Raw genomic sequence first — 55774 nt, 5'->3', positions numbered from 1 at the left:
GGGCCGAATGACTCACGTCCCAAAGCCTCTACGTCATTCTCCGATTTCAGGGGTTTTCGATGTGGGGTTGCGGTGCTAGTAATTCGGCGCTCACTCAGCGCCAAGGAAACGCCATGCCAGCTCAAAGTCGTTACCAGTGCCGATTCTAGCTCACGGCATAGGCGTCATTTTTAGAAAATGATCAGCTGTCTTTTTTCTTACAGGGCCGAGCTATGAAGATTATCGCCATCGGCGAGATCGACCGAACAACATGGAACGATGTAGTTTTGTCGTCTCCCGATGGATGGGTGTTTTCACTCTACGAGTGGCAGGAATTGATCCTGCCGGTTGAACGATGGGGCCTTCAAGAGCGTAGCTTCGGCGTAGAAAGGAACGGCAGAATTGTCGCGGTCGTGCCGCTCCAATACTCGAACACATGGAAGGTCACTGCTTCATCCGGCTGGGGCGGGAGCGGTCCGGTGTTGGTGCCGGGATTGTCTAGAGACGAGGAGAACGCGGTACTCTGCGAGGTAATCAAACAGATTTGCGCGAGTGCTCGCCACGATCACGCCGAGCGTATTTCCATGAGCATAAGCCCGATTACGAAGCGCTCCCTAACGAACCGGACTGGTGTGAGTCCGACATACAAGTTCGGCTTTGCCGAGACGTCCACCGACGCGATGGTTGTTGACCTTAGCCAAACCGAAGATCAGCTTTGGCTGGGTCTATCGCAGATTGCGCGCAGGAAAATCCGCAAAGCAAAGAGCGAAGGTTACTCCGCTGAACTTCTTGACTGGGTAAAGAACATCGACCCCTACTACGATATTCACTGCGAAACCTATTTCCGAACCGGCGTTGAACCACACCCCAAAGCGTATTTTGAAGGGATGGCACTCAAGATATCACCTCTCGGTTTTAACTTCTTGTTGGGCGGCAAAGCACCAAATGGAAGCGTGGTGGCCTTCCATAACTCTGCGAAGATGCCGCACTCTGCTGTTTACCACACCGGATGCTCGCGCACCGCTCACCAAAACTCTGGCGTCAACTATCTCCTGTTTTGGGAGGCTATGCTCCAAGCAAAGCGGCTCGGCTGCGAATGGTACGAGGTCGGCGAAATCTTCTCCGGATCGACGGATAAGAAAAGCCGGGGTCTTACGGAAATAAAAACCAAATTCGGCGGAGTCCCTCGGCGGTACTTCAAGGGCCACACCGAGCGATTGGAGCCCTTCTTCCTCTTCGATGAAAAATATGATTCTCAGACGTTCGAAGAATACGCCTTTATCGACGACGACCAGTTTCGTTGACACGACCAACCAGCTTCTACAGACAACGCTCGGGCCAATAATCGAGAATGAAAAGAACATTGCCAAGTCGGGTCGCGGCACGAAGAAAATGGGAACGATGTTTGCACCCATTACGCATTCCGAATTTATCGAAGATTATTTCTGACCGCGGGCGATGATCGGATCGATGCCGGCGTCGCGCAGCTTCTTGGCCTCGCCGTGATCGATGCGCGCCTGCTTCAGCGACTTCGCCGGATAAGCGCCTGGTCCCATCTTGCGCAGCCGCTTGTAAGTGCGGAAGCGGTACCGGCTACGGCTTCGCCTCAGCGCGCACTACTCGGCGTCGGCGATCTGCCGCTCATAGTCGGAGGCGTTCGATTTATCCGTCATGACCTGCGGACAGCGGAAGCAGGCCGCTTTGCCTTCCTGACGAAACCAGCGGCAGGTGGATCTGATCTGGCAGGCAGGCAGCGCGTTGACGACCACAGGGGTGCCCGCAACGATGCGTTCGGCCAGGCTGCACGCGTTGCCCTTGAAGTGCTTGCAGCCGCCGCTGGCGCCGGCGCACGGCGCCGCAATTCTGAAAAGTTGCGTTGGCTTGGCCGGTCCTGCCAGCGCCAGCAGCTTCTCGGAAACCGGCAGGGTCTCGGTCAGATAGCCGACCCTGTGTTCTTCAGGCGTGCCTGTCATGACGCCAAAGACGCGCGCGCCATCAGCGGTTGCCTGGGCACTCGGGCAGTCGATCTCTTGGCTGGATCCTCGGGACATCAAACGACCCTCCGGTTCGCGGCTGGTGCCGATCGATCGCCTCATCCGCAGTTGGGATGCAGCGGGAAGCGCAATCCGCGGCTCTGCCTTGAACGCTCAGTCTCGCAAATGCTTATCTGAAAAGCCTTCGAGACGGCGTCCGGCGCGTCGCGCGCCAAACGCCATCCCGCATATGAAATCAACTAACTTGTCAGCTTGGTGGTGGTCGTCTTCGGCCCAACGGCGCCTGTCGTGGTCGTGCCGGTGCCCTTGGGATCGATGCGCCTAATCATGCCGCCTGCGACGGCTTCGAGTTGATCCGGGTTGAGCTGAACCGGCGCTTCGACCTTCTTGTCGGCGGACTTCTTGGAGTTCGTATCAGACTTTTTCATCTGCGCTTCTCCTCTGCCGAGACGAAGCGACCATCCGCTTCGACTGTGGAAGGATGCTATCACGGACTGGCTGGTTTACCAGCACCGCACAGCGCTGCTGCTGTGTGACCACATCACAGCGCGGCGCCAGCAGACGCGGGGCTTCGGCCCCGCGCCTTCGCTGCTTGCTTGTCTGCGAGGCCCAAGTGCTTTTCACTGTTTCATAACAGCGGTTATTTCAGAACAGCCATGGCAACCATGGCTCCGAGCATGAAGGACGTGTTCAACAGGCACGCCGCAGCGAAAACCTTGGTCGTCGTATCCCTCCCGCCAGCGACCGAGTCCAGTTCGTCCATCGTCAGTTCGGTCGACGTCTCATTCGAATTTGCGCGTTCCATGTTGTCTTCTCCTGTTGCCGTTCCGATGCACCATTGCATCGGCATGGACAGGACGATGACCGATCAACGAAGTCCGCGCTGTTACGCGGGGAACAGCGACGCGGTAGCTTCTTGCATGATGAGCGCGCACAACGACTAAGCAACGTGTTGTTAGGAATTGGTCCGCGCCGATTTGCGCGATTCCGATTCGTTCTTTGCGAACAAACTGGAGTCGGATGGAGAACAAAGCTGCGGTGCGGCGTGCTTCTCTGCGACGGTGTCTCAAGCGTCGGAGCTTACGTCTTTTCATGAACTGCGGCGGACAAGCCGCCTCCAAATCCTGCGCTCTATGAGACTTGCGACTCCCGTCCGGAGGTGATCAGTTTGGCCCGAGACAGGCGGGAGGCTGATATGAAACGAATTCTTTTGGCGGTTTTGTTGCTCGGGGGCTTTTTGGCGGCGCCGGCGCTGGCGCAAACCAAGGTTGGCGACTGGGAGGTCGAGAAGCGCAGCGGAGACGATCATTGCAATGCGGCCCGCGCCTATACCGACAAGGACGATGACAACAGCGACTACGTGATCGTGCTGAGCTACTCCAAGGAGGCGATCGTGGTGGCCGTGATCTACGACGGCTGGGAGTGGGACAAGGTCGGCAAGATCCTGCGGGCCGATGTCGGCACCGACGACAAGGACATCATGAAGAAGGCGAAATGGGAGGTCGTCGACAAGACCGCCGTCCGCGGCACTTTCGAATTCCAGCAATCGATCCTGGACACGCTCGCCAAGGCCAAACTGCTGACGATCGATTTCGAGGACGACGAGGACAACAGCGTCGAAATCAAGATCCCGCGGATGGGCGAGGCGCTGGCGGCGCTGAAGTTTTGCGAGGAGAACAAGAAGTAGGGGGCTTGGCTGAGCCGTCCCGGGCATCCTTAGAAGCCTTCCTAGTGTCGATCGTGACAATGAATGTGCCATGCTTCCGCGATCTCGCGGCGTGAAACGTCCGAGTTTTGCGATGTGCTGACCCTCCCGAAATGAGAGGGCGCAGGGAAGGCCGGGTGCGCGCTGCACCCGCGGTCTCGTGTGCGATTGTGCAAACAAAGCTGCACACGAGCATACAGGGCAGCGGGGAACACCCAGCCTTCCCTGCGCAATGGCTTTACGGCTTATAACGCGCTCTCCCCGGTGAGACGGTCTCTATTGCCACCGTCGTCCCTCGGAAGCGTTAGCTCCCGCAGGACTTGACGCCGTTACGGGCGCCAGGACCACACGCTTTCGCCGTACGCTTCAGCCACGACCGTCAATCGCAACTGTTACGTCCACCGCGACCCGCCCCTCGTCATGACGACGGCCGACGCCCCTCTGAGTGGGACGGGATAACGCAAATTCGTAGAGATGATTTGCCCGACGAGGAAAGCGGAATTTTGCCCGTCGGGTTAATTTGTCGCACTCGCATGTCGTCCCGGCCGAGTGCGCAATTGCGCACGGGGGCCGGGACCCATAGCCACCGTCGGCTGTTGTTTTGCGTGCCGGTCATTATCTTCTTTCCGAGCAATACAGGCCGCGGCGTATGGGTCCCGGCCCCCCGTGCGCAATTGCGCACTAGGCCGGGACGACAACTGAAACGCTGCGCTCCAAACCGCCCTACGGGCGCACTTGCTGCAATCCGAACAAGTGAATGAAGCCTTCGGCTACGGAGCAGCGGCAGCTATTGCACGGACGCGCGGCGGTGCCATTTCACGATCCGTCTGGCCACGAGGATGGCCGCAGCTGCATAGGCGACGCTTACGGCCATGAATGCGAAGGAGGGGAGCTGGAGTGCTCTCATGTGCACCAGAACAAGGGGAAAATAGAATGCGGCGCTCATGAGGACGAGGGCCGCCCAATGCGACATGAACCCGATTGCCCGGGAAATCCCCATGAAAAAGAACGGCATCAGAAACATGCCGACCGCGATCCCGCTTCCGATCGCCTGCCAAAGCGGCGGGGCCGGACGGGGGCCGAGATAGCTGGTCTGGCAAGCCATGAGGATGCCCCAGGCAATTGATGCTCCAGCCGCGGCGGCAATGAACGCGGGCTCATCGTTGCCAAGGAGAACCTTCGCAACGCGCATGGCAATCGATTTCCTGGGAGGTTCTGACATTGGTCGTGGCAAGCCCGTGTTCGAGATCGTCTCTACTGGTCGCAATCTGCCTTGAACCCGCGATGCCTGGTGTGATGCTCCGCACAGTTCGTGGATTCATCTCGAGGCAAAATTCGAAGGAGCGGCAGGGCGGTAGGGCGGATTAGCCGAACGGGTCCGCGCAAGGCGCGGCCCGGTGACAGGCTCCGGCGTAATCCGCCGTTTTCGAAGAACACTCTCCGATGTCGTCCCGACCTAGTGCGCAATTGCGCACGGGGCCGGGACCCATAGCCACCGTCGGCTGTTGTGTTGCGTGCCGGTCATTATCTTCTTTCCGAACAATACAGGCCGCGGCGTATGGGTCCCGGCCCCCCGTGCGCAATTGCGCACTAGGCCGGGACGACAACGGAAACCGAGCGACAATTGCGATCCGCCCTACGGGGGCACGTGATTCAAATCACGGAAATTGAATCGCCGTGGTCTCATCCTGACCCGATAAATCGAAGGATGATCCTTCTTTCTTATCCAACGGAGCAGAACATGAAGACGCGGAACGATGAACTCGGCGGCCAGGGCACGGTGGAATTGTCGGTTGCCGACCTCGACCAGGTGAGCGGCGGACGGCGGGCGATCGAAGGCGAGATCCAGTACCTGAATTGGGTCAAACAGTTTTATTCGCCATGGGCGAACATCAACTTCGGCGGCGGCCGGACGATGGTCGCCTAGAGTTGCGCTGTCGGGGCTGGAGCGGCCTCGTCACAAGATGACGTCATGCCGGGACGCGCCCCGGCATGACGAGATGGGATTGGACGCGCGCCTGTCAGCAAGCGTAGCCCGGATGAGCCAACGGGTCGCGCGAATGCGCGCCCGATGACAGGCTCCGCGACATCCGGGACCATTTCTGCACCGCCCCGGATATCGCTTTGCTCATCCGGGCTACGCTCGTTCATCGCGTTCGCGTCGCTAACCGTCAGCCATCACGCGAACAGCCCGGCGCCGGCCGGTTTCTGCCACGAAGTTCGGATATCAACGATTCGGTCAAACCGGCGCCCCTCAACCCCGCTTTGGTTTGACTGGCCCGGCGTGTGGTGGGACGCAGCGTTGCGCGTCGGGCCACCTGATCATGGAAATGCGGCGGCGGCGAACCCGATTCAAGTAACGCGTAGGGCGGATTGGAGCGAAGCGTAATCCGCCGCCTTAGCTTGATCCGAAAACGGCGGATTGCGCCTTCCGCCTTCGCTCTTCGAGCTACGGCGGACAGGTCGGCTTCAATCCGCCCTATGGGCCTCGCCAGTGTGGGGCCGGTGCACGAATGAGCGAAGCTTCGCCGCGAGCGTTAGGCCGCTTCAGTTGGTGGCCTCTTCAGGCAGTAGCTGCGACAAGGAGCGACACCAACGAACCCACGCCACAGACTGCCAAAATTGCCTCATACGAATAGTTCGACAATTCGGAAATAACACGCTCGGTCATGGCACACCTCACGCACTGTGATGATGACAGGCTATCGAAGGTGGGGAGAAAGGGCTGTCACCCAGGCGCAACACCGAGGGGTTTTCGGTCTGGTCGCGAACTGCGATCTCGTGCCGATGGTGCGCAGGCGGGTCACAGTGTGATGTTGCTCACAGCGCCCGTCCCGGGCTCGCTCTAGTTAAGAGCACGGTCTGGATGATCCCGACCCCAACCTGGAGGCTCGTCATGCAGACCCACTCTTCACATATGAACACGATGCCCGCTCTTACTGACAACGAACTCGACGCGGTGTCTGGCGGCTTTGTGTATATCGCCGTCATTGTAGGCTCGTTTGCTGTTGGAACGGGGATTCGGATGGGCCTCGACAAGATCACCGAGGGTGCGGAGGGCACGCTGAAGGGTCTCAGCATAAAGCCCAAGGGCGGAAAATAAGAGCATCGCGCTAAGAGCGCTGCTTTAGCCCCGCCCTAACCGGCGGGGCTTTTCCTTTGTGACGCACGTCACGGTAAGCCTGATCGCCGCCCGGCATACTCGCTCCAGTTCAACGGCGCACAGCGCCACACAACACGGAGCGGGACAATGAAGACCGAGCAGGTTCAAGCGAGCGACAAAATCTCCGACGAAGCACTGGATAACGTCACCGGAGGACGCAAATCCGGCGAAGGACAGAAGGACTTCCTCGTAGTGAAGATGAAAGAGGTCTTTGTGGCGAGCTATAGCCTTTGATTTCAAAACCGCCGGTTCACGCCGGCGGGGCTTTCATTGTCGATAATCTTTGAGCGCGGTAGGGCGGATTACGCTTCGCTCCAGTCCGCCTTACGAGTTTCGGCTAGGGCCGCCGTAACGTCAGGGTTGATGTGGTCAGGCTGGAACGAGCGAACGGCGCGGCAGAAGCCGCTCAGCCATTGTGCGCCCAAAATTCATAGAGGGACGTTCGACAGTGCGATAGAATATCTCGGAGGCACAAAGAGCGATAATTGCAGCCAAAGCCACGATATAAATCATCGCAATCGTCGTATTGAGAAGGTGTGCAGCCGCGATCAAAATGGGCACATGGATCAGGTAAAGGCTGTAAGAAATCTTTCCAAGCCAAAGAGGGATCGAAGCGGTAAGTGCGTCGCGGACCTTCACGTCGGCAAAACTCAAAGCGACGAGCAGAGCGGAACCGACTGCAGTCGGTATCCCCCCGAAGTGTATCGGATTGACCGAAAACGGAATGAGCGCCGCGCACCATAATCCCAGTCTGGCCCGTCCGCTCAATGCCTGAGAGACCTTTATGATCTGCGACGCGTTCTCGGCGAGCACAGCACCGATGACAAACAGATAAAGGTACTTTCCCGTCTGAAACGGATTGAAGAGCCAGTCGGGCGAAAAGCTTCTCTCGATGTAGAAGCAGGCTCCCGAAATAAGAGCTCCCAGCGCCATGGCCACGCGCCAGTCTCGTTTGACCGCAACAGCGATGACCGGAAAGATCAGTGACAACCTCAGTTCGATGACAAGGCTCCACATCACGTTGTCGAGCGACTGCCACGCCTGCACGTCGGTCATTGCCAGATGGGCCACAACCACGGACCAGACAGGGCGGAGGTGCCAGCTGTATTCGTTTGCCCAGTTGCCCACACCTAGCATCGGCCCCGCCGGGTTGACCAGATACCAAAGAGCCGCCGAGATCAGGATGGCAACGCAGAATGGCGGATATATCCGCAAGAATCGTTTGGTTGCAAAAGACCAGTAGGAGCCGCCGTCTCGTGAGGTCAGCGCGAGGTAGAGAACAAGGCCGCTTAGAATAAAGAACACGGTGACGGCAGATTCGCCCGCAATCAAAACCCTCAAAGGAGAGTATTTGATCCAGGCCGGCGTTTCCGGAAACATCAGTCGCATGTGAGACGCCACAACGATCAACGCAGCGATACCTCGCAATGAGTCCAGCGATCCGATTCTCATCACGGTTTGCACACCCTTGTTGCGGCCGCAGGCGGCACGTCCTATCCGGATGTTGGTTTAGCGCGACAAAGCAGCACGGTCCCTATGACCTCACAGTTAACCCTAACCAGCTGCCTAGCGCTCGCGGACCCGATGCGGCTGCGCATCGTCAAGAGCCTGCTCGAGCGCAAGGATTGCATGTCCTGCACGCAGGCCGCGCCATGCCCCGAGATGGCCAAATCGACCCTGTCGAACCATTTTCGCGTGCTGCGCGAAGCCGGCCTGATCCAGACCTCGAAAAGAGGCGTCGAGCATCGCAACGTCGTCCGTGAGGTGATATCAACGCGCGGTTTCCGAAGTTGTTGAAGAGATTTTGGGATTGGCGGAGCTGGGGTAGGGGAAGGGCGGATTAGCGGAGCTTGATCGGTGTTACGCCCAGAAGCGGCGGATTGCGCCTTCGGCTTAAATCCGCCCCGCGGGCTAGATTGCAGGTACGATAAGCATCGCCCTATAGTAGCTTTTGGCGGATGACGACTGCACCCGCTGTTGAGGGCTTGAGTGCTTGGCAGGTATGTTGAGGGCGCACGCCTCACTATTGGTGCCTAGTCTGGCCAAACGTAACAGCCGGCGTGTACGTGCTGCGATTGTCGTCGCTTCAACCAGTAGAAGGTAGATATGGGAGCAACATTTCGTATCCAGCACGCCAATTTCGTCGCTTATCTGACAAGCGACCGACGGGCACGTGCACCTCGGGCCGACCGGGGCGAACTCGACAGCTTTCTGGAAGGGTTGAGCAATCCTTACTCGCTCGTGAGCTCGACTCGAGGAAAGCCCAACGATTGGTGCCAAGCCGTTGACGGCGTCGCCAACGAGCGTCGGAATGAGCTGAGCAAGAAAGAGCCCGGATTGCTAGAACCGGATGAGGTGGAGTCGATTCTTGCGCCTCTCCGAGAGCATTTCAGCGACTATCATCTGTACTGCCTCATTGTTCCGTCACCGCTCGAAAGAGAGGAAGAAAGCTTCACGTTCTTTCTCGAGTCCGCGCTAAGTGCGAAGAGCAAGGGCTTGGTACTGATGCCGGAAAAGGGGGTCGACTTCGTCGAATACCTGAATCCGTTTCCAGCGATGACGGAACTGGCCGACTCTCTGGTCGATACCCCCGCCGTCCTCTTCTGGTCGGGGGCGGTCTCGTGCGTGCTTTCCCTGAATGAGGCCAAGCGATTCTATCGAAACGTGCTTGTCGAAGCTTTGGAAGAGAACCCAAGAAGGATTGAAAACATCCTGAAGAATGAAGTTAAGCGGCGCAACACGAAGCGAATACTTCACTTGAGCGATTTTCATTTCGGCCGCCCCGACGCCAGGTTCAATCGAGCGTGGCTGAAAGCTCACCTCCGGAAGATACTTCCCGGCGTCGATGCCACAGCAATAACCGGTGACTTGTTCAACGACCCGGAGCTCGGTTTTCGCCACGAGTATCAGGAGTTCCGCGATGACCTCAGACTGATGACAAAAAAGCCGATCATAGTCGTTCCCGGCAATCACGACTTTCGGACTGGAGGGACAGACTACAAGAAGCTCCGAGAAGATGCGTCCCAGGTAGTAAGTCTTGGACTTCCGAACCTAGTCGTCAGCGATGACCTTCAGGCTGTCTTCTTCTGTTTCGACTCCAACGAGCAGGGAGATTGGGCGAGGGGCGGTGTGTCGGATAACCAGCGAAGACGAATGGCGATCGATTTCGAAGCTGAAGCGAACGAGCGGGAGGAGGACATCTCGAAGTACTTCAAGATCGCATTGGTGCACCATCACCCTCTGAAATATGGAGCCGCACCAGCAGCCCTCTACGAACGTCTCATCGCCAAGTTTGCTCGAAACGACGAGTTCTTCATCGAGTTCGAAAACGCGGATGAGTTCTTGCGCTGGTGTGCCCGCCGCGACATTCCTTTGGTGCTACACGGCCACAAGCACGTGCCCCATGTCGCGAGGACGTCCGTCGAATCTCAGGAGATCACCGTTATAGGATGCGGGTCGACTACCGGGGTAGATGGTAGGCCGATGTGCTACGACATTGTTACCTTCGATCCGGTCACTAAACGCTCAAGTGTAAAGTTCTATTTTGATCCTTATTCTGACGGTGGGAAGTTCGAACTTCAAAGCGTCGCTATAACACTGAAAGGAGGCTCGACCGGGCTCGACTTAGAAGAAGAGCCTAGGGAGGTTTCGGGCGCCAGCGGGGGGGGGTGGCAAAAAGAGACGCGTCTAAATCCTCACACAAGCATGAGAGCGCGACAGACCGTTCAAACGCGAATAAAAAGCGCGAGACTGCTTCGCGCGAGACGACAATCGCTGGCAAAGACTCGGTAGTCAACAAAGGGCTAGATCCGGCCTTGGCACACAGCTTGGTGGCTGCGATAGAACCGGAGCGCATCAAGCCGTTGGATGACGCCCTTATGATGTGCGTATTGCGGAATGTTCCCGGAAATTTTGATGACGCGAACCATGTTCTAAAAATACTCAAGAGTACTTTAGAGCACTCTTCTCTCGTAACCAGAAAGAAGGCTCGTGAACTCGTCCAACGTGCAAGGAGATTAAGCGATGAATTCAAATTTGATGAATCAGACAAAGAGGAGTGGAAAAAAGGTTACGCGCGGGTCAGCTTTATTACGGAACCTATTCTAGCAGAACTCCCGACGTTGGATCAGTGCTACCGAAAGATTGTTCGCACTTCGGCAGAAACTCATATTCCCTTCCTCGTTGATCGATATTTTTCGAACCCTTGGAAGACTGAGGATCATGATCACAGCGCGTTCACCCGACGGCGGCTAATTAGGGAGCACGTAGTAAACATTGTAGCGGCATTTTCTTTGGGAAAAGAGTGCTTACAAGTGCTTGATATGGAGGCCCGGCAATTTGGGGATGAGATCCCTTTCGAGCTCGAAAGTAACTTGGAACTCATCGACGTGATTAAGGGAGCGCTCGGTTCCGATTTTCCTGAGTGGTATGAAAATTTCAGAGGCGTATCGTACGAAGTTGATCTGCAGGCGCTCAACGAGCGTCTGCAGCGCGAGCGGGATCGGAAAAATGAAAAGTTGGAGGAGACGCGTAAGGATTTTCTTTCGTATCACAGCAAATATCGTGAGCCGCCGACAGCTAGGCAGGCTGCGCTCTTGATTCAGAAGATCGATAAAATTTCCGAAGAACTAGATGAAACCAAGAAACTTCGTTACTTCAGTGAATCGAATCGGCTGATAGACCGGGCGAAACAATTATTGAAGCCGTACTTTCCGGATGTCGCGTTTCGTATGCATGAGGTACAGGAAAATGGGCCTGGACCTTATGCGAGGGAGGAGGTACTCGAGGGGCTGAAGGCGGTCAGAGAGATTTTGGAAATTGAGGCAGCCAAGGGAGAAGCGTAGGGATCGCCTGGAGGTTCGGCGCATCTGTCGCGCAGGCGCCGACGCGGTCCTGCGAGACGCCTCTTCGGGAGAGAGTATGAGCGCGGTAGGGCGGATTAGCGTAATCCGCCGCCTCGCTGAACGTAAATGGCGGATTACGCCTTCGGCTCCAATCCGCCCTACGAGATCCTTGCGCGGACCAGTTAGACGTAATCCGCCCTTAGAAGTCGTCGGGATCGACGTATTGCCATTTCTCAAATCGGGGTCTTCCTTCTTCCCAGAATTTGTAAAGGCAACTCTCCCAGAGCACAAAAACACATTTGAACTTGGCTCGTGCCGCAGCGGTGTGATCCCGAAGAATGGGCAAACCTTCTTCTACATAGGCGCCGTAGCACCCAAGATTAACGTAAATCGCGAGGCTAACGTCGGGCGGGTAGTCCTTTTTCAGTTTCTTGGCGACCACTCGATCGAGCGCTGCTGGAATAGCTTCATATCTCCTTCGCCAATTCTCGACAGGGTCCATCAGCGGATGAGGATCGTCCGGCTCATCGCCGGGCCGTCGACCTTCCATATCTGCTTCGGTGGCTTCGAATTGTAGAGTCTGTCCGTCGATCTGAATTTCGAAGTCTGGACGTGGAGAGGAGACTAATCTCACTATATCCGATGGCAGTGCACCGGCGACGCGGCTTGCAATCCAAGCGTCGCGCAAGAACGCCAGCCCACCTTGACGGAAGAATGTGCCTCGAGGAATGCTATGAGCTATCTGGTCAATACGGGTACGGAAGACTTCGGTCGCGGTCCACTCTGAAAGTTCGGTCTTCCACGCGACGAGACTATTTTTTGGAATACGAATGACGGGAGCGGCATTCGTCCCGTTTGGGATTTCGGTCTCGATTGCTTTTTCCATCTGGAGACTTAGTCCTTGGATCAAGGAAAAGGCCGCTTAACAGAGCGGCCTTCCCAGAACGTCGGTGGTTCGGCTATTAAACGTCACGAACACCCCGTCGTACTTCCACACGTATCGCACTTCATACAGGTCCCATTCCGGACGAGAGTGAAGTTGCCGCACTCGCCGCACATCTCGCCTTCGTAGCCGCGCGCCTTGGCCTCCGCGCGGCGTTCGGCTTTGGTCACGGTGGGCTGGGCGGCTTGCGCTGCGCCGGCCTTGCTCCATTGCAGGGCTTCCAGCTTTTCGGTCGGCGACAGGTCGTGCTGGGCTTCCTGCTTCAGGGCGACGGCGCCTTCGACGGCGTCGGCTGCGCGGGAGGTGGCGCCGTGGGCGGCGAGCGAGGTGACGCGTGAGCCGCCGGTCGGCGCCTGGTCGGAGCCGGAGGAGACGGCGGTCGAGCCGCCGCGCATCACAACCAGATTATCCGTGCGCGAGCGGGTGAGGCCCTTGGACAGATATTTGGTGGCCTGGTGGTGGCCCTGGCTGCCGTCCGGCTCCTTGCCTTCCTCGACGCCCTTGCCGAGCGCGTCGAAATTCGACTCGGAGGGATCGACATGGGCGAGGTCGAAGCGGCTCATGTAGCTGACCGCAAGTTCCCGGAACACGTAGTCGAGGATCGAGGTCGCGTACTTGATGCTGTCGTTGCCCTGCACGGGACCCGCCGGCTCGAAGCGGGTGAAGGTGAAGGCGTCGACATATTCTTCCAGCGGCACGCCATATTGCAGGCCGAGCGAGACCGCGATCGCAAAATTGTTGATGAAGGAGCGCAGCGCCGCGCCTTCCTTGTGCATGTCGATGAAGATCTCGCCGATCCGGCCGTCGTCATATTCGCCGGTGCGGAGATAGACCTTGTGGCCGCCGACAACCGCCTTCTGGGTGTAGCCCTTGCGGCGATCCGGCATCTTCTCGCGCTCGCGCATCACGACGATGCGCTCGACCAGCTTCTCCACGATCTTTTCCGAGACCTGCGCGGTGCGCGCGGCCATCGGCTTGTCGTAATACGCGTCGGTCGCATCATCCTCGTCGTCATCATCGCTGATGAGCTGCGAGTTCAGCGGCTGCGAAAGCTTTGAGCCGTCGCGGTAGAGCGCGTTGGCCTTCAGCGCCAGTTTCCAGGACAGCAGGTACGCGGACTTGCAATCCTCGACGGTGGCGTCGTTCGGCATGTTGATGGTTTTGCTGATCGCACCCGAGATGAAGGGCTGCGAGGCCGCCATCATGCGGATGTGGCTCTCCACGGAAAGATAGCGTTTTCCGATTTTGCCGCATGGGTTGGCGCAGTCGAACACGGGATAGTGCTCGGCCTTCAGATGCGGTGCGCCTTCCACTGTCATCGCGCCGCAGATGTGCACGTTGGCGGCTTCGATTTCGCGCTTGGTGAAGCCCACGGCGGCGAGCAGGTCAAAGCCGGGGGCGGCGATCACTTCCGGCGCCAGCTTCAGCGTCTCGCGCAGGAATTCTTCACCAAAGGTCCACTTGTTGAAGGCGAACTTGATGTCGAACGCGGTCGGCAGCGCGGCTTCCACCTTGGCCAGGGCTTCGTCGGTAAAACCCTTGGCCTTCAGAGTGGAGACGTTGACGCCGGGTGCGTTGGAGAGCGAGCCGTGGCCGACGGCATAGGCCTCGATCTCGGCGATATCAGCTTCGCGGTAGCCGAGCGTGCGCAGCGCCACGGGAACGGCCTGGTTGATGATCTTCCAGTAGCCGCCGCCGGCGAGCTTCTTGAATTTCACCAGCGCGAAATCAGGCTCGATGCCTGTGGTGTCGCAATCCATCACGAGGCCGATGGTGCCGGTCGGCGCCACCACCGTGGTCTGCGCGTTGCGGTAGCCGTGGGCTTCGCCCAGTTGCAGCGCGAGGTCCCAGGCGGCCTTGGCGCGCTCGACGATGTCGGTCTGCGGCACGCTGGCGTAATCCAGCGGCACCGGGTTGACCGCGAGCGCCTCGTAGCCGCGGCTTTCACCGTGGGCGGCGCGGCGGTGGTTGCGGATCACGCGCAGCATGTGCTGGGCGTTCTTCTTGTAGCCGGGGAAGGGGCCCAATTCCTTGGCCATCTCGGCCGAGGTCGCATAGGACACGCCGGTCATGATCGCGGTCAGCGCGCCGCACAGCGCGCGGCCTTCCTTGCTGTCGTAAGGCAGGCCCATGGTCATCAGCAGGCCGCCGATGTTGGCGAAGCCGAGGCCGAGCGTGCGGAACTCGTAGGAGAGTTCGGCGATCGCCTTGGACGGGAACTGGGCCATCATCACGGAGATTTCGAGCACGACGGTCCAGAGCCGGCAGAGATGCTCATACGCCTCGACGTCGAAGCGTTTGGTCGTGGTCGAGTAGAACGTGATCAGGTTCGCGGAGGCCAGATTGCAGGCGGTGTCGTCCAGGAACATGTATTCCGAGCACGGATTGGAGGCGCGGATGTCGCCGGACGCCTTGCAGGTGTGCCAGTCGTTCATGGTGGTGTTGAAGTGCAGGCCGGGATCGGCCGACGCCCAGGCGGCGTGACCGATTTTTTCCCAGAGATCCCGGGCCTTCAGCGTCTTCGTCACCTTCTTGCTGGTGCGGCCGATCAGATTCCAGTCGCCGTCGGTCTCAACCGCGCGCAGGAAATCGTCCTTCAGCGAGACCGAGTTGTTGGAGTTCTGGCCGGATACCGTGAGGTAGGCTTCCGAATCCCAGTCGGTGTCGTAGGTCGGGAAGTCGATGTCCTTGTAGCCTTGTTTTGCGAATTGGATCACGCGCTTGATGACGTTGTCGGACACCAGCGCGCGGCGGGCGAGCTTGATTTCGCGGCGCAGGGCAGGGTTCTTCTCGGGATCGAAGCAGTCGTCGCCGGAGCCTTCGCAATTGACGCAGGCCTTCAGCACGGCTTTGAGGTGCTTCTGGTTGATCTTGGAGCCGGTGACGAGCGCCGCAACCTTCTGCTCCTCCTTCACCTTCCAGTCGATATAGGTCTCGATATCAGGATGGTCGGCGTCGACCACGACCATCTTGGCCGCGCGGCGCGTGGTGCCGCCGGACTTGATCGCGCCGGCTGCGCGGTCGCCGATCTTGAGGAAGCTCATCAGGCCGCTTGAGCGGCCGCCGCCGGACAGGCGCTCGCCTTCGCCGCGCAAACGCGAGAAGTTGGAGCCGGTGCCGGAGCCGTATTTGAACAGCCGGGCTTCACGGACCCAGAGGTCCATGATGCCGCCCTCGTTGACGAGGTCGTCATCGACGCCCTGGATGAAGCAGGCGTGCGGCTGCGGATGCTCGTAAGCCGATTTTGATTTTGTGAGTTTGCCGGTCTTCCAGTCCACATAGTAGTGGCCCTGGCCGGGGCCATCGACGCCGTAGGCCCAATGCAAACCGGTGTTGAACCACTGCGGCGAGTTCGGCGCGACCATCTGTTTTGCGAGCATGAAGCGCAGCTCGTCGAAGAACGCCTGGGCGTCTTCTTCGCTCGAGAAGTAGCTGCCCTTCCAGCCCCAATAGGTCCAGCAGCCGGCGAGGCGGTCGAACACCTGTTTTGCCGAGAGTTCGCTGACGAAGCGCTCGTTCTCGGGGAGGGACGCCAGCGCCTCGGTGTCGGGCACCGAGCGCCACAGCCAGGACGGCACGGTCTCTTCCTCGACCTTCTTCAGGCGCGCGGCGACGCCGGCCTTGCGAAAGTACTTCTGCGCCAGGACGTCGGAGGCGACCTGCGACCAGAACTGCGGCACCTCGACATTTTCCAGCCGGAACACGATCGAACCATCGGGATTGCGGATCTCCGATGTCGTTAATCTGAAATCAATCCCTGCGTAGGGTGACTGGCCTTGAGTCGTGTTGCGCCGTTCGATTCGCATGGTCGTGCCCCGTCTTCTGACCGGTCCGCATTGTCGCGGGTTCCGGAATGTTATCCTTGAGCGGACCTCCCGAACCATGGCTGCGTCGGGACTATAAGAATAGCCCGGGCAACCCTGATCCCTTGATCCGCAGCTCAACCGGTGAACCCGGTCTGTCTCTCTGGCATTTCCTGGCTCCCGATCCGGGCCTTCCAGGTCATGCAATCAACGCCCCAACGCTTCACTTGCCGCGTCACTTTGGGCCTGTTCCGGCCCGCTTTTTTCGGGCCTTGCGGCCCCGTTTTCGCGCCCCGAACTGCCCAGAAATTCCGAGAGGAATTCCCGGGTTTTAAGGGCAGAAAAGTCCTCAGCCGCGGCCTCGACCGGCGGACGGAGTGGTCATTTCGGAACCCTTTTGGGATGACCGGCGGGGACCCAAAACACACTCGCGCCGAACAGGAAGAAAGCTAGGCCAAGTCCGTTACGCCCGTCAAGGACTAGTACGAGTTCCTGAATCAAATACTAAATATGGTGGAAAGAGGGGGATAACAGGGGGTGATCTCGCGCCTGTGATCGGCCCAAGTATCAGTGAGTCCTCACAGATTCGACAAGGAAAAAAAAGTTGCCGGCCTGTGGAGCGCAGCCTTCTCCCGGCTGTTCACAGGACAAGTATTTATTCGCCTGTTCCGGGCCTTCCGGGATTGCGCTTTGGAGACTCACGTAAGGCTACGGAGAACTCCACCCTGGCATGCCGGCGGGCCGATGGTAGCTAGCCCCGATAAGGGCCAAAGTCGCCGCCGATTCCCCCGGCTGATTCTTGAGCCGATTCCCTTTTCTCCGATTCCTTTTCGGTCCTTGCCGGTCGTTCATGACAGAGCCTGTGCCACCAGTTGCGCGTGCGCGTATCGCACCCGCCGGCCTCATGTTCCTCGCCATCACCTCGGTGGGCTGGGGCTTTAACTGGCCGGTCACAAAATTCCTGCTCGGCGAACTGCCGCCGCTGACCCTGCGCGGCGTCACCGGCGTGATCGGGGCCTTGCTGCTGGCGGCGCTGGCGCTGCTGCGGGGGCAGACTCTGCGGGTCGACCGGGCGCTGTGGCCGCGGCTGATGCTGGCGGCGCTGCTCAATGTCACCGGGTGGATGGTGCTGATGGGGCTGGCGCTGCTGTGGCTGCCGGCCAGCGAAACCGCGCTGATCGCCTACACCATGCCGGTCTGGGCTTCGCTGTTGGCCTGGCCGGTGCTGGGCGAGCGGCCCACTTTATTGCGCACGGTCTCGCTGGTGATGGCGTTCGCAGGCTTAGCTGCCATCATGGGCGGCGATGGGGTAACGGCATCCGCCGCCAAACTGCCGGGGATCGTGATGGCGCTGGCCGGCTCGATGGGGTTTGCGCTCGGCACGGTGCTGGCCAAGAAACTGCCGCTCGACATGCCGCCGATCCCGGCCGCCGCCTGGCAGATCGGGCTCGGCTGTTTTCCGGTCGCCATCGTCGGCCTCGCGATCGAGACCACCGATCTGGGCAAGGTCAGCCAGATCGGCTGGTGGCTGCTGATCTATTCCACCGTGATCCAGTTCTGCATCGCCTATGTCAGCTGGTTTGCCGCGCTGTCGCGGCTGCCGGCCTCGGTCGCCGCGATCGGCACCATGGCGGTGCCGGTCATCGGCGTGGTGGCCTCGGCGGCAGCCCTCGGAGAGCCGCTGGGCCCGGTCCAGATCGTGGCGCTGCTGTTCACGCTGGCGGGCGTGGTGCTGGCGACGCGGTCGTAACGGCTCACAAGCCTCGTATCACTCGTCTCTCACTTCTCGCGGCTCCACGGGAAGAGATTGGCCGGGAAATCCGCCGCGTAGCGGTGTCCCTTGCGCAGGTGGGGTTCTTCCTCCTGTGGAGGATTGGGATCCGGCTCCACCACTTTCCGGTACAGATGCCAGGTGGCATGACCGAGCAACGGCAGAACGACGGCCAGGCCAACGAACAGCGGCAGCGAACCGATCACCAGCAGCGCCGCGACGATCAGACCCCACGCGGCCATCGCAACCGGATTTTTCATCACCGCCCAGATCGAGGTCCGGATCGCGTCTATCGCCGTCGCATGCCGGTCGAGCATCAACGGAAACGATACGACACTGACGCACAGGGCCACGACCGCGAACAGAAAACCGACGCCGCACCCGACGATGATGAGCGACCATCCTTCCGGCGTCGTCAGCACGCGCGTTGCGAAGTCAGGGATGCTCGCAGCCGGCGCGTGGCCGAAGATCGAAACGTAGATGGCGTTAGCGACGCCGATCCAGGCTCCGAACAGAACGAGCAGGAGCACGCCGAGTTCGATCATGGCGCCGAAAGCCGGCGCGCGCAGCACATGAAGCGCCTTCGATACGTCAACTTCCTCGCCGCGCTCGCGGCGGCGGCTGAGCTCGTACAGACCAATCGCGGCAAAAGGTCCAAGCAAGGCAAACCCGGCTGCCAGCGGAAACAGCAGAGGCAGTACCGAATAGCCAAGGACCATCCTGAACAGGGCAAGACCGAGAACGGGATAGATCACGCACACGACAACCGCGTGACTTGGCATTGCCTTGAAGTCTTCCCAGCCCAGGCGCAACGCCTCGTGCAGGTCGGATAGTCCGATTTTTCGGATCGGATATGAGGCGGCGTCCCCGAATACGTGCCGTCCAACTCTTGCGATGTTGTCAGAATACAGAGTGGCCATCGACGCACCTCCCGTGCTGAAAGTCGCGGCGCTGAAACGACGCGGTTTCCAGCCACGCGTGTCCGCCGCTAAGTGCGAGAAACGCGATCGAGCCGAGTGCGGCAAACCCGAGGTCAACGAAGAGGAGCTTAGCCGGACGAAACTTGTCGCGACCTGCAGAGCCAGATTAACGCGATTGGGATTAGGCGGCGCTCACGGTTCGGTGAAGTGTGCACGTTGGCAGTCATTTGGTGCGTTGCGTGCAAACGATTGTGCCGGCTGACGCGCGCTTGGCTGCGGCAGCCGTTTGGCGCACTCCGACGAGGTAGTCCTCTATTGATCTATTGACGCGCGGCTGGACAGGTATCATCTTAATTTCTGACGCCCCGGATCTGATGGTTAGCGGTCGTAACGTGTGCTCCGTGCCACGTTTGGATGTCGCGACCGGTCATATGGGCGAGGCAAGACACTGCGATGGCGCATGTGAAGTCGGCCATCGAGATAGTGTGCGCTGCGCCCTTTAATCCCGTCTCCGTTGCCTTGAATGGCAAGGAGGGCTGAAGGATGGTTGTCGCACTTATACTGCTTCTGGTCGCAGTCGGCTCGGTGCTGTTTCACATCTACAGCCCGTGGTGGTGGACGCCGATCGCCACCAACTGGAGCTACATCGACCACACCATCAGCATCACCTTCTGGATCACCGGAGCGGTGTTCTTCGCGGTCATCGCGTTCATGGCCTATTGCGTCTTCCGCTTTCATCACAAGGAGGGAAGGCGGGCAGCCTACAATCCCGAAAACAAGAAGCTCGAATGGTGGCTCACCATCGGGACTGCGGTCGGCGTCGGAGCCATGTTGGCGCCGGGCCTCGTCGTCTGGCATCAGTTCGTCACGGTTCCGGCTGACGCCACCGAGATCGAGGTCATGGGCCAGCAGTGGCAATGGAGCTTCCGCCTGCCGGGGAAGGATGGCCGGATGGGCACAACCAATGTCCGCAACATCAGTCCCGAAAACCCGATGGGCTTGAATCGCGACGATCCGAATGGACAAGACGACGTCGTGATCGAAAGCGGCGACTTGCACCTTCCGATCGGGAAGCCAGTCAAGGTTTTGCTCCGCTCCCTCGATGTCCTGCACAATTTCTATGTGCCCGAATTCCGGGCCAAGATGGATATGGTTCCTGGCATGGTCACCTATTTCTGGATGACCCCGATCCGAACCGGAACGTTTGATGTGCTCTGCGCCGAGCTATGCGGCGTGGCGCACGCGCAGATGCGGGCCAAGGTCATCGTCCAGGAAGAAAGCGAGTATCACGCCTGGCTGGAGCAGCAGCAGACGTTTGCAGAATTGTCAGGCCGAAACGCCGTGACGAAGGCGACGTACAAATCCGGCGGCAAGTAGGAAGGCGCCGCTGCGAAGATCGATCGGGCGTGTGAACTCATCACCCCCGATGGAAACGACCAAGGAGGGTTTTCTATGGTCGATGTCCCATATGACGCACGCGCGGACGCTCCGCCTGCGGAAGTGCCGGAGGTTGAGCTCTATCATCCCAGAAGCTGGTGGACGCAGTACGTCTTTTCGCAGGACGCTAAAGTCATCGCCATCCAGTACTCGCTGACGGCGTCCGCAATCGGGCTGGTGGCCCTGGTCCTGTCGTGGCTGATGCGACTGCAACTGGGATTTCCCGGTACGTTTTCCTTTATCGATGCAAGCCAGTACCTCCAGTTCATCACGATGCACGGCATGATCATGGTGATCTATTTGCTCACGGCATTGTTCCTCGGAGGTTTCGGCAACTACCTTATCCCGCTGATGGTCGGCGCCCGGGACATGGTTTTCCCCTATGTGAACATGCTGAGCTACTGGATCTACCTGCTCGCAGTCCTGGTGCTGGCGTCGACCTTTTTCGTGCCTGGCGGGCCCACCGGCGCCGGCTGGACGCTCTACCCACCGCAGGCGGTTCTCTCCGGCACCCCCGGGCAGGATTGGGGCATCGTTCTCATGCTGGTCTCGCTGATCCTGTTCATCATCGGCTTCACCATGGGCGGGTTGAATTATGTGGTGACGGTGCTGCAGGCGCGCACACGCGGCATGACGTTGATGCGGATGCCGTTGACGGTGTGGGGCATTTTCACGGCCACCGTGATGGCGCTGCTGGCCTTCCCGGCGCTGTTCGTCGCCTCGGTCATGATGCTGTTCGACCGTCTGCTGGGAACCAGCTTCTTCATGCCCGCACTCGTCGAGATGGGCCAGCAGATGAAGTATGGCGGGGGCAGCCCGATTCTGTTCCAGCACCTTTTCTGGTTCTTCGGCCATCCGGAAGTCTACATCGTCGCCTTGCCGGCCTTCGGCATCGTTTCCGATCTGATCAGCACCCACGCGCGAAAGAACATCTTCGGCTATCGCATGATGGTTTGGGCGATCGTGGGAATCGGCGCTCTCAGCTTCGTCGTATGGGCGCACCACATGTATGTGAGCGGCATGCACCCGAAATTCGGGTTCTTCTTCGCCACCACGACGCTCATCATCGCCATCCCGACCGCCATCAAGGTCTACAACTGGGTGCTGACCCTGTGGCGCGGCGACATTCATCTCACCGTTCCGATGCTGTTCGCCCTCGGCTTCATCATCACGTTCGTGAACGGCGGGCTCACGGGCCTCTTCCTCGGCAACGTCGTCGTGGACGTTCCGCTTTCGGATACCATGTTCGTCGTCGCGCATTTCCATATGGTGATGGGCGTGGCGCCAATCATGGTCGTGCTGGGCGCGATCTATCACTGGTACCCCAAGGTCACCGGGCGAATGCTGGATGACTGGATGGGCAAGTTTCATTTCTGGGTGACGTTCCTCGGCGCCTATCTGATCTTCTTCCCCATGCATTATATTGGACTGCTCGGCGTTCCGCGCCGGTATCACGACATCGGCGAGGCGGCGTTCATCCCGTCATCGACCCATACGCTCAATGCCTTTATCACCGTCATGGCCTTGATCGTGGGCTTCGCCCAGATGGTGTTCCTGTTCAATCTTGTCTGGAGCCTGTTCAAGGGCAGGCCTTCGGGCGGCAATCCATGGCGGGCGACAACACTGGAGTGGCAGACGCCGGAAACCCCGCCCGGGCACGGCAACTGGGGCAAGGAGCTCCCGGTGGTCTACCGATGGGCGTATGACTACAGCGTGCCCGGTGCCGCGCAGGACTTCATTCCGCAGAACCAGCCGCGGGCGACGCCGGCCCTTCAGGGAGCTGCGCCGTGAGCGCCATCATCCTGTTCATGGCGGTGATAACGGTCATCGTCGGATGGTGGCTCTCGCAGCAACGGCTGACAGCCAAACCCTGGCTGGAAGAAGGTTCGATCGATGATTTCCCGGGCACTGGTGCAGTGACCTTGCCGGCAGCCAAGATCGGACTGGGCGTGTTTCTCGCCGTCGCCGGCTCGCTGTTCGCACTCTTCATCAGCGCTTACTCGATGCGCATGAACATGGCGGACTGGCGCACGATGCCCGTGCCTTCGCTGCTGTGGTTCAACACGGGCGTCCTGGTCCTGAGCAGTATTGCGCTGCATTGGGCATATGTGGCCGCGCACCGGAACAACATGGACGGTGTGATCGTCGGCCTCTGCGCAGGCGGCGCGTCCGCGGTTACATTCCTGATTGGGCAACTGCTGGCGTGGCAACAGCTGCGCGCAGCGGGTTATTTTGTCGCGTCCAATCCAGCCAATTCCTTCTTCTACATGATGACCGCGGCGCACGGGCTGCACCTGATGGGCGGTCTGGTGGCGCTCGGCAGAGCGACTGCCAGGGTGTGGCGCGGCGCCGAGATGGCCCAGGTGCGCCTGAGCGTGGAGCTCTGCACGATCTACTGGCACTTCCTGCTGTTGGTGTGGCTGGTCTTGCTTGGTCTGCTGACGGGCTGGACGGACGATTTCGTCGACATCTGTCGCCGGTTGCTCACCTAGGAGAGACCAGATGGCAGAAACTGTGCTTACAAACCCTGGAGAATCGCCCGCGCGGACCGCCGGCTTGCGGGGCATTGCCGACGACTGGTCCTCGGATCAGCGCGCGTTCAAGAATGTCTCCTGGGGGAAGGCCATGATGTGGATCTTCCTCCTGAGCGACACCTTTATCTTCAGCTGTTTTTTGCTGTCCTACATGACCGCGCGAATGTCCACGACGGTGCCGTGGCCGAATCCGAGCGAGGTGTTCGCCCTCGAGATTGCGGGGCACCATATCCCGCTCATCCTGATCGCCATCATGACCTTCGTCCTGATCTCTAGCAGCGGCACCATGGCGATGGCCGTCAATTTCGGTTACCGCCGCGATCGCGTCAAAACCGCCGTCTTGATGCTGGTTACAGCGGCGCTTGGCGCAACGTTCGTCGGAATGCAGGCCTTCGAATGGACCAAGCTGATCATGGAGGGCGTACGGCCCTGGGAAAACCCCTGGGGCGCGGCGCAGTTCGGCTCGAGCTTCTTCATGATCACCGGTTTCCACGGCACGCATGTGACGTTCGGTGTGATTTTCCTGATCGCCATCGCGCGAAAGGTCTGGCGGGGAGACTTCGACGTCGAAAGGCGCGGCTTCTTCACGAGCAGAAAGGGACACTACGAGATCGTCGAGATCATGGGCCTGTACTGGCACTTCGTCGATCTGGTGTGGGTGTTCATCTTTGCCTTCTTTTATCTTTGGTGAGGTCGGCGCATGACAAACGTGGCCGTACATCTGGAAGCCCAGCAACCTTCGCTGCACGCGCATGTGCATGACGTGCCCGCATCAGGAGCCACGCACGCAAAGGGTCAGCAGCACCCGATCAAGCTCTATCTCGTGGTCTGGGGATGGCTGTTCGTCCTCAGCGCCTGCTCCTATCTCGTCGACTACTTTCACTTTCAAGGCTATCTCAGATGGTCGCTGATCCTGCTGTTCATGATTTTGAAAGCCGGCTTGATCGTCGCCGTCTTCATGCACATGGCCTGGGAGCGGCTGGCCTTGAGCTGTGCCATCCTGCTGCCGCCGGTGCTGGTGTTGGTGTTCGTGGCGATCATGGTGTTCGAATCCGACTATACGCACCTCATCCGGGTCCTGTTCTTCGCGCCAACGACGTAGGCGCCGCTGCCTCGTGCCAAATGGAGGATGGCCATGACCACATATGTCATGCTTGCAAACTGGACCGAGCAGGGCATCCTGAAGGTGAAGGACTCGCCAAGCCGTCTGGACGCAGCAAAGAAAGCGCTCACGGAGATGAGCGGCGAGTTCAAATTCTTTTTCCTTACCATGGGCGACTTTGACATCGTCGCGATCTACGAAGCTCCTGACGACGCCGTGGCGGCACGTTTCAGCCTGCAAATGGGTATGCAGGGAAACATCCGGACCCGGACGCTGAAAGCGTTTCCCGAAACGGCCTATCGGGAAATCATCAAATCGCTGGGCTAAAAAGGTGTGCTCGTGAACTTTTCAGATCTGGTTTTGCAAAGGGATATTTCAGGACGATCGCATCGCTTTTTACGACGCAGACGTCGCCATGTCGCCGGCAAGAGGAGGCATTAATCTCATGCAGATCAATCGTTCGATGCTCCTTCGCGGGAGCTACGCCGGCATCGGGGACTATGTCGCGCTGACGAAACCGCGCGTTATGTCGCTGGTCGTTTTTACCGCCCTCGTTGGCCTTATGGTCGCACCAGGCGACATCGATCCCTTCGCCGGTGCCATTGCTCTTCTTTGCATAGCTGCCGGGGCGGGCGCCGCAGGTGCGCTCAATATGTGGTACGACGCCGACATCGATGCGGTGATGGCGCGTACCGCCATGCGTCCAATTCCCAGCGGCCGTGTATTGCGCCCGGAAGCATTGGTTTTCGGATTGACGCTTGGAATGTGCGCCATCCTGGCCCTCGGCACTTTGCTGAACATGGCCGCGGCTGCGCTGCTGGCTTTCACAATTTTCTTCTATGTCGTCGTCTACACGATGTGGCTCAAACGCCGAACACCGCAGAATATCGTCGTTGGCGGTGCGGCTGGTGCACTCCCTCCGGTGATCGGCTGGGTTGCGGCCACGGGAAGTGTCGGGCTCGAACCGCTCATCTTGTTCCTGATCATCTTCCTGTGGACGCCACCCCACTTCTGGGCATTGTCGCTCAATCTTGCCGGAGAATATGCCAGAGCCGGGGTGCCGATGTTGCCGGTCGTAGCGGGCAAGGCCGAAACAAAGCGCCAGATTCTTCTCTATAGCGTTGTTCTGGCTCCGATCTCGCTGACACCCTGGGCGCTGGGGTTTGCGGGCGCCATCTATGGCGCGGCTGCAGCGATGCTTGGAGCGATCATGATTTTTCTCTCATGGCAACTACGTCGGAGCGACGACGGCAAGGAAAGGCGGCCCGCTCGTCGCCTGTTCGTGTTTTCGATGCTCTATCTGGTCCTTCTTTTTGGTGTGTTGTTGATGAATGCTGTACACTCCGCTCAATCCCACTAGCCAACGCTGATCGAACAAAAAGGCCCCGGATCGCTCCGGGGCCTTTGGGTCATTTGAAGGACTGCAATCCGCACTTCACTGGTTCGACTTTGATGCCGCGGCGCGGCGCTGTTCATTGTTTGCAAGTGCACCCGTGGCGAGGCTAGAAACCGGACCCCGACACCAACAGAATTGCACCGATCACCATAAGGAGAATGCCCGGCCAGTTCGTTCCCAGCCCCAGGAATCGGAGGCTGCGCCGTGGCGGCTCCAGAGTGCCGCGAACCGGCCGGGAGGAGTCCGGGCCGCTAAGCGATCCCCGCCAAATAGCAGTGCGCGCCATGTACAACACTCCGCCGAGAACGAGCAGCGCGCCAAGCCCCATCAGGAACATTTTCGCCTCTCAGTTCATGGTTGCCACGCACAACAGAACCGGGATTCAAGCGCCAGGTGGTACGATTCGTTCCGGGCTACGCGGTAACGAGTCCGCGCCTGGAGCGTTTTCGAGCGAAGAGGATACCGGTTCGCACAGCAAATAAGTTTACGCAGATTGCGTAGACGCATCTGCGGTAGAAATACGCGCGTCAAAACAAGAGTCTGGAGCTTCGGTTATGATTCAATCAGAACCAAAACTCTAGTCCAGCGCCTGGCGGATCATTTTTGCCAGCTGCGACTTGCGATAGGGTTTGCTCAGCAGCAAGACGCCGGGGTCGAGCCGCCCCTGGTGCACGATCGCGTTGTCGGTATATCCAGAGGTATACAGCACTCTTATACCGGGCCGGTGTTTGACGACTTCGTCGGCGAGCTGCCTGCCGGACATGCCGTTGGGCAGGATCACGTCGGTGAACAAAAGGTCGAACGGCAATCCGTTTTTCACGGCCTGCAGCGCCGAAGGGCCGTCCGATGTATCGAGGGTCTGGTAGCCGAGGGTCTGCAACTGCGTGGTGACGAAGTTGCGCACCAGATCATCGTCCTCCACCACCAGGATGGTTTCGGCGCCGCCGACCAGTGGCGCGGCCGCAACCACGGCCGCCGGCGCCTGGCTGCGGGCGGGCGGCAGATAAAGCTTGATCGTGGTGCCGTGGCCTTCCTCGCTGTAGATCCGGATGTGGCCGCCGGACTGCTTGACGAAGCCGTAGACCATGCTCATGCCGAGGCCGGTACCCTTGCCGACTTCCTTGGTGGTGAAGAACGGCTCGAACACCTTGTCCTGGATCTCCTTGGACATGCCGGTGCCGGTGTCGCTGACCGCCAGCATCACGTACGGGCCGGGCAGCACGTCGGGATTGGCCTGCGCATAGGCCTCGTCGAGCACGACGTTGCGGGTCTCCAGCAACAGCTTGCCGCCTTCGGGCATCGCATCGCGGGCATTGATCGCCATGTTGAGCAGCGAGTTCGCCAGCTGCGAGGGATCGATATGCGCGGCCGCAACCTCCGGCTCGAGGATCGAGTCGATCTCGATGTGTTCGCCGAGGGTAGGGCGCAGCAGCTTGGCGATGTCGAGGACGGTGCCGTTGACGTCGATATTGCGCGGCTGAAGCGGTTGCCGGCGCGCGAACGCCAAAAGATGCTGGATCAGCTCGATGCAGCGTTCCGCTGCCACGTCGATCAGCTCGGCGGTTTTCCGCAGCGCCGGCTGGTCCTCGAGTGCGCCGACCAGCCTTTCGGTGGTGCCGGTGATGACGGTCAGCATGTTGTTGAAATCGTGGGCGACGCCGCCGGTCAGTTTGCCGATGGCGTCGAGTTTTTGCGATTGCTGCAGCTTGCGCTCGATTTCGCGCGTCGCGGTGATGTCATGATAGAGCAACGCCGCGCCGCTGATGGCGCGCGATGCGTCGCGCAGCGGCCGGCCGCTGATGACGAGGTGAACCGGCGCGTTGCCGCTCTTGGGCCGCACCACGATTTCGGTGGCGTCGAACTCCTCGCCGCGCAACGCACGCGCCGCCGGCATCTCCCGGGTGGGCAGCGGCGTGACGCCGTCGGCACGAAAGACGGTGCTCAGCTGCCGCAGCAGTTCCACGGTCATGCCCGGACGGTAGCGCAGCATCTTTTCCGCAGCCGGGTTGGAGAGCAGCACGCGGCCTTTGGTGTCGATGACAAGCACCGCCTCGGCCATGCTGTGAAAGGTGCTCTGCATCACTTCGGTCGAATGCCGGAGTTCCTCGTGGGCCGTGACCAGGTGCCCGGTGCGTTCCGCGACCGCGGCCTCCAGCGCCTCGTTGGTGGCCTTGGTTGCAGTGAGGGAGTCCTGCAACTCACGGCGTGACCTGCCGGTCGAGCGCGTGAGGACGGTCGCAAGGATCAGGATCAGCAGCACGCAAGCCAGGTCAACCGCCAGCAGGAAGCCGCCGTTGGCTTCGGACTGGGTACGCCGGAGCGTGAGACGCCTTCGCTCTTCGGCGACGGTCTTTGCCAGATTTTCGCCGATCGTCTCCGTCGCCTTGCGGTCCTCGTCATTGGCCAGCAATGCGGCGATTCTCGTCTGGTCGCCCGCATTCTTGAGCCTGATCAACTCGCCGCCCGTCACAATCTGGCGAGCCACCTGGGCCTTGGCTTCCTCGAGCAGCTGGGTTTGGCCGGGATTGCCCTCGATGGTCTTGATCAGGTCATCGAAGGCCGGCAGGATTGCGTCACTGGACTCGTTATATTCCTTCACGAAGTCCGGGTTGCCGGTGAGCGCAAAGCCGCGCGCAGCACTTTCGGCGCGGCGCAACAGCGGCCGGATGTCCGAGATCCTCTTCAGCACTTCCAGGGCATGGTCGACGGCAGCCGTATCGGCCCGCGACTTCAGGTCGAGACCAATGGAGGCAGCACCGATAAGGATGAGGATCGCGAGGCCGATTCCAAGGATGATACGCTGCGAGAGCATTGACGCTTTTATTTTCATCTTTTCGAGAGGCGCGCAGACTGTACCGGTTTCGTGAGGCATTCGCGGACGCTGGTCAACAGCGCGTTGGGCGTGAACGGCTTGCGCAGGCAGCATGCCGCGCCGAGTTCGATGGTCAACCGCAGCAAATCGGGCGCCCGGTCGGTATTGGCGAAGGCGTAGCCCGACATCGCAATGATCGGAACCTCCGGCCGGCGCTCATGGAACGTCCGAATTGATTCAAACCCGTGCATGTGCGGCATGAAGACGTCGATCAGCATCACGTCGAAATCGGACGCTTCGAGCGCCTGCATCCCGGCCTCACCACCATCGGCAATGGTGACCTCGAAACCCTGGCTGTGCAGACAAACTTCGATGGCAACGCAAACCATCGGGTCGTCATCGACCACGAGAACGCGCGGCACGAGGATTCCTTTTGCTCGGGCTGCAGTCGGCGACTCGCAAAACCCCTGACGAGGATTAAGTCGGAACGTTGACTAGCCGTCTGTATGATAGAGTGCATATAAGATTTGCCTAGAGGCGAATTCGGTAGTCTGTGTCAGAACTAGAACAAATGCGTCCCCGGTTCCGGATCTAACCCGCCGTGTCCATACATCGCCCAGCGGGTCGTCCCCGAATGTCGCCGCTCGGCCTCGTCGTCCTGTCGATAGCCTCGGTGGGCTGGGGCCTCAATTTCCCGATCATGAAACATCTGCTGACGGAATGGCCGCCGCTGTCGTCGCGCGGCCTGTGCGGCATCGTCGGTGCTGCAGCCCTCGCGTTGATCGCGCTGACGCGGCAGGAGACGCTGCGCGTTCCCAGGGGAATGTGGCTGCGGCTGTTGCTGGTTTCCACGTTGTCGCTCGGCGGCTGGGTTGCGTTCATGGGGCTCGCATTGCTGTGGCTGAGTGCCAGCGAGGCTGCGGTGCTCGGCATCTCGATCCCGGTCTGGGTGGCGTTTCTGGCGTGGCCGATCCTCGGCGAACGGCTGTCGCTGCTGCGTGCCCTTTCCTTGACGGTCGCGCTGGCCGGCATTGCGGTGCTGATCGGCGGCAATGGCTTCGACGCCAGCGTCGAGAAGCTGCCGGGAATCCTGTGCGCCCTGGCGGGCGCCGTCTGCGTCGGGCTTGGCACCGTGCTGACCAAGCATTTTCCGCTTGCGATGCCGCCGCTGTCACTGGCCGCCTGGCAGATCGGCCTCGGCTGCCTTCCGATCGCGATCATCGGGCTCGCCGTCGAACAGCCTCAGCTAGCGGCGCTCTCAGGGATCGGCTGGGCGTCGATGGTGTACATCACGCTGATCCAGTTTTGCCTGTGCTACGTCTGCTGGTTCGCAGCGCTGGAGCGGCTGCCGGCGGCGACCGCGTCGATCGGCACCCTTCTGGTACCGGTGGTCGGCGTGGTGGCGGCGGCGGCCATGCTGAATGAGCCGCTGGGCTTGCGCGAGGTCGCAGCCCTGGTGATCACGCTCGGCGGCGTCGCGGTGGCGTTGCGCGCATGAAAAGAGCGGCGCACGGAATGCGCCGCTCTCGGAGTTCACTTTGGAATTCACGCCGTCAGGCCAGCGTTACGGGCAGGGGTGCCGCAGCCCGTCATTGCCGAGATAGGTTCTCGACCGCACATCATAGGAACGGTAGCGCTGCCTGCAGTAAGCGACATCGTCGCCGCCGGGGACCACCGCCACCACGCCGTCATCGGCATATTCGTCGCCGTAGTAGTAGGGATCGTTGTAGTAGCCGTAGCTGCTGCCGTAATAGCCAAGCCCGCTGCCGATAACGGCGCCGGCCGCGAAACCGGGGTAGAAACCGCCGTGGCGATGGCGATGGCGATAGCCGCCGCCTTGATAGACGCCGCCGCCGCTAAACCTCGGGCCGGGGGCCACACCGCCGCCGATGACGCCGCCGCCGCCGCCACCACGAATGCCGCCTGCCATCGGTGGGGGCGCCCCGCCACCGCCGCGGAAGCCGCCGCCACCGCCACCAATCACCGCTCCACCGCCGCCACCGCGGAAACCACCGCCGCCGCCACCGATAGCCGCTCCGCCGCCACCACCACCACCGATTGCGGCTCCGCCGCCACCGCCGCGGCCGCCACCACCGCCTCCGCCGCCACCCCCGGCGCTAGGCGGGGCTTGCGCGAAGCTTGGGTTGGGCAGCACGGTCGGTGCAACGAGTGCCGCGATCGCTGCGGCAGAACATAAAACTTTCAAACTGATCATTGTCGGCTCCATCTCCGGGATACGGACCTAACCATTTCAGGAGAAAGGCGTTCCCGAGCCAGCGCACGGATCGTGCGCAGCGCTGAACCTGTCAGGCAGGAACTGTATGCCAAATGAACGGATCGTTCTGATTCCGCGACAATTGGACGCCAAAAACGGGCGCAAAGACGGACACGCCACGGTCTGGCCAAGGTCCGGCGGGGTCTGGCCGTAATTGGCGATCGCGTCTGGACAATCGGGCGCGCCGATGGCATCACCGGCTCAGCCTTCTCGAACCGGCCGAGCCCTCATGAAGCTGTTTCTGCTCAAAATATTCACCTGGTGGAACGGCCAGACCTTCGGCACCCAGTTGTGGACGTGGCGCTTCGGCGAACTGGTCGGCCAGGACGAGCAGGGCAACACCTATTATCGCACCAAGGGCGGCAAGATCGATCCGACGCTCGGCTTCCAGCGGCGCTGGGTGGTCTACAACGGCTATGCCGAAGCGACGAGGGTGCCGCCGTCATGGCACGGCTGGCTGCATCACACCGTCGATGTCGCCCCGACCGAAGAGACGTACACCCCGCGCGAGTGGGAAAAGCCGCACCAGCCGAACCTGACCGGCACATCGGCTGCCTACCGTCCATCCGGCTCGACGCTGGCGAGCGGCCGCCGTCCGAAGGCGACCGGCGACTACCAGCCCTGGACGCCGGGAAGCTGATAGACAGCTGATCCACCGTTATGTTGAGCGCGGACGACCGTGCGGCATGGCACGCGTCGTGAGCGCGGATGCGTCGTTCGCCTGTGAATAACGGGAACAGCGGGGACACCGGCTGCTGCATGCTTGCGCACTTGCCCCGTTCGCCGTTCAATGAACCCATCTTACGGAGATGGGAAACCATCGCGTACGGTTCGGGCTCCAGTTCGCGACTGTCCCGATGAGCAGCGGCACCCGATCAGGATACGGCTGGGAGATAGGCCCCCGGTGCAGAGGTTCTGAAATCGCCCGTCAATGTGGCGCCGCCGTAGGAAAGGAAAGGCCGTCTGGGCAACCAGGCGGCCTTTTTCTTTTTGCATGACTGATGAAGCTAGCTTTCCGCTCAATGAGGCTGCTGGCAGGCGATGAGGCCGCGGCGTCAGGGCTCCGTCGTTCGAAAAGGTGACTCGTCCGCGATCTTCCTGGTCAAGGCGCGCAGGCGCGGCATTGCCTTGTCCGTATCGATCCCCACGCCACGCGCGAGCCGTTCGGCTACAAATGCCGTCACGTCCGCTTGGGTCAAACGACCGAGCAGCAAATAAGGCGTGTCTGGTACGATCATGACATCGACCGCTGCCAGTGCATTCGTCATCTGTGCCACGCAATCGTCGAACCAAGGTTGATGTTGCTTCTCGGGAGGATGGTGGTTGCGCTCGTAAGCGGCCTGAAGTCCCTTGTCGCACGCGCCCATCATGATCGCCGCAACCTTCAGGACGGCCCGTCGGTCGGATCCCGCAGCGGGCGTTAATGCGCGGTCGCGACCGAAGGTCTCATCGAGATGGTCGACGATAGCACTGCTATCGACCAGCACGTCGCCATCATCGAGCACCAGCGCCGGGATGCGACCGAGTGGATTGGAGGCTCGCACCTCGGCGCGATCATTGAAGCCGGAGATTGGCAGCTGCTCGTACGGTATCCCGTAAGCCCTGAGCGTGATGGCCACGCGGCGGGTGAATGGCGAGCGATTAACCCCGATGAGCATCATTTTTCCGGCCGTCCGTTACGTCATCCTTGCGGCGGCGCGGCCGATCATTTCGCCGCGGCGGAGCTGCGCCGTCGCCATCCGCTCCTTCATCAGCGCGAGGATTTCCGGCGGCGCGGTGTCGGGCGAGCCTGAGTTGAACGGCGGCGCCGGGTTATATTCGAGCCGGAGCTGGATCGCTTCCGCGGTCCGCCGGTCGACCAGCAGCGACACCAGCGTCAGCGCGAAATCGATCCCTGCGGTGACGCCGCCGCCGGTGACGCGGTTGCGGTCGACGCAGACGCGGGTCCTGGTCGGCGTCGCACCGAACGCGGAGAGAAAATCCATCGCGGTCCAATGCGTCGCCGCGCGATATCCCTTCAGCAGGCCGGCCGCACCCAGCACCAACGATCCCGTGCAGACCGAGGTGATGTATTTGGCGCCCTCGGCCTGCTTGCGCAGGAATGCCAGCATCTCCTCGTCATTGACCATGTCGTCGGTGCCGAAACCGCCGGGCACGCAGATGACGTCGAGCTGCGGGCAATCCGCAAAGGTCACCGTCGGCGTGATCGTCAGGACGGAGTCGCTGGGCACAGGCTCGATGCGCTTCCAGATCAGATGCACCTGTGCGCCCGGCACGCTGGAGAACACCTGCAGCGGCCCTGTGAAATCGAGCTGGGTCACCTTTGGAAACAACACGAGACCGATCTGAAGCGGCGCCGACATGAGGACTCCCTGATTTCACTTGACCCGTGCATCCTGACATGGTGGCTTGTTGTCAGAAATGCCATATTTCCCTCATTTAAGGACATAACCTCAAATGATCGGTGTGCTGATCTTTCCGGACTTTCAGTTGCTCGATGCCGCGGGGCCGATTTCGGTGTTCGAAATCGCCGCGCGCTTCGCAGGTGCGGCGCCTGCGATCAGGACTTTGGCGGCGACGCCGGGTCCGGTGCGCAGCACCTCCGGCGTCGAGATGCTGGCGCGTGGCTTCAAACCTTCCAACGCGATCACGACGACCTTGATCGTGGCGGGCGGCGAGGGCGTGCGAACGGCGGCGATCTGTCCGAAGACGCTGGCTTTCGTGCGTGCGTTGGCCAGGCGCGGCGTCCGCGTCGCCAGCGTTTGCTCCGGCGCTTACGTTCTGGCGGAGGCCGGCCTGCTCGACGGACGCCGCGCCACCACGCATTGGCAGCGCACGCGGCACTTCGTGTCGGCCTATCCGAAAGTGAAGCTGGAAGCCGATCGGATCTACACACGCGACGGCAATGTCTGGACCTCTGCGGGGATATCAGCGGGCATCGATCTGGCGCTCGCGATGGTCGTCGAGGATTACGGTGACGAGATCGCGCAGCGAACCGCAAAGCAGCTCGTGCTGTACCACCGCCGCAGCGGCGGCCAGTCGCAATTCTCGTCGCTGCTGGAATTGAAGTCGCCGACCGGACGGTTCGGACCGTTGCTGGCCTGGGCGCGCGAACATCTCGATGCGCCGCTCACGGTGGAGGACATGGCCGAGCAGGCCGGCATGAGTTCGCGGCATTTCACCCGCGCTTTCATTGCCGAGACCGGCACCACGCCCTCAAAGGCGGTCGAGCGGTTGCGGATCGAGGTGGCGCGGCAGCGCGTGCAGTCGTCCAGCGAGGCGATTGAACGCGTTGCCGAGACCACCGGCTTTCGCGATCCGGAACGGATGCGCCGCGCCTTCATCCGCGCCTTCGGCCAGCCGCCGCAATCGCTGCGGCGGGCGGCACGCGCGGGGTGATCTTGTCGCTCTCCCGACAAGGGCGCGTCGCGGTACCGGACGTCAGGTTCATCCCGGCGGGCAGAAATTTTTGAAAGCCTCGCACTGAACCGCCCTGCACCTCGTGCCGTCGAAAGGGTATGCGGGCCATGACGGTTTCGCAAAAACCGGACAATGGAGATTCAGATGTCGGTGAAATCGAGACTCTTCGCGGCCGCTTCCGTTGCGTTCCTGGCAATGGGTGCGATGGGAACGACCAGCGCCAACGCGTTCATTTTCCTGGATACGCATTGCGCGCCGGGGCAGTGGGGTTGTGGAGTCACCTACACTCCCCAGGAGCAGAATCGTGCACGACCGACTCCCGGTCGCCGTGACAGCAGCCCGGCCTACATGAAATACAACGATCCCCGCTACAACGACGCCATGTTGAATGCTGGCGGCGGTGGCGGTGGTGGTGGTGGTGGTGGCGGCGGTCGCTAAGTCATACTGACCTTTGCAGATTGGATTTGGCTCCGTCGGGGTGACCCGGCGGCGCCTGCCACGTCAGCGGCGTCACACGGCGCGAGCGGAATAGACGCCCCTATCTGCGGAAATCCAGGCGTCCCTCCGGAAAGCGGCCGTCGATCCGCCTGTCGTCCACGATTCTGCCGATCCAGGGACGAGTGATCGCCGGGCTGGTGAGGTTGATGTACTTTCCGACCAGCCGCTGCGGGCCTTGGCGCTTGGCATCGATCAATCCTTTGCGTGCGCCGGAATCCCAGTCGAAATAGAGATAGACGCGATCTGCTACCATTCTCGCTTCGCCTTGCCCCTGTTTCCATTTGTCGGCGGAATCGCAGGCGATGGTGGGATCGGCGCCGCCGTTCCAGCGGCTCGACCAATGGCCTTCGATTGTGCCGGACCGGCTGGTGCCGTCAGCCGTGCCCCAGCTCGCCGCGTTCATATCATCCGCGGATCCTTCCAGTGTCGCGCTGCCGGCGAACTGCGCCACGTCAGCGTCGTTGGGATCGGGGACGTCCATGACGCCGAATGGATTTCGCTTCGCCTGGTTTTCCGAATTCATTGGATACTCCATTGCAACAGCGAGGCCTTCACCGACAGGCGCGGGTTCGCGGTTGCAGTGTTGTCTCGCAGATTGAAGACTCCGCCGACACCCGAGTCCCGAGGGATAGCGCGCGATGCGGCGTGGCAGCCGGTTCTTGCGCTCTCCGCTAATGCGGCGCGTCGGGATGCCAGCCGAGCACGGCAAGCATGACGAAAAATCCAACGACATAGGCGACCGCGATCGGCCAGCCCTGGGTGATCCATCGCCCGACAGATTTTGCCTCCGGGTACATGTTCGCCAGGGCGACGCCTGCGGACGAGCCGAACCACATCATCGATCCTCCGAAGCCGACGGCGTAGGCGAGATAGCCCCAATCATAACCGCCTTGTTTCAGCGCGAGCGCGGTCAGCGGAATATTGTCGAACACCGCGGAGACGAAGCCGAGTCCGAGCGTCGTCGGCCACGAGGCGGCGGGGAGTTTCTCGACCGGCATCATCGATGCCGCCGTCACCAGCGCCAGCAGGAAGATGGTGCCCTTGAAGGTCTCGGGCATCACCGACCAGTCCGGCTTGCGCAACGCCGCGGTTGAAAGGATCACCACCCAGACCGCGATGCCGAGCACGGGAAGGATGTCGAGCAGAGCCGGGAATTTCAGATTGGCGGTGATGTTGGCGGCCAGCGCCGCAATGAGAATGGCGGCGACGATCAGCACCCTGATCGTGTCGACCTTCAGGCCGCTCGGCGGATTCTTGACGATCGGCGAATAGCGCTGCTGCTGCAGCGACGCGGGCACGGCGAAGATCAGCATCGCGGCGATGGCGGCAATATAGGCCTCGACGACGGCGAGGGGGCTGACCCCGGCAATCCACATCATCGTCGTGGTGGTGTCGCCGACGACGCTGCCGGCGCCTCCCGCATTCGAGGCCGCGACGATGGCCGCGAGATAGCCGATATGGACCTTGCCCTGGAAAACACTGCGCGCCACGGTGCCGCCGATCAATGCGGCAGCGATATTGTCGAGGAAGCTGGACAGCACGAACACCAGCACCAGGAGGATGACGCCGCCCTTCCAGTCGTCCGGCAGCAGCGCCGGCATCTCCTGGGGAATCCGGCTCTCCTCGAAATGCCGCGACAGCAGCGCAAATCCCATCAGCAGCAGGAACAGATTGGCCAGCGTCACCCATTCATGCGCCATGTGGTGGCCGAGGCCACCAAGGCCGGCGCCGTATTTAAAGCCGGTGAAGGTCAGCTTGTAGAGGATGATGGCCGCAAGCCCCGTCAACGCGACGGGCAGGGTGTGGCGATGAAACAGCGCGACGCCGAGCAGCGTGAGCGCGAACAGGATGAAGTCGACGGGTATTCCGAACAGGAGCATGGTTGCCGTCAATTCCTTCGCGCGGGCGAATTTGTCAATTCAGCGCTTTCAGCCAGAGCGCGATATCGGTTGCCGCGACGTTGGCCTGCTGCAGCAGCTTGCCCATGGTGAAGAAGCCGTGGAACTGGCCGGGAAAGTGCTTGTAGGTCACGGGCACACCCGCTTCCTTCAACCGTGCGGCGTATTCGTCGCCTTCGTCGCGCAGCGGATCGCCGCCGGCGGTCAGCAGATAGGCCGGCGGCAATCCGGCCAGCGTTTTCGCGCGCGCCGGTGAAGCCTGCCAATTGTCAATGTCGGCGGGGCCGCTGAGGTAGTGGTTGCAGAACCATTTGATGACGGAATGCGTCAGCAGAATGCTGGTCTCGGGCTCGCTGTGCGAGGGATGCTTCATCGCAAAATCCGTCGCGGGATAGATCAGCACCTGGCCGGCGAGCTTTGGCCCATCGCCGTCACGCGCCGCGAGCGCAACGACGGCCGCGAGATTGCCGCCGGCCGAGTCGCCGCCGACCATGACGCGTGACGCGTCGATGCCGAGGTCTTTCGCATTGGCCGCGATCCATTTCACCGCCGTGACGGCGTCGTCGACAGCGGCGGGAAATTTGTGCTCGGGGGCGAGGCGGTAGTCGATCGATATCACGATCAACTCGCCTTCATGCGCGAGCTTGCGGCAGACCACGTCGTGGGAATCGAGATCGCCGATCACCCAGCCGCCGCCGTGATAGAACACCAGGCAGGGCGCAAGGCCGCCGGTCTTTCGCAGCGTCTTCGGCGTGTAGATGCGGGCCGCGATCGCGCCATGCGGGGCGGGGATTGAGAGCGGTTCTGCGGATTCCAGTTCCGGCGGTTCGGGATTGGCGACGGGGCGGGCGGCCAGATACATCGCACGGGCCTGGGTCGGTGTTCCCGACTCGTAAGGGGGGCGGCCGGCTTCCTGGAAGGCCTTGTAGACGGCGGCGGCATCGGGATCGAGAACGACAGGCATGCTAGTGAAGACCTCTGTTTTTTATCCGTGTCATTCCGGGGCGATGCGAAGCATCGAACCCGGAATCTCGAGATTCTCCGGTGCGCAATTGCGCACCTGCGGTCTGGTCCTTCGGACCGTCCCGGAATGACAAATCCTTAGGCGGCCGTCCGGCCGCCGTCGACGGTGTAAGAAGAGCCGGTGACGTAGCTGGCTTCATCGGACGCCAGGAACGCCACAACGGAGGCGACCTCGGAAGCATGTCCGAGTCGCCGCGCTGGAATCCGGTCGACCATCTTTTCGATCGGCATCGGGGCATTGCCGCCATTGCGGCCCTGATAGATCGTCGACAGCATCCGGCTGTCGATCAGGCCCGGACAGACGCAATTGACGCGAACGCCGGTGCCCGTGCATTCCCAGGCCGCGGTCTTGGTGAGCCCGATCACCGCATGCTTGCTGGCGCTGTAGACGGCGATATAGGGCGATCCCATCAGGCCCGCGATCGAGGCGGTGTTGATGATGCTGCCCTTGTTCTGTTTGAGCATCACCGGCAGCACATGCTTCATGCCGAGGAAGACGCCGACCACGTTGACGTCGAGCACTTTTCGAAAACTCTCCAGCGAATATTGCGGGATCGGCTTGATGTCGCCCTCGATGCCGGCGTTGTTGTAGAAGGCGTCGATGCTGCCGAATTTGTCGACGCTGGCGCGGACATAGTCGGCGACTTCGTCCTCCTGGGTGACGTCGGCGGCGATCGCGAGCGCCTCGGCGGAGGCCGGCAGGTCCCGGATGGCGGCCTTGAGGTCGGCCTCCTTGCGGTCAACGGCGACAATGCGCGCCCCGCGCTCGGCGAGCAGCCTGATGGTGGCGGTTCCGATGACCCCGGCCGCACCGGTGACGACGGCGACCCGGCCGTCCAGGCGAATTCGATCGGTCATGTCTGGGATTTCCTCTGGCTCGTCCGGTTGTCCCGGATTTTCATGGTTTTCGCGACGGCAACCCGCGCGAAAGCTGATCGAAACCGACTATTTCATTTGTGGCCGGGACTGACCAGTGTCCCCGGAGCGGGCGAAGCCCGTCCCCGGAGCGGGCGAAGCCCGTCCCCGGAGCGGGCGAAGCCCGTCCCCGGAGCGGGCGAAGCCCGTCCCCGCGACGGGGGTAACCGCCCTTTCCCCGCCGTATTCAGCGTGTTAACCGGTAGGCACGCGAGCGGCGGATAAGATTGTACTATGTCGCGAGCCCGATTCGCCCTTTAAAGCCGCGAGATGTTTCGAACCATTGCCCTGACTGGTATTGCGGCCCTGGTGGCCGCCTCGACAATCTCGCTTGCGCCACCCGCGCGCGCGCAGATCGGCAATATTTTTTCCGATCCGCCGCTGCGGCCGCCAGGCGCGATCCCGCGTGGCAACCAGCAGCAGCAACAGCAGCAACTCGACGACGACGAGGAAGTGCCCGAATTGCCGCGCGGCCGGCTGCTGCCGACGCCAAACCGCCCCGCTCCGGGGCAGGGCGTACCTCCGCCCGGAAGCGTGCAGACCCAGCCCCTGGCGCCGCCGCCCGGCACCACCGTCGTTCCACAGAATACCCAGCCGGGGATCGCGGTAACGCCGCCGCAGCCAGGTGCGCCGGGCGCCGTGCCGCCCGCGGCCAATGCGCAGCCGGGCCTGCCACCGGGGCAGCGCCAGCCCAAGGGACCCGTCCCGCCGGCCTCGGCGAGCCTGCAGCCGGGGGATGAGGTGGTGTCCGAGCCGCCGGCATCGAAGGTTACCAACAAGAAGGCCAGCTTCTCCGGCCTCGACAAGATCACCGGCCGGATCATCAATTTCGACGAGGACATCGGCGAGACGGTGCAGTTCGGCGCGCTGCGCGTGAAGACGTCGGCCTGCTACACGCGCCCGTCCACGGAAGCCGCCAATACCGACGCCTTTGTCGAGGTCGACGAGATCACGCTGCAGGGCGAGGTGAAGCGGATCTTCTCGGGCTGGATGTACGCCGCGAGCCCCGGGCTGCACGGCGTCGAGCACCCGGTCTACGATATCTGGCTGACCGACTGCAAAGTCCCCGACCAGACCATCGTCAGCGCGCAGCCTGAACTGCCAAAGCCGGCTCCGCCGCCGCCCGCCGCCAAGCGCCCGCCGGCGCCGAAGCAGGCCGCGCCGCGTCCGCCGCCGTCGGGGCTGCCGCCGCAGCCGCAGTTCCAGCAGCAACCGCCGCCGCCACCGCCGCAGCAACAACGGCCCGGTGGGCTGTTTGGTGGATTGTTCGGGAATTAGGCGGCGTCCCCGGCGCATCGGTTCTCGTCGATGCCAGCAGACATACGCCAAGGTGAATCTTCTCACACGGGATCGGGCAGGCTCCGCAATTCGCTCATTGCGGCGCGCCCTGATAGGCCGCCTGCGTCTTCGGCAGCACGGGCACGCTACGTGAAGCGGGAGCGGATGGCGCCGGCGCCGCGGCGGCCACCGGCTTCGGCGGCTGCGGGTTGAAGATCGACGTCACCACGCGCTCGCGCAGCAATTCGCTCTGTTCGGGAAACCACATGCCCGAGGGACCTGCGCTGTTGGCGCGTTCGGCGAAGGCGGCGCTGAGGCCGAACTTCTCAAGGCGCGCCTGCTCGCGGGCAATCGAGATGCGCTGTTCGTTCGCGGTCATGCCGCGGAAGTAAGGTTGGTGGAAGCCGAGCCGTGCGTTCGCGTGCAGATAACGCTGCTTGCCGCCGAGGAACATGATGGTGCAGGCGGAAGCGCATTGATGGGTAACGTAGGTCGACAGGCCTCGCGCCTTGATCAGGTCGGAGATCTTCTGCGCCTCCGCGACGCGCCCGCCGTTCGAGGTCAGCCGCACGGTGCGCACATTGTCCATCGCCTTCAGAATGGTCTCGAACTCCTTCGCCGTGCCGAACGAGATACCTCCGGAGAAATCCAGCATGGCGCCATTGTTCAGCACCTTGAACTGGTGTGACGCGAGGCGCGCATCGCCAGCCGCGATCTCGTAGATGCCGAGGCCCTGCGGAATCGCGACGTAGTAGACACTGTAAACGAGGTGGAGAGCGCCGAGCGCCATGGTCGCCTTGGCGGCGGTGCCCCAGAAGCGCTTTCCTGCGCGTCGGTAGGCGGTCGCCGCGCGCCAGACGCCGATCGCGCCCCAGATGGTGAACAGGATGATCGCGGTCCAGGTCAGGCCGTGCGAGATCAGCCAGCGCACCGGCTGTTCGCCAACGCGTGGGTTGATCGCAGCGCCCAGAACGCTGGACGCAAGCCCGAAGCTGGTGCCCAGCACCACATAATTGATCCAGTATGAGCGCGGCAGCGAGAGTTCGCCGCGCCAGTGCCGCGCGATGACGTTCTGCGCCGGGCGCTTGGGCAGCGGCGGCGGCAACCGGGCCGGCATGATGAAGCTGAGCGGGGGCGGCGCGCTGGTAACGGCCAGTTCGGCGCCGCCGTCCGCGGCGGAGTTTTCGACGGGCTCGGCCGCCAGTGCCGCTTGCAGCGCGTTGCTCATCTGAGCGATCCCTGTCGTTGTCGGAGGCGGAGCATTCCCACCAGCCGTGCAAACAGGGATAAGAGAGGTCGCGGGGAGGGGCTGTGACTGATGTCACAATCCCAATGAGGACAGGTCTTCAGCCGCGCGCCGCGATGATCGCCAGCGCGTCGGCGCCGCCGACCGGCCCATCGGAGGGCAACTTCAAAAAGTCCGCGGGCTCGCCCGCGATCGCCCTGTCGAGCATCGCGCGGTAGCGGCGCCTGGAAATTTCGACCGCGCCAAAGCTCTTCAAATGCTCCGTGACGTATTGGGTGTCGAGCAGCTCAAACCCTCCCGCGATCAACCGCGCCACCAGATGGACCAGCGCCACCTTAGAGGCGTCTCTGACGGTGTGGAACATGCTCTCGCCGAAGAAGGCGCGGCCGAGGCTGACGCCATATAGGCCGCCGACCAGATCGTCGTTCTGCCAGACCTCGACGCTGTGGCAGTGCCCGATCTGGTGCAGTCCGACATAGAGATCGCGGATCCGCTTGTTGATCCAGGTGTCGTCGCGCCCGGCCTGCGGCGCCGCGCAGCCGGCAATGACCGCCTTGAAGGCGGTGTCGACGGTGACGGTGAAGGCGTCCGAACGCACGGTGCGCGCAAGCCGCGAGGCGATGCGAAAGCCTTCGAGCGGGATCACCCCGCGCATTTCCGGCTCGACCCAGAACAGGGTGGGGTCATCGGCGCTTTCGGCCATCGGGAATATCCCGCAGGCATAGGCGCGCAGCAGCACCTCGGGCGTGATTTCGGAAACGGCGGACTCGCGCGATGTCATGGCCGGAGAATAGCAGGGAGCCGGTAGCCTATGCTATGCCTTGAAAAAAGCGGCGGCGCGGCCTGGATACCGGGAAAAAACGAAGTACGGCCGCCGGGACGACTGGAGGAAAGAAAATGAACCGACGCCGCTTCCTGCAATACTCGATTTCAACCGCTGCCGCCGCCGCATTGCCCACCGCCTCGCGCGCGCAGCAATACCCAACGAAAATCATCCGTTTTCTTGTCGGATTCCCTCCGGGCGGCTCAGCCGATTTGACGATGCGCCAATTTGCGCATCGCCTCGATGCGGTATTGGGTGCCAAGCACCTGATCGAGAACGTTCCTGGCGCATCTTCGACACTGGCGGCCGTGCAGGCCCTGCGCGCCGAACCGGACGGACATACGCTTTTTCTCGGCGCGAACGTCTCCCAGGTGATCGCGCCGACGATGCTGAAATTATCGTATGATCCACTGACGGCGCTTGCGCCGATTTCCCAGGTTACAACGAATTCGAGTCTGGTGGCCGTATCAGCCGGGTATGGCGTGAAGAACTGGGCAGAATTCCTGGCGAAAGCAAAAGGCGAGCGTGATGGCGTGTTCTACGGTACTTCCAACGTCGGCTTCCAGATACCGGCCGTCCAGATCTCCAAAATCGCCGGGATCAAGCTTGTCAATATTCCCTTCAAGGGCGGCGCTGAGACCGTTACCGCCGTTCTGGGTGGCAACATTCCGATGATCATCGGAACGCCGCCCACGATCCTGCCGCATGTCAACTCAGGTGCACTTGTAGCGCTGTGCGCAACGAGCGCGGAGCGCTCCTCCGTCATGCCGGATATTCCGGCAGCCAACGAACTTGGCCTCAAGGGATTGGATTCGGTTGGATGGTTTGGCCTCTTCGCACCCGCGAAAACCCCTGTAGCCGTCGTGACAAAGCTGCACGCGGCGATCCAATCGGTGATAGGGGACAAGTCGCTGCAACAGGCACTCGGCAAGGAGGGTTTAGAGCTCCGGGGCTCCGCCAGTCCGGAGGGCTTTGCGAGCTTCCAGAAAAAGGAATTCGAAGAGAACGCAGCGATTATACGCGAGGCCGGACTTGCGCCGAACTAGGCGCATCCGGGACGCTAGTTTTAGCAGGTCGCGGTTCAAATTCCGCAAACGGCATATTACCCAGCCGCGGCTTCACTCGGCCGCGGCGCAGGCTTGTTGACGCGGGCAAAGCGCAGCACGATCTTTGTGCCGGCATGGTCGGGATCGCGCGCGACGTCGGCTTCGAGCTTTGATGCCATGGCCGAGACGATGCGCTGTCCCATGCCGGTAGAACGCGGGTCGGCCTTGACGTTGAGGCCGACGCCGTCGTCGGTGATCGACAGCAGGAGTTCGTCGCCGAGAGGCTTGAGCTCGACGTGGATCGGGCCGGCGCCGTCGGGGTAGGCGTATTTGACGGCGTTCATGATCAGCTCATTGACGATGATGCCGATCGCCACCGCACGATCGGGGTCGATCTCGATTGGCTCGGCCTTCAGCGTCAGCCGTGACATCCGATTGCCCTCGGCCGAGCGCCGCAAGTCTTCCAGCAGCGCCTCGAGATACTGGTTCAAGAGCACGCTCTTCAGATCGTGCGAGGTGTAGAGCCGGCGATGGACCTGGGCGACCGCGGCAACGCGCCCCATCGCATTGGTGAGCGCCGCCTTGACGTCGTCCTGAACAGCGGAATTAGCCTGCAGGTGCAACAGCGAGGCGATGATCTGCAGAGAGTTGCCGACGCGGTGATTGACTTCGCGCAGCAGCACCTCGCGCTCGGCGGCCAGCGCCGCGTAGCGGTCGCGCGAGGCGTGGACTTCGGCCTCGGCCTCATCGCGGGCTCTTTGAATCTCCGCCTGCCGCAGCGCGCCGTTAACGGCGACCTGGAGCAGGGGAATGAACTCGCCCTGCACGTCCTTGACGAGATAGTCCGCCGCGCCCGCCTTCAGCGCGGTGACGGCAATCGCCGAATCCTGCGAGGCCGTGACGAACACCACCGGCGGCGCACCGGGGATTGCCAGAATCCGCTCCAGCGTTTCGAGGCCGTCGAGACCGGGCATGTACTGGTCGAGCGCGATGGCGTCGATGCCGCCCTGCGCCAGGCGGTCGAGGCCCTGCTGGCCATCGGCGGCATGCACCACCTTGAAGCCGAGCCGCGTCAGGCCGCGATCGACCAGCCGCGCCAATGCGGCGTCATCATCGATATACAGCAGTGTCGGCGTGGCTGTTGTCATGTGGCGGCTGGCGGTACCTGGATTACGGAGAAGAACAGGCCGAGCTGGCGAATGGCGTTGGCGAAGCTTTCGTAATTCACCGGCTTGGTGATGTACACGTTGCAACCGAGGTCGTAGCAACGCTTTATTTCATGGGAATCGTCGGTCGTGGTCAGCACCACGACCGGGGTCGCCTTGAGATATTTGTTGTCCTTGACCTGCTTCAGGATGTCGATGCCCGACGCGTCGGGCAGGTTGAGATCGAGCAGGATCAACAGCGCGTTGCCCTTGTGAGCGAGGCCCGTTCCATCCTTGCCGAACAGGTAGTTCAGCGCAGCTGTACCGCTGGTGAACGGGATGATCTCGTTGTTGACGCCGGAACGGCGGATGTTCCGCTCGATCAGGCGGGCATGGCCCTCATCGTCCTCGATCATGATGATGGTGACTGGATTACTCATGACTGTGTGTTCCGGTTACGAATGGTCCAATTGATCGGCAGTGTAATCGTGAATGTGCTGCCGTTGTGAAGTTCCGAGGCGACCGACAGGGTTCCGCCGAGCCGCCGCACCAGCGCGCGGACGTGCGCAAGACCAATGCCTTGCCCGGGTTTGTCCTGGGTTCCGGCGCGGCGGAACAGCTCGAAAATGCGCTGATGGTCCTTGGGATCAATACCGCGCCCATTGTCGGTGATCTCGAAAATAGCAAAGCCGAGCTTGGTGCGGCCGCGCACCTGGATGTCGCCGGGAACGCCGGTCTTGAGGTATTTCAGTGCATTTTCGATCAGATTGGAGAAAATCTGCTCCAGCGCCAGACGGTCGCTGACGATGTTCGGCAGCGGTTCGATCCGGATCTGCGCCTCGGCTTCAGCGGCCTGGTGCGCCACCGTTGCGACAATGCCCTCGATCAGTTCGCGGGTTTCGATCCGCACCGGTTCGAATTCGCGCCGGCCTTCGCGTGTGAGGTTGAGGATGGCCGAGATCAGCCGATCCATCTTGGCGATCGAGGATTTGATGAAGCCCAGCGCCTCGGTGAAGTCTTCCGACAATTGCTTGTCGGGTCCTTCGAGGACGGGCTCGGCGCTATCGGTGGCGTTATCAGCTGTCGCCGGCGCGGCCGATTGCGCGCGCGCCAGGGTCGCGATCCGCTTGAAGATGTCGCCGCGCAGTTCCTCAAGTTCGCTGGTAAAGCCCATGATGTTCACCAGCGGCGAGCGCAGATCGTGGCTGACGATATAGGCGAAGCGCTGGATCTCGTCATTGGCCTCGCGCAGATCGGCGGTGCGCTCGTCGATCGTGGTTTCGAGGTTGATATTGTTGTCGCGCAATTGGGTTTCGGCATCGTCGCGGGCGCGCGAGGAGCGGCGCACCTGCAAGATCGCGATGCCGAGGAGCGCGATCACGAGGCCGGAGCCCGCCACCGTCACTGCCGATGCCAGTTGCTGCGTGCGGTCCGCGGTCGCGGTGCGCAGAGCGAACAGCCGGTCTTCCTCGGCGCGCATCGCGTTGCTGAGCTCGCCGATCTTCTGGACGGAGTCGCTGGCGCCGGCCTCACGCAGCATCGCGATGCCGCCGGCGAGATCGTTGCGTTTGACGAATGCGATGGCCCTGGCAAATTCGGCAAGCCGGGCTTCGACCGGCGGGCGCAGCTGCCGGGCGTTCTCGGTCTGGACCGGATTGTCCGAAGTTAGCCGGGTCAGCTTGTCGATATCGGGGAGGATGGTCGCGGTGGCGGACTCATGCTCGGTCAGGAAGCGCGGCTCCGAGGTCAGGAGATAGCCGCGCGCCGAGCTTTCGGCGCGGCGGATCTGCAACAGCAAGGTCGATAGCTGGTTCTCGACCTCGACCGTATGCACGACCTTGGCGCTGTCCTTGCGGGCCTCATGAACGAGAATGACCGATAAGGCGCTGATCGCCACCAGCACCGAAAATCCCGCCGCGAGCAGCAGGATTTGGCCAATCGCACGTCGGCGCGTGGCATCAGCCGTCACAATGATCTCGCGTCATGAACAAACGGAATACAGGCTGCCCTGGCAAATAAGACCCCAACACCGCTCAACGCCCCAGGGAACCGATCGGTTCCATGCGCCGCCCGGCATTTCAGGCGGCAATTTTCAGGAGGTCTCGGTGTTCAGGTCTTGGTCTTCAGGCCTTGGTCTTCGCCGCCTGGCCGGCGAGGTACTGCTCGAGCCAATGGATATGGTAGTCGCCGTCGATGATGCCGGGCTCGCGGACCAGGGCGCGGAACAGCGGCAGGGTGGTCTCGATACCTTCGACCACCATCTCGTCCAGCGCGCGGCGCAGCCGCATCAGGCATTCGCCGCGGGTCTTGCCGTGAACGATCAGCTTGCCGACGAGCGAGTCGTAATAGGGCGGGATGACGTAACCCTGATAGACGGCGGAATCGATCCGGACGCCGAGGCCGCCGGGTGCATGGAATTGCGTGATCTTTCCCGGCGAGGGACGAAAGGTCTCCGGGTTTTCCGCATTGATGCGGCATTCGATGGCGTGGCCGATGATGGCGACTTCGTCCTGCGTCACCGGCAGGTCGCCGCCGGCGGCGATGCGGATCTGTTCCAGCACGAGGTCGATATCGGTAATGCTCTCGGTAACGGGATGCTCGACCTGGATGCGGGTGTTCATTTCGATGAAATAGAACTCGCCGTCCTCGTACAGAAACTCGATGGTGCCGACACCGAGATATTTCATGTCCTGCATCGCCTTGGCGCAGGTGGCGCCGATTTTGGCGCGCGCGGCGGCAGAGAGAACCGGTGAGGGGCCTTCTTCCCAGACCTTCTGGTGGCGGCGCTGCAGCGAACAGTCGCGTTCGCCGAGATGGATGGCGCCGCCGCGGCCGTCGCCCAGCACCTGGATTTCGATGTGGCGCGGCTTGGTCAGGTATTTCTCGAGATAGACCGAAGCGTCGCCGAACGCGGATTTGGCCTCGTTGGAGGCGGTCGAGAGCGCCATCAACAGCTCATCAGCCGTGTGCGCGACTTTCATGCCGCGTCCGCCGCCACCGGCAGCGGCCTTGACCAGCACCGGAAAGCCGATCGCCTCGCCGATCGCCATCGCGTCGTCTTCGGGGCCGACCGCGCCGTCGGAGCCGGGCACCACGGGAATGCCGAGTTTCTTGGCGGTCTTCTTGGCTTCGATCTTGTCGCCCATCAGGCGGATGTGCTCGGCCTTCGGACCGATGAAATGCAGATTGTGCTCGGCGAGAATCTCGGCGAAGCGGGCGTTCTCGGACAGGAAGCCGTAGCCGGGATGCACGGCATCGGCGCCGGTGATCTCGCAGGCCGCGAGCAGCGAGGGGATGTTGAGATAGCTGTCCTTTGACGGCGGCGGCCCGATGCAGACGCTTTCGTCGGCAAGCCGCACATGCATCGCGTCGGCGTCGGCGGTGGAATGTACGGCGACAGTGGCGATGCCGAGCTCCTTGCACGCGCGCAGCACGCGCAGCGCGATCTCACCGCGATTGGCTATCAGGATCTTGTCGAACATCGCAGCGCCTGACGTTGACGGATTCTATTCAATGATCACCAGCGGCTCGCCGAATTCGACCGGCTGGCCGTCCTCGACGAGAATCTGCGTCACGGTGCCCGCGCGCGGCGATGGAATCTGGTTCATCGTCTTCATGGCTTCGATGATCAGCAGGGTCTGTCCCACTGACACCTTGGTGCCGACCTCGATGAACGGCTTGGCGCCGGGTTCGGGCGCCGAGTAGGCGGTGCCGACCATCGGCGAGGGGACGGCGCCGGGATGCTTGGCCAGATCGGCGATCGCCGCCGGGGTCACGTTCGCGGCCGATGCCGCGTGCGCCGACGGGGCCTGCTGGTAATCGCCCGGCATCGAAGCTGTGAAGGTGATGTTGCGCGCCACGCGCACCCGCAGGCCGGCGCGCTCGATCTCGATTTCGGTGAGGCTGGTTTCATCCAGCAGCAACGCCAGTTCGCGGATCAGCGCACTGTCGTCGCTCTTGAAATTTGCGGCTGATTTGGTGTCAGGCTTGCTCGCCATATGCGGGGTCCGGAATTCTCTGGGTGATGACGGCTGAAGCGCCAGGCTTTTGATGCGGGCTCTTGATGTCAGGCTTTTGCCTTGACGCCGATTTTGGCGGCAAGGCCGTTGATTGCGAGCCGGTAGCCGTCGATGCCGAATCCGCACAGCGATGCGAAGGCGGCTTTGGCCGTGAACGAATGGTGCCGGAAACTCTCGCGGGCGTGGATATTGCTGATGTGCACTTCAACGGTCGGTATCTTCACCCCGACCAGCGCGTCATGCAGCGCGATCGAGGTGTGGGAATAGCCGCCGGCATTGATGATGATGCCGACCATTTGCTTGGCGCGGGCCTCATGGATGAAATCAATCAGCTCGCCTTCGCGGTTGGACTGCCGGCAATCGGCCATGAGGCCGAATTGAGTGGCCGTCTCCGCGCACAATTTCTCGACATCGGCGAGGGTGGCATGGCCATAGGTCTCGGGCTCGCGCGTCCCCAACAAATTGAGGTTCGGGCCGTTGAGCACAAGGATTGTCGGGGTTGAGGCTTTTTCAGCTAAGGCCTGGGCCATCCGGATTCCAGCAAAAGGGGGCAGGTAGGTCGCGGGGTTATAGGTAACAACGCGGCCAAGGGGAAGCCTGATGGGGGTTTTGAACACCCCTCAAATGCCTCATCCGGTTCGTAAAAAGGCCTATGGAACCTACGGAAATTGCTCGTTAACCAAGGTTAAAGAGCGGTCGGCCCGGTCTCCGCCCAGCCGTCGGTCCCATTACCAGCGATTCTGCAACCGCAGGCTTTCGGCGAGGTCGCCGCGGAAATTGTGCTGGCCGAGATGCATCAGCTTGCACTGCAGGTCGACCCAGACCTTGCCGCCGATGTCGATCCAGCGCCGGCAGAACGCGTAGTCCTCCGACAAATAGCGGCCGGAATCCGGATCGACCATGCAGTCGAAGAACAGCCAGTGCAGATGCGCCTCCGGATGGCCCGGCGGCCCGTCCGGCGTGTATTTCAGTTCGGGATACTTTTCCATCATGCGCGTGAAGACTTCGCGCTTGATGCACATGAAGCCGGTCGGCGCCTCCGCCACCTCGACGAAGCCGTCGGCGTCGGCATAGCTTGAGACACGCTCGGTGCCATGGCCGACCGGATTGAACGGGTACTCGGTATAGCGGTCCTCGAATTGCGCCCGCGTGGTGCCATGCGGCAGGCCCGCGGCGGGCCAGTTGAAATTCTTCATCGGGTAGACACCGGCGGGTGACGTCGCGGTCGATCAAGAGCAGGCGGCAAACCGATTGCGGCGTGAAGGTGATGTCGGAGTCGATCCAGAACAGATGGGTCAGCGTCTCGTCGGACAGGAACTTGCGCACCATGTTGTTGCGCGAGCGGGTGATCAGGCTTCCGAGTGCATATGCAGGATGCATTGCAGTCCGAACCGGTTGCAGTGATGGGTCAGCTCGAAGATGCTGGTGACGTAATGCATGCTGACCGCCGAGATGTAGCAGGGCGTTGCGAACATCACCTTCATCGATTTCAGGGCTTCGTCGGGTAGCATGGTCGGTCGCTCGCTGGCTCGTGGGTCGGTCTACTTGGGCTGGCCTTCGGCCGGCTTGTCCTCCGGCGGCGTGAGCCTGACCGCGGGTGCGGGCTTTGCCGCCGCTGGCGGCTTGGCGGCATTGGCGTTGGAGCCATTGGGAGCTTGCTGCTTTTGCGCCGAGGGTGGTGCGGGCGGTGTCGGTGCGGCGGACCATGAAAATTTTTCTTGCTTCCACACGCCGCCCGCGTGCTGCGCGCCGGGGCCATCCTTACTTTGCATGGGGTTGTTTTCGCGATTTTGTGTCGGGGCCGTGCGGCCGCCGATAGCGCGCATGCTCTACACGGGAAAAAAACGGGGGCGGGCATTGCTGCCCGCCCCGAAGTCGGGGGATCGTTGGCTATCGTCAGCCGTTAGCCTTCGATGATGTAGACGATCTCATGCGTTGTCGGGCGCACGATGACGTAGCGGCCGCCAACCAGGATCACCTGATAGCCGCGCCACTCCGGATAGATCTCGACGATCCGGGGCGGAAGCGGGTGGAAGCGGACGGTCGAAGGCACAGTGGCGCCAACCGAGATGTTGAAGTTGACGTTGGTGGTCTCCTGGATCTTCTCCGTCTTGATGGCGGAGACGATCTGCGTACGCTTCTCGGCTGGCGGAGCCGCGGTCGCCGAGGTGGCGGCGTTGCCTGTGGTCTGCGCCTTGGTGTCGGCCGCGCCCTTGGTCTGGGCGGTGCCGGTCTTGCTGTCGGCAGCGCCCTTGCTGTCGGTTGCGCTCTTGTCCATGCCGGTCTTGCTGTCGCGGCCCTCGGCCTTCATGTCCTTACCGCCCTTGGTTTCGGTCTCGGAGCTCATGCTCTTCGACTTCTCACCCGCCGGCGACTTGGTGTCCTGCGCGCTCTTGCTGGACGGCATCTTCTCGTTGGATTCCGCGCCCTTTGCGCCCTTCATGTCGGAAGCGCCGCCGGGATCACGCTGCATCGATCCAGCCCCGCCGGGAGACGGCGCGGTCTGCTGGGTCGCGGCGCCACCCTGGTTGCCCGTGCCTTGCGCATTCGCAAACCCGGTGCCGGCGATCAGCGCCGCTGCTGCTACGGAAATCATAAAGCGATTGGTCATACGTTTCTCCTCACGTGGATGCATTGCCCGCACCGACAACGAAGGGAGATGTGCGATGTTCCTGTCTATTCGCGGTTCCATCAGGTTTGTTTGATGAACGCGCGGTGAATTTGAAACTCAACTTGGCAAGACGCGTTTTCTGTCCCGAACCGGTTGCCCACCCCGCATCAACTGCGGGGCAGACTTTCGCTCGAAAACGCCGTTAACCGCAGGCCCAGTCGAACTCCATCGTTTCGAGATCGAGCTGAGCGTTGCCGCCGCCGAAATTGAAGCCGCCAAAATGCTCTTCGATTTCGAGATAGGTCGCGCTGTACTTCGGCGTCCATTGGGAGGGAAACATCGTGCCGCCGAGATGATTGCGCCCCGACAGCCGCTCCAGTTCGAACCGCTCGGCGTCCTTGCTATAGGGCGCGATGTAGTCGCCGAGTTCATCCTTGTGCAAAAGCTTGTCGCGCGGCGGACGGCCGACATTGGGATCGCGGTCGCGCACAGCGAGCGCAATGCCGTAGGCGTGGTGGCCGATCTCGGGCACGCGCCCGAGCAGCCGGTACCAGTACTTGTTGACGATTTCGTCGACGTTGTCATAGCGGCCGATCTGAAGATCGAACACCGCGCGCGCCGAACCGCTCTCAAACCAGGGCGGCGGCGGATTCGCGTGCAGCAGCGCGTTGCCGGCGAGGCGAGGGGGCTGACACAGCGGTCCTGCGAACTCGGCTTCCGTCAGCCAGATCGCTGCGAAATTGTGGTCGATCTCGTCCTTCATCCGGAATTCCATCCGGTGCCGGTTCTGCTTGTAGAGCCAGAACGGTAACAGATCGGGATCGGCCGGACGGTCCGATGCCTCTGAGGCGAGATATTCGGCCACGGCTTCGACTTCGCGCGGCTCGTCATGCTGTTGATCGGCAAACATCGTGAGCGCGACATAGTCCGCGCCCTTGGTGCGATATTGTTCGGGCAGTTTCAGCGTGAAGCCCGGCTGCATCGGAAAGCCGTCCCATGGGCTGAGAGGCCATTGGCTCTCGGTGATTCCGGGCGGCAGCCCGTAGCACCAGCCGTGATCGGTAGCGGTGCCGCGGGCGGGCGCGGTCTTGAGCAGTTCGAGGTCGTAAGCGGTGGTTGGCGGCGCCAGGCTCATGCGGGGGTCCTGTTGGTTGGAGCCCTCTTAGTGGCTGGCGGCGTCGCCGCGGTTCAGTCGCAGCAAGCGTGCGGGCAAAAAAAATCCGGCTGCGATGCAGCCGGATCTTGTCCGTCGAATGATCCGCGTCTGGCTTCAGCAAGTCGCCTTGCCGCAGCGGGCGATGCCGATCTTTTCCTTGAGGGTCTCGACGCCGACCGCGCCGATCACGACCTGCTTGCCGATCACATAGCTCGGGGTGCCGTTCATGCCCATGGCCTCCGCGAGCTTCATGTTCTCCTCGAGCGTTGCGCGGATTTCGGGGCTCGCCAGATCCTTTTCGAGTCTGGCCATGTCGAGGCCGGCTTCCTTGGCGACCGCCATGGCACGAGCCTTGTCGGCGGCCCCGCGGCCGGTGAGCAGCTTCTGGTGGAAGTCGAGATATTTCTTTCCGGTCGGATCCTGCATCCGCACCGCGACGCCGACCTGGGCGGCTTCGACTGAACCTGTGCTCAGCACCGGGAATTCCTTGAGCACGACCTTCAGCTTGGGATCGCCCTTCATCAATTCCATCATGTCGAGCATCGCGCGCTTGCAGTAGCCGCAATTGTAATCGAAGAACTCGACGAAGGTGACGTCGCCGTCCTTGTTGCCGAGCGTCACGTTGCGCGGCGAGTTGAAGATCGCATTGGCATTCTTGGCGATGCCGGCCTGATGCTTCTCGGCTTCGGCGGCGGACTGGCGCCTGGTCAGTTCGGCCATCGCCTCTTCCAGCACCTCGGGATGGGCGATCAGGTACTCCCGGACGATGGTCTCGATGTCTTTGCGCTGGACATCGGAGAAGCTCTGCGCGGAAGCCGGCAGCGACGCGCCGCACAGGGCGATCGCAAGCAGGGCGGAAGCAAGGTAACGGAGCAAAGGCATCGGTAAATCCTTGGGTGGCGAGTTCCGGGCCGTTCGCTTGAAGGCCGGCTCTTGGAATACGCTGGGTGTTCAGGTTCGGTTGTAGTGCAACTCAGTTTATTTCCGCTAGCGGCGCTAGTTGCTTCTTTGGCCGGGAAGCGGTTTGGCGCTCACAATATCGTCAGCTTTGACCCATCCCGGGGTCCCGATCGCGAACCGCGTCTTGGCCCGCGAGGCGAGGTCGCGCGCGGTCTTGTTGTCGCCGCGGAGGTACGCGGCCTGGGCCGATGCCAGATCGGCCTGCGCGTAGTCGCCCTTGCGGCCATAGGCCATCGCGAGCTGCATGTAGCCGATCGGGGCTTCGGTCTCGCGCGCCAGTGCCGAGCGCAGGATCGCGATCGCCTCTTCGGTGTAGGCCTTGTTGTCGGACGCCACCAGCGCCTGCCCAAGTAACATCTCGATGAGCGGGGCGTTGTTGGAAAGCTGTGCGGCCTTGCGCAGCGGCGCGATGGCCTCGGCCGGTTTGCCGCCTTCCAGCAAAGCCTGGCCGCGGAGTTCGTAGAAATAGGCATTGGCCGGTTGCAGCTGGATCAGGCCGTCGATTTGGGCCAGCGCGCTGCGCAGGTCGCCGTGCAGATAGGTGGTGATGGCGCGCGCATAACGCGCGGGCACGCTGGTGTTGGACAGCGGATAGCGCCGGAACACGGTGTCCTGCCGCTCCATGAAGCCGGAGATCTTGGCGCGCACCATGTCGTGGCGCATTTGCAGGGCCGGGTCGTCCTTCTTGTCCCAATAGGGGCTGGAACGGGCGAGCTCTTCCAGGGCGCGGACGCGCTCGGCCGGCATCGGGTGCGACTGCACGTAGGGGTCGGCACCGCGCGCCGCGAACAGGCTCTCGTCGGAGAAGCGCTTGAAGGTCTCAAACATGCCGCGGGCCGACTGGCCGGTGGCATTGAGGAATTTCACCCCGGCCTTGTCGGCGTTTTCTTCCTGCTGCCGCACATAGGAAAGCAGGGTGCGCTTGATCACCTCGGCGGGTGCCGACATCGCTGCCGCACCTGCATTTGCCAGGCCGCTGTTGCCACCGCCGCGCGCTCCCGCCACCATGGCGCCGGCGCCGAGCAGCATGGCGATGATCATCTGGGTCTGCGCTTCCGCCAGCCGCTCGCGAAGTTTTGCGAGGTGACCGCCGGCCAGATGGCCGGTCTCGTGCGCGAGCACGCCGATGATCTGGTTCGGCGTCTCCGATTGCATCATCGCGCCATAGTTGACGAAGATGCGGCGGCCGTCGGCGACGAAAGCGTTGAAGACGCCTTCGTTGATGATCACCATCTGGATGTTCTGCTTCTCCATGCCGGCGGCGCGCAGGATCGGCCTTGTGTAGTCGCGCAGCAATTGCTCCGACTCGGTGTCGCGCAGCACCGGGGGGCCCTTGTTCTGGGCCGCCGCGAGCGTCGGCGTCATGACAAGCGCGGCCGCCGTGACGAGGGCGGTCAGTTTCAGCGTCGTTTTGCGGTGCGCGAGGCGGAACAACATGAAGCGATCTATTGGGCGTTGGCGGCGGAACTGGCGGTCAATCGGCGCTCGGGCCGGGCAGCCCTGATTAAATCAGAACCGAACGCCAGTCTCTTGTTTTGACGCTTTTTTCTTCCCGCGGACCGGTATCCACTTGGCTTGAAAGCGCTATAAGGAGCCACCGAATACGGCCAGTCTGGGGCGGTAACCGGTGCCGGAACTCGAAATCGGCGATATCAGATCAAATTGCAGATAGCGATGCTCGAATCGACTCTTAAGGACCGCGCGAAGACGCTGTTGACGGCTTCCAGCCGGAGCGATGTTCCACCTTTCATGGTGATGGACGTGATGGCGGCGGCGGCCCGCATCGAGGCGGCCGGCGGCCACGTCATTCACATGGAGGTCGGCCAGCCGGCGGCATCAGCTCCGAAGACAGCGCTGGCGGCAGCACGTCTCGCGCTCGACGATGGCCGGATCGACTATACCTCCGCGCTCGGCATTCCCTCGCTGCGCGCGCGCATCGCCCGGCACTACCGCGATACTTACGGCTGCAGCGTTGATCCCGAGCGGGTCGTGGTCACCACGGGCTCGTCGGGCGGCTTCATCCTGGCCTTCCTTGCGATGTTCGAACCGGGCGACCGCGTGGCGGTGACCGTGCCCGGTTATCCGCCGTACCGGCACATCCTCACCGCGCTCGGCTGCGAGCCGGTGCTGATCGAGACCACGAGCGAGACGCGCCACGCGCTGACCGGCGAAGCCTTGCTGGCCGCGCATCGCAAGACGCCGCTCAAGGGCGTGCTGGTCGGCAGTCCGGCCAATCCGACCGGAACCATGATGTCCCGCGAAGCGCTCACCAGCCTGATGGCGGCGGCCGAAAGCGCCGGCATTCGCTTCATATCGGACGAGATCTATCACGGCCTCGATTACGCGTTTCCGGCGGTGTCCGCCGCCGAGTTGTCGCCGCAGGCCTTGGTGATCAATTCGTTCTCGAAATATTTCTGCATGACCGGCTGGCGCGTCGGCTGGATGGTCGTGCCGGAGCCGCTGGTGCGCCCGATCGAGCGGTTGCAGCAGAACCTGTCGATCTCGGTGCCGACGCTGTCGCAGATCGCAGCGGAGGCCGCCTTCGAGGGGGCCGCGGAAATGGAAGCGATCAAGCGCGGCTATCAGGAGAACCGCCGCATCCTGATCGATGGATTGCCGAAGGCCGGCCTGACCAATTTCCTGCCGGCCGATGGCGCGTTCTATCTCTACGCCGACGTCTCGCAGTTCACGTCCGACAGCTTTGAGTTCGCCAGCCGGATGCTGGAGAAAGCCCATGTCGCGGCCACGCCGGGCGTCGATTTCGACCCGATCCATGGACGCGCCTTCGTGCGCTTCTCCTACGCGCGCTCTTCCGACGAGATGCGCGAAGCCGTGAGCCGCATCGCGCGCTGGCTTGGGTAGGGCGCGTCAGCCACCATCACCATCATCCATATCTGTCGTTTGAATCGGGGAACCATCTTGTCCGACACATCTCAGCCTGTCGCTGCACCGCATTTTCCGCTCGCCGCCATTCTGTGGCCGCATCCTGTAGATCGATCCGGCCTGATGCGCGGCGTGATCCTGATTGCATTGGGAACCGCGCTGCTGACCCTATCGG

Annotated in this window: 56 protein-coding genes and 1 pseudogene (1 of these 57 cut by a window edge); 24 read left to right on the top strand and 33 right to left on the bottom strand. The window is 61.7% G+C overall.

Translation table 11 applies throughout. The annotated features are described in order from the left end of the window. The first annotated feature begins 212 nt into the window (after window positions 1-212). Complete coding sequence (locus JQ597_RS01400; protein ID WP_212262080.1) at window positions 213-1283, top strand: lipid II:glycine glycyltransferase FemX; 1071 nt, start codon at window positions 213-215, stop codon at window positions 1281-1283. Between the two features lie 135 nt (window positions 1284-1418). On the opposite strand, the gene JQ597_RS01395 is transcribed toward JQ597_RS01400, so the two are convergent. From JQ597_RS01395 to JQ597_RS01380, 4 genes are all read right to left on the bottom strand, one after another. Continuing rightward, window positions 1419-1589 (bottom strand): integrase arm-type DNA-binding domain-containing protein, encoded by a 171-nt coding sequence (locus tag JQ597_RS01395; protein ID WP_283813381.1) that lies wholly within the window; start codon window positions 1587-1589, stop codon window positions 1419-1421. 6 nt (window positions 1590-1595) lie between these two features. After that, window positions 1596-2075 carry a hypothetical protein gene (locus tag JQ597_RS01390; protein ID WP_249147147.1) on the bottom strand — a complete coding sequence of 160 codons (480 nt, stop codon included), beginning with the start codon at window positions 2073-2075 and terminating at the stop codon, window positions 1596-1598. Between the two features lie 137 nt (window positions 2076-2212). Then, window positions 2213-2401 carry a hypothetical protein gene (locus JQ597_RS01385; protein WP_212262075.1) on the bottom strand — a complete coding sequence of 63 codons (189 nt, stop codon included), beginning with the start codon at window positions 2399-2401 and terminating at the stop codon, window positions 2213-2215. Between the two features lie 212 nt (window positions 2402-2613). Next, window positions 2614-2778, bottom strand: a complete 165-nt coding sequence (locus JQ597_RS01380; RefSeq protein ID WP_212262073.1) for a hypothetical protein — start codon at window positions 2776-2778, stop codon at window positions 2614-2616. A gap of 390 nt (window positions 2779-3168) precedes the next feature. Here JQ597_RS01380 and JQ597_RS01375 point away from each other — a divergent pair, with 390 nt between their 5' ends. After that, a complete protein-coding gene (locus JQ597_RS01375; RefSeq protein ID WP_212262070.1) occupies window positions 3169-3660 on the top strand; it encodes a hypothetical protein in 492 nt (163 codons plus the stop codon). Window positions 3661-4465: 805 nt separating this feature from the next. Here the strand turns inward: JQ597_RS01375 and JQ597_RS01370 are convergent. Then, on the bottom strand, window positions 4466-4870 hold the full coding sequence (locus JQ597_RS01370) for a hypothetical protein (protein ID WP_212262068.1): 405 nt from the start codon (window positions 4868-4870) through the stop codon (window positions 4466-4468). Window positions 4871-5419: 549 nt separating this feature from the next. On the opposite strand from JQ597_RS01370, the gene JQ597_RS01365 reads away from it, so the two are divergent. From JQ597_RS01365 to JQ597_RS01355, 3 genes are all read left to right on the top strand, one after another. Beyond that, window positions 5420-5605, top strand: a complete 186-nt coding sequence (locus tag JQ597_RS01365; RefSeq protein WP_212262065.1) for a hypothetical protein — start codon at window positions 5420-5422, stop codon at window positions 5603-5605. 969 nt (window positions 5606-6574) lie between these two features. Beyond that, the gene (locus tag JQ597_RS01360) at window positions 6575-6781 is read left to right on the top strand and encodes a hypothetical protein (protein WP_212031404.1); all 207 of its coding nucleotides are present in this window, start codon (window positions 6575-6577) and stop codon (window positions 6779-6781) included. Between the two features lie 147 nt (window positions 6782-6928). After that, complete coding sequence (locus tag JQ597_RS01355; protein WP_212262063.1) at window positions 6929-7075, top strand: hypothetical protein; 147 nt, start codon at window positions 6929-6931, stop codon at window positions 7073-7075. A 135-nt stretch (window positions 7076-7210) separates the two neighbouring features. Here JQ597_RS01355 and JQ597_RS01350 read toward each other — a convergent pair whose 3' ends face one another. Next, a complete protein-coding gene (locus JQ597_RS01350) occupies window positions 7211-8293 on the bottom strand; it encodes an acyltransferase family protein (protein ID WP_212262060.1) in 1083 nt (360 codons plus the stop codon). 84 nt (window positions 8294-8377) lie between these two features. Here JQ597_RS01350 and JQ597_RS01345 point away from each other — a divergent pair. The 3 genes and pseudogenes from JQ597_RS01345 to JQ597_RS01335 all read left to right on the top strand — a co-directional run bounded on the left by JQ597_RS01345 (window position 8378) and on the right by JQ597_RS01335 (window position 11685). Beyond that, window positions 8378-8685, top strand: a pseudogene (locus JQ597_RS01345) (ArsR/SmtB family transcription factor). Between the two features lie 262 nt (window positions 8686-8947). Then, a complete protein-coding gene (locus JQ597_RS01340) occupies window positions 8948-10633 on the top strand; it encodes a metallophosphoesterase family protein (RefSeq protein ID WP_212262057.1) in 1686 nt (561 codons plus the stop codon). A 23-nt stretch (window positions 10634-10656) separates the two neighbouring features. Continuing rightward, the gene (locus JQ597_RS01335; RefSeq protein ID WP_212262054.1) at window positions 10657-11685 is read left to right on the top strand and encodes a hypothetical protein; all 1029 of its coding nucleotides are present in this window, start codon (window positions 10657-10659) and stop codon (window positions 11683-11685) included. A 199-nt stretch (window positions 11686-11884) separates the two neighbouring features. Here JQ597_RS01335 and JQ597_RS01330 read toward each other — a convergent pair whose 3' ends face one another. Both JQ597_RS01330 and JQ597_RS01325 read right to left on the bottom strand, forming a co-directional pair. Then, the gene (locus tag JQ597_RS01330) at window positions 11885-12571 is read right to left on the bottom strand and encodes a hypothetical protein (protein WP_212262051.1); all 687 of its coding nucleotides are present in this window, start codon (window positions 12569-12571) and stop codon (window positions 11885-11887) included. A gap of 83 nt (window positions 12572-12654) precedes the next feature. Beyond that, entirely contained in the window at window positions 12655-16434 is a 3780-nt protein-coding gene (locus tag JQ597_RS01325; RefSeq protein WP_212262048.1) for a vitamin B12-dependent ribonucleotide reductase, read from the bottom strand. A gap of 847 nt (window positions 16435-17281) precedes the next feature. On the opposite strand from JQ597_RS01325, the gene JQ597_RS01320 reads away from it, so the two are divergent. Continuing rightward, window positions 17282-18181: a DMT family transporter gene (locus JQ597_RS01320; protein ID WP_212262046.1), complete on the top strand. Its 900-nt coding sequence runs from the start codon at window positions 17282-17284 to the stop codon at window positions 18179-18181. 29 nt (window positions 18182-18210) lie between these two features. On the opposite strand, the gene JQ597_RS01315 is transcribed toward JQ597_RS01320, so the two are convergent. Further along, complete coding sequence (locus JQ597_RS01315; protein WP_212262465.1) at window positions 18211-19122, bottom strand: DUF2189 domain-containing protein; 912 nt, start codon at window positions 19120-19122, stop codon at window positions 18211-18213. 543 nt (window positions 19123-19665) lie between these two features. Between JQ597_RS01315 and JQ597_RS01310 the strand changes: the two genes are divergently transcribed. The 7 genes from JQ597_RS01310 to JQ597_RS01280 all read left to right on the top strand — a co-directional run bounded on the left by JQ597_RS01310 (window position 19666) and on the right by JQ597_RS01280 (window position 25555). Next, the gene (locus tag JQ597_RS01310) at window positions 19666-20499 is read left to right on the top strand and encodes a cytochrome c oxidase subunit II (protein WP_212262043.1); all 834 of its coding nucleotides are present in this window, start codon (window positions 19666-19668) and stop codon (window positions 20497-20499) included. 75 nt (window positions 20500-20574) lie between these two features. Continuing rightward, the gene (locus JQ597_RS01305; protein WP_212262040.1) at window positions 20575-22350 is read left to right on the top strand and encodes a cbb3-type cytochrome c oxidase subunit I; all 1776 of its coding nucleotides are present in this window, start codon (window positions 20575-20577) and stop codon (window positions 22348-22350) included. Continuing rightward, entirely contained in the window at window positions 22347-23051 is a 705-nt protein-coding gene (locus JQ597_RS01300) for a cytochrome c oxidase subunit 3 (protein WP_212262038.1), read from the top strand. Before JQ597_RS01305 ends, JQ597_RS01300 begins: the two co-directional genes overlap by 4 nt. A 10-nt stretch (window positions 23052-23061) precedes the next feature. Further along, a complete protein-coding gene (locus tag JQ597_RS01295; RefSeq protein WP_212262035.1) occupies window positions 23062-23784 on the top strand; it encodes a heme-copper oxidase subunit III family protein in 723 nt (240 codons plus the stop codon). A gap of 9 nt (window positions 23785-23793) precedes the next feature. Beyond that, window positions 23794-24195 carry a cytochrome C oxidase subunit IV family protein gene (locus JQ597_RS01290; RefSeq protein ID WP_212262032.1) on the top strand — a complete coding sequence of 134 codons (402 nt, stop codon included), beginning with the start codon at window positions 23794-23796 and terminating at the stop codon, window positions 24193-24195. Between the two features lie 33 nt (window positions 24196-24228). Further along, window positions 24229-24522, top strand: a complete 294-nt coding sequence (locus JQ597_RS01285) for a GYD domain-containing protein (RefSeq protein ID WP_212262463.1) — start codon at window positions 24229-24231, stop codon at window positions 24520-24522. A gap of 118 nt (window positions 24523-24640) precedes the next feature. Further along, window positions 24641-25555 (top strand): heme o synthase, encoded by a 915-nt coding sequence (locus JQ597_RS01280; protein ID WP_212262029.1) that lies wholly within the window; start codon window positions 24641-24643, stop codon window positions 25553-25555. Between the two features lie 613 nt (window positions 25556-26168). Here JQ597_RS01280 and JQ597_RS01275 read toward each other — a convergent pair. Both JQ597_RS01275 and JQ597_RS01270 read right to left on the bottom strand, forming a co-directional pair. Beyond that, window positions 26169-28403, bottom strand: coding sequence for a CHASE3 domain-containing protein (locus JQ597_RS01275; protein WP_212262027.1), 2235 nt, complete (start codon window positions 28401-28403; stop codon window positions 26169-26171). A gap of 14 nt (window positions 28404-28417) precedes the next feature. Next, window positions 28418-28825 (bottom strand): response regulator, encoded by a 408-nt coding sequence (locus JQ597_RS01270; RefSeq protein WP_212262025.1) that lies wholly within the window; start codon window positions 28823-28825, stop codon window positions 28418-28420. A 212-nt stretch (window positions 28826-29037) separates the two neighbouring features. Here JQ597_RS01270 and JQ597_RS01265 point away from each other — a divergent pair, with 212 nt between their 5' ends. Continuing rightward, window positions 29038-29901 (top strand): DMT family transporter, encoded by an 864-nt coding sequence (locus tag JQ597_RS01265; RefSeq protein WP_212262022.1) that lies wholly within the window; start codon window positions 29038-29040, stop codon window positions 29899-29901. Window positions 29902-29967: 66 nt separating this feature from the next. On the opposite strand, the gene JQ597_RS01260 is transcribed toward JQ597_RS01265, so the two are convergent. Further along, entirely contained in the window at window positions 29968-30618 is a 651-nt protein-coding gene (locus tag JQ597_RS01260; RefSeq protein ID WP_212262019.1) for a BA14K family protein, read from the bottom strand. A 289-nt stretch (window positions 30619-30907) separates the two neighbouring features. Between JQ597_RS01260 and JQ597_RS01255 the strand changes: the two genes are divergently transcribed. After that, complete coding sequence (locus JQ597_RS01255; protein WP_212206654.1) at window positions 30908-31318, top strand: NADH:ubiquinone oxidoreductase subunit NDUFA12; 411 nt, start codon at window positions 30908-30910, stop codon at window positions 31316-31318. A 415-nt stretch (window positions 31319-31733) separates the two neighbouring features. Here the strand turns inward: JQ597_RS01255 and JQ597_RS01250 are convergent, their stop codons facing one another. Then, complete coding sequence (locus JQ597_RS01250) at window positions 31734-32336, bottom strand: glutathione S-transferase family protein (protein WP_212262017.1); 603 nt, start codon at window positions 32334-32336, stop codon at window positions 31734-31736. An 18-nt stretch (window positions 32337-32354) separates the two neighbouring features. Next, a complete protein-coding gene (locus JQ597_RS01245) occupies window positions 32355-33041 on the bottom strand; it encodes a DJ-1/PfpI family protein (RefSeq protein WP_212262014.1) in 687 nt (228 codons plus the stop codon). A 94-nt stretch (window positions 33042-33135) separates the two neighbouring features. Between JQ597_RS01245 and JQ597_RS01240 the strand changes: the two genes are divergently transcribed. Together JQ597_RS01240 and JQ597_RS01235 are read left to right on the top strand one after the other, a co-directional pair. Next, the gene (locus tag JQ597_RS01240; protein WP_212262011.1) at window positions 33136-34077 is read left to right on the top strand and encodes a GlxA family transcriptional regulator; all 942 of its coding nucleotides are present in this window, start codon (window positions 33136-33138) and stop codon (window positions 34075-34077) included. A gap of 165 nt (window positions 34078-34242) precedes the next feature. After that, the gene (locus JQ597_RS01235) at window positions 34243-34536 is read left to right on the top strand and encodes a hypothetical protein (RefSeq protein ID WP_212262008.1); all 294 of its coding nucleotides are present in this window, start codon (window positions 34243-34245) and stop codon (window positions 34534-34536) included. Window positions 34537-34636: 100 nt separating this feature from the next. Here JQ597_RS01235 and JQ597_RS01230 read toward each other — a convergent pair whose 3' ends face one another. The 4 genes from JQ597_RS01230 to JQ597_RS01215 all read right to left on the bottom strand — a co-directional run bounded on the left by JQ597_RS01230 (window position 34637) and on the right by JQ597_RS01215 (window position 38375). Beyond that, on the bottom strand, window positions 34637-35119 hold the full coding sequence (locus JQ597_RS01230; RefSeq protein WP_212262005.1) for a hypothetical protein: 483 nt from the start codon (window positions 35117-35119) through the stop codon (window positions 34637-34639). 148 nt (window positions 35120-35267) lie between these two features. Next, a complete protein-coding gene (locus tag JQ597_RS01225; protein WP_312011027.1) occupies window positions 35268-36476 on the bottom strand; it encodes a citrate transporter in 1209 nt (402 codons plus the stop codon). A 34-nt stretch (window positions 36477-36510) separates the two neighbouring features. Then, the gene (gene lipP1 / locus JQ597_RS01220) at window positions 36511-37458 is read right to left on the bottom strand and encodes a LipP1 family hormone-sensitive lipase (RefSeq protein ID WP_212261999.1); all 948 of its coding nucleotides are present in this window, start codon (window positions 37456-37458) and stop codon (window positions 36511-36513) included. A gap of 137 nt (window positions 37459-37595) precedes the next feature. Then, window positions 37596-38375 (bottom strand): SDR family NAD(P)-dependent oxidoreductase, encoded by a 780-nt coding sequence (locus tag JQ597_RS01215; RefSeq protein WP_212261996.1) that lies wholly within the window; start codon window positions 38373-38375, stop codon window positions 37596-37598. A gap of 327 nt (window positions 38376-38702) precedes the next feature. Between JQ597_RS01215 and JQ597_RS01210 the strand changes: the two genes are divergently transcribed. Beyond that, a complete protein-coding gene (locus JQ597_RS01210) occupies window positions 38703-39710 on the top strand; it encodes a DUF2155 domain-containing protein (RefSeq protein ID WP_212261994.1) in 1008 nt (335 codons plus the stop codon). 94 nt (window positions 39711-39804) lie between these two features. On the opposite strand, the gene JQ597_RS01205 is transcribed toward JQ597_RS01210, so the two are convergent. Together JQ597_RS01205 and aat are read right to left on the bottom strand one after the other, a co-directional pair. Further along, window positions 39805-40938: a COG3904 family protein gene (locus tag JQ597_RS01205; protein ID WP_212261991.1), complete on the bottom strand. Its 1134-nt coding sequence runs from the start codon at window positions 40936-40938 to the stop codon at window positions 39805-39807. Window positions 40939-41056: 118 nt separating this feature from the next. Further along, entirely contained in the window at window positions 41057-41737 is a 681-nt protein-coding gene (gene aat, locus JQ597_RS01200; protein ID WP_212261988.1) for a leucyl/phenylalanyl-tRNA--protein transferase, read from the bottom strand. A 116-nt stretch (window positions 41738-41853) separates the two neighbouring features. Here aat and JQ597_RS01195 point away from each other — a divergent pair, with 116 nt between their 5' ends. Next, complete coding sequence (locus JQ597_RS01195) at window positions 41854-42825, top strand: Bug family tripartite tricarboxylate transporter substrate binding protein (protein WP_212261985.1); 972 nt, start codon at window positions 41854-41856, stop codon at window positions 42823-42825. Window positions 42826-42881: 56 nt separating this feature from the next. Here the strand turns inward: JQ597_RS01195 and JQ597_RS01190 are convergent, their stop codons facing one another. The 13 genes from JQ597_RS01190 to JQ597_RS01130 all read right to left on the bottom strand — a co-directional run bounded on the left by JQ597_RS01190 (window position 42882) and on the right by JQ597_RS01130 (window position 54153). Continuing rightward, the gene (locus JQ597_RS01190) at window positions 42882-43973 is read right to left on the bottom strand and encodes a sensor histidine kinase (RefSeq protein ID WP_212261981.1); all 1092 of its coding nucleotides are present in this window, start codon (window positions 43971-43973) and stop codon (window positions 42882-42884) included. Then, window positions 43970-44410 carry a response regulator gene (locus JQ597_RS01185; protein WP_212261979.1) on the bottom strand — a complete coding sequence of 147 codons (441 nt, stop codon included), beginning with the start codon at window positions 44408-44410 and terminating at the stop codon, window positions 43970-43972. Before JQ597_RS01185 ends, JQ597_RS01190 begins: the two co-directional genes overlap by 4 nt. Then, window positions 44407-45939, bottom strand: a complete 1533-nt coding sequence (locus JQ597_RS01180) for a sensor histidine kinase (RefSeq protein ID WP_212261976.1) — start codon at window positions 45937-45939, stop codon at window positions 44407-44409. The genes JQ597_RS01185 and JQ597_RS01180 overlap by 4 nt, the downstream gene beginning before the upstream one ends. A gap of 154 nt (window positions 45940-46093) precedes the next feature. After that, the gene (gene accC / locus JQ597_RS01175; RefSeq protein WP_212261974.1) at window positions 46094-47452 is read right to left on the bottom strand and encodes an acetyl-CoA carboxylase biotin carboxylase subunit; all 1359 of its coding nucleotides are present in this window, start codon (window positions 47450-47452) and stop codon (window positions 46094-46096) included. A 24-nt stretch (window positions 47453-47476) separates the two neighbouring features. Then, window positions 47477-47968, bottom strand: a complete 492-nt coding sequence (gene accB, locus JQ597_RS01170) for an acetyl-CoA carboxylase biotin carboxyl carrier protein (RefSeq protein WP_212261971.1) — start codon at window positions 47966-47968, stop codon at window positions 47477-47479. Between the two features lie 68 nt (window positions 47969-48036). Continuing rightward, window positions 48037-48519, bottom strand: coding sequence for a type II 3-dehydroquinate dehydratase (gene aroQ, locus JQ597_RS01165; protein WP_212261968.1), 483 nt, complete (start codon window positions 48517-48519; stop codon window positions 48037-48039). Window positions 48520-48717: 198 nt separating this feature from the next. Beyond that, window positions 48718-49185, bottom strand: a complete 468-nt coding sequence (locus JQ597_RS01160) for a hypothetical protein (RefSeq protein WP_212261965.1) — start codon at window positions 49183-49185, stop codon at window positions 48718-48720. 153 nt (window positions 49186-49338) lie between these two features. Next, window positions 49339-49500 carry a hypothetical protein gene (locus JQ597_RS01155; protein ID WP_212261962.1) on the bottom strand — a complete coding sequence of 54 codons (162 nt, stop codon included), beginning with the start codon at window positions 49498-49500 and terminating at the stop codon, window positions 49339-49341. A gap of 30 nt (window positions 49501-49530) precedes the next feature. Further along, complete coding sequence (locus JQ597_RS01150) at window positions 49531-49761, bottom strand: hypothetical protein (protein WP_212261959.1); 231 nt, start codon at window positions 49759-49761, stop codon at window positions 49531-49533. 131 nt (window positions 49762-49892) lie between these two features. Beyond that, window positions 49893-50600, bottom strand: coding sequence for a DUF1236 domain-containing protein (locus JQ597_RS01145; RefSeq protein WP_212261956.1), 708 nt, complete (start codon window positions 50598-50600; stop codon window positions 49893-49895). Window positions 50601-50802: 202 nt separating this feature from the next. After that, the gene (locus JQ597_RS01140; RefSeq protein ID WP_212261953.1) at window positions 50803-51735 is read right to left on the bottom strand and encodes a hypothetical protein; all 933 of its coding nucleotides are present in this window, start codon (window positions 51733-51735) and stop codon (window positions 50803-50805) included. Between the two features lie 135 nt (window positions 51736-51870). After that, entirely contained in the window at window positions 51871-52638 is a 768-nt protein-coding gene (locus tag JQ597_RS01135) for a DsbA family protein (protein WP_212261949.1), read from the bottom strand. 114 nt (window positions 52639-52752) lie between these two features. After that, window positions 52753-54153 carry a M48 family metalloprotease gene (locus JQ597_RS01130; protein ID WP_212261946.1) on the bottom strand — a complete coding sequence of 467 codons (1401 nt, stop codon included), beginning with the start codon at window positions 54151-54153 and terminating at the stop codon, window positions 52753-52755. A 237-nt stretch (window positions 54154-54390) separates the two neighbouring features. On the opposite strand from JQ597_RS01130, the gene JQ597_RS01125 reads away from it, so the two are divergent. Then, window positions 54391-55578, top strand: coding sequence for a pyridoxal phosphate-dependent aminotransferase (locus tag JQ597_RS01125; protein ID WP_212261944.1), 1188 nt, complete (start codon window positions 54391-54393; stop codon window positions 55576-55578). Between the two features lie 144 nt (window positions 55579-55722). Continuing rightward, on the top strand, window positions 55723-55774 hold the start of the coding sequence (locus JQ597_RS01120; protein WP_502754158.1) for a biotin transporter BioY. 467 nt of this gene lie beyond the right edge of the window; only the first 52 of its 519 coding nucleotides appear in the window; it begins with the start codon at window positions 55723-55725; the stop codon falls past the right edge of the window.

The organism is Bradyrhizobium sp. AUGA SZCCT0177 (genome assembly GCF_018130125.1).
Classification (GTDB): Bacteria; Pseudomonadota; Alphaproteobacteria; order Rhizobiales; family Xanthobacteraceae; genus Bradyrhizobium.
Note: the sequence above shows the minus strand (reverse complement) of the source record. Positions and strands in the feature narration are given on the sequence as shown.

Coding starts and splice junctions, on each gene's coding strand:
- JQ597_RS01280 (WP_212262029.1), top strand. CDS start 24,641: ATGCAGATCAATCGTTCGATGCTCCTTCGCGGGAGCTACGCCGGCATC.
- JQ597_RS01155 (WP_212261962.1), bottom strand. CDS start 49,500: ATGCTACCCGACGAAGCCCTGAAATCGATGAAGGTGATGTTCGCAACG.
- aroQ (WP_212261968.1), bottom strand. CDS start 48,519: ATGGCCCAGGCCTTAGCTGAAAAAGCCTCAACCCCGACAATCCTTGTG.
- JQ597_RS01215 (WP_212261996.1), bottom strand. CDS start 38,375: ATGACCGATCGAATTCGCCTGGACGGCCGGGTCGCCGTCGTCACCGGT.
- JQ597_RS01305 (WP_212262040.1), top strand. CDS start 20,575: ATGGTCGATGTCCCATATGACGCACGCGCGGACGCTCCGCCTGCGGAA.
- JQ597_RS01225 (WP_312011027.1), bottom strand. CDS start 36,476: ATGCTCCTGTTCGGAATACCCGTCGACTTCATCCTGTTCGCGCTCACG.
- JQ597_RS01190 (WP_212261981.1), bottom strand. CDS start 43,973: ATGACAACAGCCACGCCGACACTGCTGTATATCGATGATGACGCCGCA.
- JQ597_RS01360 (WP_212031404.1), top strand. CDS start 6,575: ATGCAGACCCACTCTTCACATATGAACACGATGCCCGCTCTTACTGAC.
- lipP1 (WP_212261999.1), bottom strand. CDS start 37,458: ATGCCTGTCGTTCTCGATCCCGATGCCGCCGCCGTCTACAAGGCCTTC.
- JQ597_RS01295 (WP_212262035.1), top strand. CDS start 23,062: ATGGCAGAAACTGTGCTTACAAACCCTGGAGAATCGCCCGCGCGGACC.
- JQ597_RS01355 (WP_212262063.1), top strand. CDS start 6,929: ATGAAGACCGAGCAGGTTCAAGCGAGCGACAAAATCTCCGACGAAGCA.
- JQ597_RS01230 (WP_212262005.1), bottom strand. CDS start 35,119: ATGAATTCGGAAAACCAGGCGAAGCGAAATCCATTCGGCGTCATGGAC.
- JQ597_RS01240 (WP_212262011.1), top strand. CDS start 33,136: ATGATCGGTGTGCTGATCTTTCCGGACTTTCAGTTGCTCGATGCCGCG.
- JQ597_RS01350 (WP_212262060.1), bottom strand. CDS start 8,293: ATGAGAATCGGATCGCTGGACTCATTGCGAGGTATCGCTGCGTTGATC.
- JQ597_RS01145 (WP_212261956.1), bottom strand. CDS start 50,600: ATGACCAATCGCTTTATGATTTCCGTAGCAGCAGCGGCGCTGATCGCC.
- JQ597_RS01385 (WP_212262075.1), bottom strand. CDS start 2,401: ATGAAAAAGTCTGATACGAACTCCAAGAAGTCCGCCGACAAGAAGGTC.
- JQ597_RS01365 (WP_212262065.1), top strand. CDS start 5,420: ATGAAGACGCGGAACGATGAACTCGGCGGCCAGGGCACGGTGGAATTG.
- JQ597_RS01205 (WP_212261991.1), bottom strand. CDS start 40,938: ATGAGCAACGCGCTGCAAGCGGCACTGGCGGCCGAGCCCGTCGAAAAC.
- JQ597_RS01315 (WP_212262465.1), bottom strand. CDS start 19,122: ATGGCCACTCTGTATTCTGACAACATCGCAAGAGTTGGACGGCACGTA.
- JQ597_RS01125 (WP_212261944.1), top strand. CDS start 54,391: ATGCTCGAATCGACTCTTAAGGACCGCGCGAAGACGCTGTTGACGGCT.
- JQ597_RS01340 (WP_212262057.1), top strand. CDS start 8,948: ATGGGAGCAACATTTCGTATCCAGCACGCCAATTTCGTCGCTTATCTG.
- JQ597_RS01210 (WP_212261994.1), top strand. CDS start 38,703: ATGTTTCGAACCATTGCCCTGACTGGTATTGCGGCCCTGGTGGCCGCC.
- JQ597_RS01330 (WP_212262051.1), bottom strand. CDS start 12,571: ATGGAAAAAGCAATCGAGACCGAAATCCCAAACGGGACGAATGCCGCT.
- JQ597_RS01135 (WP_212261949.1), bottom strand. CDS start 52,638: ATGCCTTTGCTCCGTTACCTTGCTTCCGCCCTGCTTGCGATCGCCCTG.
- JQ597_RS01320 (WP_212262046.1), top strand. CDS start 17,282: ATGACAGAGCCTGTGCCACCAGTTGCGCGTGCGCGTATCGCACCCGCC.
- JQ597_RS01255 (WP_212206654.1), top strand. CDS start 30,908: ATGAAGCTGTTTCTGCTCAAAATATTCACCTGGTGGAACGGCCAGACC.
- JQ597_RS01390 (WP_249147147.1), bottom strand. CDS start 2,075: ATGAGGCGATCGATCGGCACCAGCCGCGAACCGGAGGGTCGTTTGATG.
- JQ597_RS01245 (WP_212262014.1), bottom strand. CDS start 33,041: ATGTCGGCGCCGCTTCAGATCGGTCTCGTGTTGTTTCCAAAGGTGACC.
- JQ597_RS01325 (WP_212262048.1), bottom strand. CDS start 16,434: ATGCGAATCGAACGGCGCAACACGACTCAAGGCCAGTCACCCTACGCA.
- JQ597_RS01375 (WP_212262070.1), top strand. CDS start 3,169: ATGAAACGAATTCTTTTGGCGGTTTTGTTGCTCGGGGGCTTTTTGGCG.
- JQ597_RS01265 (WP_212262022.1), top strand. CDS start 29,038: ATGTCGCCGCTCGGCCTCGTCGTCCTGTCGATAGCCTCGGTGGGCTGG.
- JQ597_RS01285 (WP_212262463.1), top strand. CDS start 24,229: ATGACCACATATGTCATGCTTGCAAACTGGACCGAGCAGGGCATCCTG.
- JQ597_RS01185 (WP_212261979.1), bottom strand. CDS start 44,410: ATGAGTAATCCAGTCACCATCATCATGATCGAGGACGATGAGGGCCAT.
- JQ597_RS01160 (WP_212261965.1), bottom strand. CDS start 49,185: ATGAAGAATTTCAACTGGCCCGCCGCGGGCCTGCCGCATGGCACCACG.
- JQ597_RS01380 (WP_212262073.1), bottom strand. CDS start 2,778: ATGGAACGCGCAAATTCGAATGAGACGTCGACCGAACTGACGATGGAC.
- JQ597_RS01260 (WP_212262019.1), bottom strand. CDS start 30,618: ATGATCAGTTTGAAAGTTTTATGTTCTGCCGCAGCGATCGCGGCACTC.
- accB (WP_212261971.1), bottom strand. CDS start 47,968: ATGGCGAGCAAGCCTGACACCAAATCAGCCGCAAATTTCAAGAGCGAC.
- JQ597_RS01400 (WP_212262080.1), top strand. CDS start 213: ATGAAGATTATCGCCATCGGCGAGATCGACCGAACAACATGGAACGAT.
- JQ597_RS01150 (WP_212261959.1), bottom strand. CDS start 49,761: ATGCAAAGTAAGGATGGCCCCGGCGCGCAGCACGCGGGCGGCGTGTGG.
- JQ597_RS01290 (WP_212262032.1), top strand. CDS start 23,794: ATGACAAACGTGGCCGTACATCTGGAAGCCCAGCAACCTTCGCTGCAC.
- JQ597_RS01140 (WP_212261953.1), bottom strand. CDS start 51,735: ATGAGCCTGGCGCCGCCAACCACCGCTTACGACCTCGAACTGCTCAAG.
- accC (WP_212261974.1), bottom strand. CDS start 47,452: ATGTTCGACAAGATCCTGATAGCCAATCGCGGTGAGATCGCGCTGCGC.
- JQ597_RS01275 (WP_212262027.1), bottom strand. CDS start 28,403: ATGCTCTCGCAGCGTATCATCCTTGGAATCGGCCTCGCGATCCTCATC.
- aat (WP_212261988.1), bottom strand. CDS start 41,737: ATGACATCGCGCGAGTCCGCCGTTTCCGAAATCACGCCCGAGGTGCTG.
- JQ597_RS01130 (WP_212261946.1), bottom strand. CDS start 54,153: ATGTTGTTCCGCCTCGCGCACCGCAAAACGACGCTGAAACTGACCGCC.
- JQ597_RS01310 (WP_212262043.1), top strand. CDS start 19,666: ATGGTTGTCGCACTTATACTGCTTCTGGTCGCAGTCGGCTCGGTGCTG.
- JQ597_RS01235 (WP_212262008.1), top strand. CDS start 34,243: ATGTCGGTGAAATCGAGACTCTTCGCGGCCGCTTCCGTTGCGTTCCTG.
- JQ597_RS01250 (WP_212262017.1), bottom strand. CDS start 32,336: ATGCTCATCGGGGTTAATCGCTCGCCATTCACCCGCCGCGTGGCCATC.
- JQ597_RS01195 (WP_212261985.1), top strand. CDS start 41,854: ATGAACCGACGCCGCTTCCTGCAATACTCGATTTCAACCGCTGCCGCC.
- JQ597_RS01370 (WP_212262068.1), bottom strand. CDS start 4,870: ATGCGCGTTGCGAAGGTTCTCCTTGGCAACGATGAGCCCGCGTTCATT.